Source organism: uncultured Duncaniella sp. (assembly GCF_910578445.1).
Lineage (GTDB): Bacteria > Bacteroidota > Bacteroidia > Bacteroidales > Muribaculaceae > Duncaniella.
Window position 1 is genome coordinate 1 of record NZ_CAJTQC010000013.1, and the last position, 57,671, is coordinate 57,671.

The following is a 57,671-nucleotide window of genomic DNA, read 5'->3' on the forward strand; positions in this document are numbered from 1 at the left end:
CCAATGCCCTGAGTGCAATAGCTGCATATTGTTTCTTCCCGAAGAAACCGTCTATCTCTTTGGAATTTGTCGCTGACAAGCAACTGACGTTGTTCTGATTACTTATGTCGAACTCACGTTATTTAGTACTATTAGTTTTCATGTCAGTTACTATTGCAAAGTAAGTCAATTCACCACCGACCCAGCCCCATTATTCATGCCAAATACTATAAAAATCATTGCTTCGCAGTGTAAACGACAACTTTTTTTCAAAAAAAACCAATCCAATTTGTAACTAATCGTAGTTTTATTACGTCTTATAATCAGAAAACCAATCAAAAAACTTCAAATAACCATGATTAATGTAAAGATGCTTATCGCAGCATGCGTCACCGTCCTTTCGGCCACCGGTTCACATGCCTCCACAGAGACCGTATTGAAAACGACTGTTGACCCTGTCACACTCATACTCGACGGACGGAAAGTCGACGGCGGATGGGGGCTGATACCCGGTCCGAAGCCCGATGTGCTTGACACGACAGCGAAAAACATCACTTTTGCCACCGACACCGACACTCTCAACATCACACTCGACGAATGGCAGTCAAAAGATTTCATAATCCTGACAGCCAAAGGCGACACCGCACGTGTAAGGGTCAACCGCACAGCCGCCAACCCCTACGAAAATCCCGACCCGGCACTCCTCAAAAAAGCTCCGTCCGGGCTTCTCAGCCGGAAGCAGGCCGAATTTGACATCAACGCGCTCGTTTATAGCCTGAGCCAGATACACCCCGACATTTTCTCGTCATGCAGACAGGCCGACTTTTTCCGCGCCGTCAATAAGGCCATAGCATCCCTTCCTGACTCGGTCAGCGTCATGGAACTCTACAGAAGGGCCGCCCCGATAGTGGCGATGATAGGCGACGGCCATACCAACCTGACATTCCCTTACAGCAAGGTGTTCACAAAGGAGCTCAAACGAATGCCGGTGTGGGTCGACGTGCTCAGTGACAAATCAATCATCTGCCGCTCGAGCCTTGACTCCATAATCCCGCGTGGAGCAAAAATCCTTAGTATCAACGGCCACACCAACACCGAAATGATTGATGCGATGATCCCGTTTGTGGCCGGCGAACGCGAACACTTCAAACTCTCGCGCGTCGACAGTTCCTTCCCCGCCCTGCTCCATATGCTCTTTCCGGCCGACACGTTTGAAATAAGCTATCTGCCCGAAGGTGCAAAGAAACCGCTGTCAGTCACATATCAGGCCATATCGTTTGACGAGGCAAAAAGACGAAGCCCGGCTCTGCCCAAGTCTGACTCGACTGACCCTTATTCATTCACTATTGACAGAAAGCGCAATGTCGCCGTCATGGACTTCCGTGAATTCAGCGATGTCGAGCGTATGGAAAGTTTTGCCGACTCGATGTTCAAGGCGCTGCGCGACAACAAAATCGGCAACCTCATCATCGACCTGCGTAAAAACGGCGGAGGCAACAGCTCGGTAGGCGACGTACTGCTCCGCTACATCACTCCCGAACCATATATGCAGATGGACAAGGCGCTCGTCAAAATAACCCCGCTCACAAAGAAACTCATGAAAGCCCCCGACATCGCTCCGACGTTCATGTTTTGGGAATCAACTCCCGACCAATACATCCGTCCACGCACAGCCGACGAGGGCCACTATGACGGCAACGTCTATCTCCTGACCTCCAACAAGACATTCTCGTCGGCAGGCTCTTTTGCATGGGCCTTCAAGGAGTGTGGCATGGGCAAGGTCATCGGTGAGGAGACAGGCGGCATGAACGTCTGCTTCGGCGACGTGCTCAGATACCGTCTTCCGGTGTCACGCCTGCAATGCTCTGTCTCGTTCAAGCGCTTCTGGCAGTTCCGTGCCGACGAAAACGACATCCACGGCACTCTCCCCGACATCGCCGTCCCGGCCGCAAAAGCTATGGATACGGCGCTTGAACTGATAAGAAAGTCAAAATAACCTGCATTTGCCGTCATCAGACAAGAGGCTGATTAGACCCGACCGGCATAAACAAACAGATCCGCCTGCTTCAGACTTGAAGCAGGCGGTTTTATTTGTTCGTATCATTCACAGGGCAAACGGACTAAGAGTCTGTTCTTGAAAAGTCCGTAAGTTCCGATAAATTTTTTGTATTAGAAATGATAGTAGAAACCAAACATCAGGTTGTTGCTGTTGAGGTCAAGACCCCAGTTTTCAGGCGCGCCATTGTTCTTGGCAGGACGGTTGCCACCCTGATATCCGAGGAAACCGACATGGGCTACAAGACTGAATTTCTCGCTGAGATTGAGAGCGACACCGGGACGGAATCCGATTCCATATTCAACAGCTGTGTGTCCGTGGGCACGGCCGATGCCGAAATCAACGCCACCGTCGACAAACAAATCCACTCGCTCTGAGCTGAAATAAGTATAGCGGGCATAAGGATTAACCTTGAAAACAGTCTTTTCCTCGCCACCTGACTTCCTGTAAGAAGCGCCGAGTATAGCACCAAGAGCAAAGTTATCTGTCACGTTATAACCGAGTTCCGGAAGAACTGTCACCTGAGTACTCTTAACACCACTGGCCGACTCAGTTGTCCTGCCAAATGTAACCTGACCTCCTGCATACCAACTCTGAGCTGAAGCACCTAATGTCATAATGGCCATGACTGCCATAAGTAAAAACTTCTTCATAACAATGTTTTTTACGTTATAGAATATTGATGATTAATAAAATAGCATTTATAGTAGAAACATGAAAAAGCCCTCATGCCGGAGTTGATAGCAAATCATTGACAATCACTTTTTCATCTATTAAACACTTCTTTCATAAAAAAGGTTGAATCCCTCCTCGAAAAACAGGTCTCCGCAGGGCTAATTTCCCGCAGGTTTACGGCATGATTACTTTCTCACGAAAAAAACTTAACTTTGCAGCAACATTAAGACAACATCGACCATGCACACTGATACCGAGACACAAAACGATACATATAATAATATATGTGATTGCGAGACGCTCCACGACCGTTTTGACCGCGAGCATCTCTGGCATCCATACACATCTACAATCAATCCCCTCCCGACCTACAAAGTAGAATCGGCCGACGGTGTGCGCATCCGTCTCGCCGACGGCCGGGAGCTTATCGACGGAATGTCGTCGTGGTGGTGCGTGATACATGGCTATAACCATCCTGAAATAAACGAGGCCATCCAACGCCAGCTCGGGAAAATGAGCCATGTGATGTTCGGAGGCCTCACCCACTCTCCGGCCATCGAGCTCGGGAAGCTTCTCCTTGAAATGGCTCCTCCCTCAATGCACAATATCTTCTATGCCGACTCCGGCTCTGTTGCCGTCGAAGTGGCAATGAAGATGGCTGTGCAGGCAGCAGTCTCCAAGTCAGGAGACCATAGGAAAACAAACTTCGTCACAATCCGCAGCGGTTACCACGGCGACACATGGAACGCCATGAGCGTCTGCGACCCTGTGACCGGGATGCACGGCGCATTCGGGACTGCACTTCCGATCAGATATTTCGCACCTGCCCCCGAAGTGACATTCGACGGCCACTGGAATCCGGCCGACATCGAACCTCTCGCCCGTATAATCAATGAACACAAGGATGAGCTCGCAGCCCTGATTCTCGAGCCGATAGTACAGGGTGCAGGCGGTATGCGCTTCTATCACCCGCAATACCTCCGCGAAGCCCGACGGCTCTGCGACGAGGCCGGCATATATCTGATTTTCGATGAAATCGCTACCGGATTCTGGCGCACCGGAAAATGCTTTGCTTGGGAACATGCCGGAGTAGAACCCGACATTATGTGCATCGGCAAAGGACTCACCGCCGGCTACATGACAATGAGCGCCGTCCTGACCACCCGCGATGTCGCCGACACAATCTCTCGTGGCGAGGCCGGAGTAATGATGCACGGCCCTACGTTCATGGCCAATCCGCTTGCATGCGCCGTAGCTGTAGCGTCGCTCAGGCTGCTCCGTGAGCAGAACATGAAGCAACGCGTCGCACATATCGAAGCCGTCATCCGCCGCCACATAGCAGCCGCGGCTCTCGTCAAAGGGGTCAGAGACATCCGCGTACTCGGCTCAATCGGCGTAATCGAAATGGAAGAACCGGTCGACGTAGGCGAATTCCAGAAACGATGCGTGGAACGTGGCATCTGGGTGCGCCCATTCGGACGCAACGTCTACATCATGCCACCATATATAATTTCCGACAGGGATCTGAAATATCTTATTGAAAAAATGATCGAGTGCATCAAGTGAACACTTACTCCGACATACTCTCGCGCCTCCGCGCCGAGGGCAACTTCCGCACCATCCCCGCCGAACTGCCCGACGAAGGATTAGTCACGGACCTGTCGTCGAACGACTATCTCGGACTCGGCGCTGACCCGACTTTGCAGGACGATTTCTTCAGCTCGGCCTGCAACCGCCGGATTCCGATGACATCATCGGCCTCGCGTCTTCTCAGCGGACGCCAGAGAGAATACGACGACCTTGAAAATTTCCTCGCGGAACTTTACGGGCGTCCATGCCTGCTTTTCAACAGCGGTTACCACGCGAACACCGGCATGATACAGGCGCTTGCGGCCGGCGACACCCTCATTGTGGCCGACAAGCTTGTCCATGCAAGCATAATCGACGGCATCACGCTGTCAAAATCAGCCTTTACCCGATTCCGTCACAACGACACGTCACATCTCGAAAAAATTCTCGCCAAGGAAGCTTCCTCTCATGAAAGAGTGCTGATTATCGTTGAGAGCGTCTACAGTATGGACGGCGACCGTGCCGACATCGACACCATTGTGAGGCTGAAAGATAAATGGCCGAACGCACTGCTCTATGTCGACGAGGCCCATGCTTTCGGTGTAGAAGGCCCGAATGGACTTGGCCTCTGCCGAGGAAACGAGAATTTCGACAAAATCGATATCATCGTGGGGACTTTCGGCAAGGCCGCCGCATCGGCCGGGGCGTTCTGCGCGGTCTCCCCTACCCTACGCGACTACCTCATCAACCGTGCGCGAAGTCTGATATTCTCGACATCCCTGCCGCCGATGACTGTCGCATGGACACATTATATGATAGAGACATTCCTCACGATGGACGAACAGCGCCGTCACCTCAAAGCACTCGGAGAGCGGCTGCGTCAGCATCTTCAGCCACTGTCGCCCGGGTTTCCAATCATCGCAAGCCACATCCAGCCTTTCGTCACCGGCTCTGCCGAAAAAGCCGTATCCCTCTCGAAAAAACTGCTTGCCGAAGGCTTCAAGGTGCTACCCATACGCACGCCGACCGTTCCTCCCGGGACGGAAAGACTGCGCATAAGCCTAAGCAGCGCAATGACCCTCGACACTATCGACCGCTTTGGCGAAACACTCGCAAAACTGATTTCATCATGAAATTCCACGTATTCCCCGCCAAGGGTGACACAAATCCTGACCGCGCCCTGCTGATTTTCGCCGGCTGGGGCATGGACGAAAAGCCATTCAGCCGCCTGCAGCTCCCCGGCTATCACCTGATAGTGGTCTGGGATTACCGCGACAGCAGCTTCCCAGCCCCTCTTGACCGCATGATGGAAACCTTTGGTGAAATCGCCGTCATCGCATGGTCGTTCGGAGTCCCTGCAGCCACAGACTTTCTGCTGTCACATCAATCGCTCCCCGTCACGGCACGAATAGCCGTCAACGGAACTATGCACCCTGTCGATGATACCAAGGGAATCCCCGAAGAGATATTCCGTGGGACACTTGAAGGACTCGATGAAAAATCCCTGTCGAAGTTTTATCTGCGCATGTGTGGATCGGGAGCGGCTATGCGACTGTTTTCCGAAACTCTCCCCGACCGCAGCCCGTCAGAATTGCGCGAGGAACTAACCGCCATCGCAAACCGCCCCACTGTTGCTCCACAGGGATTATGGGAGCGGGCAATCATAAGTTCGGCCGACCGGATTATTCCTCCGGCCAACCAGATGCAGGCTTGGAGCGACGAGGCTATCGAGACAATCAGCATAGAGGGCGCACATCTGCCCGACTTCAACCGTATATTCAAATGCTTCCTTACCGAGAAAGGTCTTGTCGCCGAGAAATTCACTCGCGCCGAGACCACCTACGACGACAATGCCATCGTCCAGCGTGAAATTGCCGGACGTCTGTGCAAGCTCGCATCCGAAGCACTGAATGAAATAGCGGGCAGCGCTCAACGCCCTATGGATGTCCTTGAAATCGGATGCGGGACAGGACTTACCACACGCATGCTATGCCATGCGACCGGTCTTGACAGAATTGAAGTATGGGATCTGCATATTCCCTTCTCGATTCAGGAATCGATGCCTGAAATCAGGCTGTCGGCACGCGAGTGTGATGCCGAGAGTGAAATCCGCAGACTTCCTGCCGAAAGTCTCGACATGATTTTCTCCGCCTCCACAATGCAATGGTTCAACTCACCGAAGACCTTCATGGGCGAATGTGCCCGCGTACTCCGCAAAGGCGGTCATGCAGTCATCTCGACATTCGGACCGGGGACAATGGCCGAGATAGGCAGCCTGCTCGACAGCAGACGGCACTACCCGGGAGCGGACGCTCTACGACGCATGATACCGAAAGGATGCACTGTGACAGACCTGAGCACCGAGACACGCACTATCTTGTTTCCGACACCGGCCGAAGCAATGCGCCACGTAAAACTAACGGGGGTCAACGCTCTTAGCAGTAAACACGGCAGCCTATCCGCACGCACAATACTCACATCCTATCCACTCACCCCTTCGGGAGAAGCACCGGTCACATACGAACCGGTCTACATTGTATTCAAAAAAATATAACCACCTTATTATATATAGAAGACATGGGTCAGGCATATTTCATCTCAGGAATCGATACCGACGCAGGTAAGAGCTACGTCACCGGCTATATCGCATCGCGCCTCATGAAAGAAGGCAAGCGTGTGGCAACTCAGAAATTCATACAGACCGGCAACACCGGTTTTTCGGAAGACATCGACCTCCACCGCAAAATAATGGGCATCGATCCGCTACCTGAAGATATCGACCACACCACAGCTCCGATAATCTTCTCCTATCCGGCATCAGCACAGCTCGCCGCCCGGATGGATGAACGTGAAATCGACCTCGACATCATCGACCGGTCGACCAGCACACTCTGCGAACGCTACGACATCGTGCTCGTCGAAGGCGCAGGCGGCCTGATGGTTCCCATCACCGACGATTTTTTCACCATCGACTATGTGGAGTCACGCAAACTTCCGATAATATTAGTGACCAACGGCGTTCTCGGCTCAATCAACCATACCATACTGTCGCTTGAAGCTATAAAATCACGAGGAATAACACTCGCCGCAGTAGTCTATAACGAACACTTCGACAACGACCGCATCATCGGTGCGGACACACAGGCTTTCCTCCGCCGCTACGTCGGCCGCCACTTCCCTTCGGCCCGCTTCGCCACCATACCCACTTTGGATTAAAACACTTTTTAAACACGCTCTAACACTATTTGAAACCATTTATTAGGCGATTTCAACAATAATAAGTAACTTTGCGTCTTAAAACGAATATTCCAATGGACATCAATTCTTTTAGCATCTCAATATCAAAAGAGCAGCTGTCGGGATTGCCGACGGTAGAATTTGCAGGCTCTATAACGGTGCTTGAAAATATGCCCGATGCCTTGGAAGCCCTCCGCTATCTCAACACATGCAAGGCGGTCGGATTCGACACCGAGACCAAGCCGAATTTCCGAAAAGGCCAGACCAACACGGTCTCGCTGATTCAGATTTCCACTCTTGACCATTCATTCCTGTTCCGTCTCAACAAACTCGGCTTCTTCCCGGAGCTGCGCGAGTTCATGGAATCCGACAAAGTCACCAAGGTCGGACTTTCGCTGCGCGATGATTTCCATGTGCTTCACCGCATAGCCAGCTTCGAACCGGCCGGATTCATCGACCTCCAAAACGTGGTCAAGTCATTCCATATCGCCGACTCAAGCCTGCAAAAGATATATGGAATAATTTTCAACGGACGCATATCGAAAAGCCAACGCCTGAGCAACTGGGAAGCTGCCCAGCTGAGTCAGGGCCAAAAAATCTACGCGTCAATCGACGCTTGGGCATGCCTGCGAATCTACAGGCATCTAATGGACGGCTGTTTCGATCCTGCGGAATCGGCCTACATACATCACGCCACGGAAGAAACAGGCATCGAACAATAGCCCGGCTCTACCGTAGAGGCATAAGGCCTTCAGACATTTCACTTAATACTTGACACTTCATAATTAAAGCTTTAAACTTAACCTAAAAACCATGAAACTGCGACGTTCTACAGTCATTCCGTCCATCCTCCTGATTTATCTCGGAGTGATGAGCTACATAGGTTATTCCGAATTCCAGCAAGGAAACTATCTTTACTACTTCGGCGTTATCGGCGTCACATTGTTTATCATTGTCATCCTGCATATCTTTCTGAAAAAACGGGAACGCCTGCAGGAAAACGATTCACGCCGGGCGTAGACACCGTAAAATCTACACAGTATCAACCAAACATGCAAATCAGAACCCCAAGAGAAATCACTGAAGCAGCCGCAGCTGTCGGCGCAGCAAAAGCAAAACTTACAGTCAACAACCCCTCGCGCCTTCTGCTCGCATCGTGTCTTGCCGGAGTATATATCGCTCTTGGCGGAATCCTCTCACTTATTGTCGGATACGGTTTTCCGGAAATGACATCGGCCAATCCGGCCGTACAGAAACTTCTGAGCGGTTGCATGTTTCCAATCGGCCTCATCTTGGTCGTCGTCCTCGGCGCAGAACTGTTCACAGGCAATAATGCGCTCCTCATACCGTCCTATGCAAAAGGCAGCCACAGCTTCGGGCTTGTCATACGCAACTGGGTCATGGTATATTTCGGAAATTTCATCGGGGCTATAGCTTTCACATATATAATGGTCTATGCCTGCGGACTCACCGCGTCGTCCCCCTACCATGAAGCCATCATGAACATCGCCAAAGCGAAAGTGTCGATGACATGGCTGACGGTATTCATCAAAGGAATCGGCGCAAACTGGTGTGTGTGTCTTGCAGTATGGCTCGCCCTTTCAGGAAAGACCTTTTTTGAGAAGGCGCTCGGGTGCTGGCTGCCTGTGATGGCGTTTGTGGTCCTCGGCTACGAACACTCGATAGCCAATATGTTCTTTATTCCCCTCGGCATGATGGAAGGTGCTGACGTAGGCATCATGGAGGCAATAACAGCCAACCTCATCCCTGCCACACTCGGCAACATTGCCGGAGGGGCTCTTCTGGTCGGTGCTGTCAACGCCTATATACACGAAATCAGGAAAAACTGACACCCCGGGTCAAATGCTATAATATAACTATAACTAGGTATATACTATACAGGCATATAAAAAACAACAACGCATGGCGGCGATTTCACATCGTTGCCATGCGTTGTCTTTATGTATGATTTTACTGTTGGCTGTAAGTAGATTGCAGCAGTCTGCAACCTACGATTTCTTATTCCTCAGATTCAGTGTTGCGCTCAATATCGAAAGCGTAGGTTAAATCATGTAAGAGCGCGATAAAAAAACATTATCTACTATTAGTAAAAACAGATGATCGATCATCAGACATATTTTTCATAGCGTTATTCAGAGGTTTTACTCTGCAAAGTTATGAAATATAAGTGACGATAGCTGTGACAAATGTCACAATCATCAGCAGAAGCAGTCTGAGATAGTGTTTTTTTATTTTATCTTCTGACTACGAAAACGATAAAGCTGACGGCGTGAGATGTTAAGATAGGAAGCCAGATCTCCGATTGACACAAAATCAAAAATACGTGGGAAACGGCTGATAAGATTAGCGTAGCGTTGCTCAGGAGTGAAACGGTATGTATCCAGAACATGGTCGTATGCCTGTCCGAACAACACCTCCAGAAATTTCGCCTTGAGCTCAGGCTGTCCGTCAAGTATATCACGCACGTATGAAGCCGGGATAACCATCGCCTCCGAATCCTCAAGGGCAATGATATCGGTGGGCATCTTCACTCCTGACAAAGCACTCAGGTAATTGGCGAGTACAGCATCTTCAAAAACGAAGCCCACCGCCTTGACATTACCGTTATTGTCGGTCAGCGAGTGCTTGAAACCACCCGAGATAATCCAACCTACACGCTGCAACACTTCACCTGCATGCACGAAATATTCGCCACGCTTAAAAAGTATCCTTTCACCACGCGTCTCGCATAATTCTTTCCAGAATGAAAAATCAAGCGCTTTTTCAAAAGCATTGAACTGTGACATCTAATGATTATTAAGTAACAAATTCAAAATTAAACAATCCAAAAGCATAGGGGTAACTTCCCGATAAAATAGTCCATACGCCGTTTTGTCCGCAGACAGTCCGGACGGATATGAATAATTCTGAAGAGTTACTCAATTCAGAGGGCGTTTAATAACACCCTCTTATATAGGACAACAGATTCCTGTCTTTACTCCTAACCGGCATTACATAATCATAGTGCCGGGGGAATGAAAAATCAAGAATCCGTTGTCATTGTACGTTATGTCAAAGCCGATTATTCCATGAGCTTGCGGTAGCGACGGCGAGTGGGCTCTTTGCCATCGTTGTGGGCACGCTTATAGTCTTCGTAGTCCGAGTATGAACCTTCGAAGAAGACCACATTGCCGTCGCCCTCGAACGAAAGGATGTGTGTACAGATACGGTCAAGGAACCAACGGTCGTGGCTAACGACAACAGCACATCCGGCGAAATCGTCAAGACCTTCTTCAAGAGCGCGAAGAGTGTTCACGTCGATATCGTTGGTAGGTTCGTCGAGCAGAAGCACATTGCCTTCCTCCTTGAGCGCCATAGCAAGATGGAGTCGGTTGCGCTCGCCACCTGAAAGCACCGCAATCTTTTTCTCCTGATCAGCGCCGGTAAAGTTGAAGCGCGAGAGATAGGCGCGCGCATTAACGTCGCGACCACCCATGCGGAAGCTTTCAACACCCTGTGAAATCACTTCATATACGCTCTTTTCGGGGAGGAGGTCATGGTGAGTCTGGTCGACATATGCAATCTTGACAGTCTCGCCTACGTCAAACGTACCGGCATCGGGAGTCTCCTGCCCCATGATGAGACGGAAAAGTGTGGTCTTACCCGCACCGTTCGGGCCGATAACACCGACAATACCGCCCTGCGGGAGCGAAAAGCTGAGGTCCTTGAAAAGCTGCTTCTTTCCGAAAGCCTTCGAGAAGCCCTGAACGTCGATGACCTTGCTGCCGAGACGCGGACCGTTGGGGATGAAGATTTCAAGACGCTCTTCCTTCTCCTTCTGGTCCTCGTTGAGAAGACGGTCGTAGCTCGAAAGACGGGCCTTGCCTTTGGCCTGACGGGCTTTGGGAGCCATGCGCACCCATTCAAGCTCGCGTTCGAGGGTCTTGCGACGCTTCGAGGCCTGTTTCTCTTCCTGAGCCATGCGCTTGGTCTTCTGGTCGAGCCATGAAGAGTAATTACCCTTCCAAGGTATACCCTCGCCACGGTCAAGCTCAAGAATCCATCCGGCCACATGATCGAGGAAGTAACGGTCGTGGGTGATGGCGATGACTGTTCCGGGATACTGCTGGAGATGCTGTTCGAGCCAGTCGATCGACTCGGCGTCAAGGTGGTTGGTAGGCTCGTCGAGAAGCAGGATGTCAGGCTGCTGGAGAAGCAGGCGACAAAGAGCCACACGGCGGCGTTCACCACCCGAAAGAGTGGTCACGCTCTGGTCGTCGGGGGGACACTGGAGAGCGTCCATGGCGCGTTCGAGCTTCGAATCGATATTCCATGCATCGGCAGCGTCAAGCTTGTCCTGAAGTTCGGCCTGACGTGCAAGCAGGGCATCCATCTTGTCGGGGTCTTCAAGCACATCGGGATCGCAGAACGATTCGTTGACCTTGTCGAACTCGGCAAGAAGATCCATGATCGGCTGCACTCCCTCGCGGACAACCTCGATGACAGTCTTCGAAGGATCGAGCTGAGGGTCCTGTTCGAGATAGCCCACTGAATAGCCGGGCGAGAAAACCACTTCGCCCTGATAGCTCTTGTCGAGTCCGGCGATGATTTTCAGAAGCGATGACTTACCTGAACCGTTGAGACCGATGATACCGATCTTAGCACCATAGAAAAACGACAGGTAAATGTTTTTCAACACCTGTTTCTGCGGAGGGTAGGTCTTTGAGACACCCACCATCGAGAATATTACTTTTTTATCGTCAGCCATATAACTGTATTTATATTATTTTTTTAATTATGATATTCAACCAATACGGACTGGAATTTACATGCGGTTCATTGGAGTTCGGGATGAATTTAGTAATTTTGCGCCCCGAAAAATCACAAGACCAATCCATAAATAGAGTTTCTAATAGTTTCTAACAGATATAGTAGTTATGCAACGTGGATTAATTGCTCTTGCCATAGGCACTTTTGCCCTTGGTATTGCCGAATTCGGAATGATGGGCATACTCGGTGACGTAAGCCGAAGTGTCAACGTCAGCGTCGTTGAAGGCGGCCACCTGATTTCGGCCTATTCACTCGGAGTCGCCATAGGCGCACCAATGCTCATATTCCTTCGCAAAATGCCTTTGAAAAGGCTTCTGCTACTGCTTGCGGTCATCATCACCGCCGGCAACACAATGGCCGCACTCTCAAACGGATTCCCGATGCTGCTCTGCGCCCGTTTCCTATCAGGACTGCCCCACGGGGCATTTTTTGGCGCAGGAGCTATAGTGTGCTCGCGGCTCGCATCGCCGGGACACGGCGCACAGGCTGTCGCCGTGATGGTCGGAGGAATGACCGTGGCCAACGTGGCCGGAGTGCCTGCGGCTACTCTTGTCAGCAATCTTTTCAACTGGCGCATCGCTTTCGCAATGGTCGCTCTGTTCGGAGGACTGGCCCTCATAGGCATCCGCGCTTGGATTCCGAAGCTTGAACCTCTGCCTGACTCCGGCATGAAAGGCCAGTTCCGCTTTCTCAGGAGTGCAGCTCCCTGGCTGATCTACGCTGGTGTCTTTTTCGGACAGGCCAGCGTGTATTGCTGGTTCAGCTACGTTGACCCTATAATGACCAAAGTGACCGGATTCACCGGTTCTGACATGACATGGGTCATGATGCTCGCAGGCATCGGCATGGTCACCGGAAACGCCATAGCCGGCAAACTTGCCGACCGTTTCGGAGTGGCGCGCGTATGCGGCACTCTCGCAGCCTCCATGCTCGCAGTCATGCCTATGCTCTATCTGTTTGCCGACGAAAAGCCGGCATCACTCGTGCTGATGTTCCTTGCGACCGGGGCACTCTTCGGCATCGGCGGTCCGCTGCAATATCTCATAGTCCGTTTCGCCAAAGGAGGCGAAATGCTCGGAGGAGCAGGCATCCAGATTGCATTCAATGTGTCGAATGCCGTCAGCGCCGCCCTCGGAGGGATGGCTATCCACCACGGTTTCGGGCTGGCCTCTCCGGCGCTGGTCGGCGTGCCGTTTGCGGCCGTCGGCGCGGCAGCCCTGTTTATATTGCGCGGCAAATACAAGACTCAAGGCGCATAAGTGCCCTGACACCTACGCGGCATGCGCGCCCGTCACTTACGGCTCTTTGGAGCGTATTTGACGGGATAGTCGCAGCGTGTCTTGCCGGCAATTATATTATTGAGCTTTCCCTTGATAAGCTGCTTGCGTATCATCGAGATATGGTCGATGTAAAGCATTCCTTCGAGGTGGTCGCACTCATGCTGGACGATGCGCGCGAGAAAACCTGTGATGACTTCTTCGTGGGACTCGAAATTCTCATCGACCCATTTGAGCCTGATATTTTCCACACGGGGAACTCTTTCAGACAGACCGGGCAAGCTCAGGCAGCCTTCGTCGCGGACCACAGTCTCTCCGTCAAGAATCTCGATTTCAGGATTTATGAGAGTCAGTTTCCGACCCGCACATTCAGGGAAACTATCCTTGACGGGATCGGCATCTATGACCACGATTCTGTCGGAAAGGCCAATCTGAGGAGCGGCAAGCCCGACACCTTCGCTATCATACATGGTCTCATACATTTTTTCGACAAGTTCTTTAAGACCGTTGTAGTCTGACGAGACCGGAGCTGCAATCTTGCGGAGCACCGGATGACCGTATAAGTATACTGGTAAACGCATTTCGTATTCGGAATGATTTTTTTATAAGTTCTATATTTCACACTGCCTCCACACCAAGGCTCACCTCATCATGTCACGGCTTTCGAGATAACCGTTAAGAATTATGACCGCGGCCATGCGGTCGATCGCAGCTTTGTCGCGGCGGTCGCTTTTCTTCACGCCGGAATCAATCATGGCGCGATGTGCGAGAGTCGAGGTGAAGCGCTCGTCGAAAAATTTGATTTCAATATCGGGAAGTTCCTTTTTAAGCCTGTTGATGGCCGGAGTTATGTAGCGCATCGACTCCGATGGCTGCCCGTCGAGCGTCTTGGGGAGGCCGACTATTATTTCATCGACCCGTTCTCGGGTCACATATGATTTCACATAAGGTATAAGCTGTGCGGATGGCACAGTATCGAGCGCCGTGGCTACTATCTGCAACACATCAGTCACAGCAAGTCCGCAGCGCTTACGTCCGTAGTCTATAGCGAGCAATCGTCCCATTTTCAACTGCAAAGATACGAAAAATTCCTCATATTATTTTTTATGTGTAAATTTGCGATATAAAATTTAGCAGTAATCATCATCACCACATTAACAATATCATGAAAATATTTACCAAGGCGACAATCATTGCCATAATCTGCAATTTTATCGTAACCGACACAACGTCCGCACAAAAACGGAATCATGAGTTGCGACGTACCGACAAGGAATTTTTCACCACTCCCGATGCCACCCGCATAGGCGATCAGGTGCTCGCCTACCAGCGCGTCACAGGCGGATGGCCCAAAAACATAGATATGTGCCGGCCACACACCCCCGAGGAACTGGCCGAAATCAAGGCTCAACATGACCGCCGTAACGACTCGACAACCGACAATAACGCCACGACAACCCAGATGACCTTCCTCGCACGGCTCTATCAGGCCACCGGCGATGTCCGTTACCGCGACGCCTTCCTCGCAGGAGTGGAATATCTCCTCTCGGGCCAATATCCCAATGGCGGATGGCCTCAGTTCTGGCCCGATCCGCAAGGCTATCAGATTCATATCACGTTCAATGACGGCGCTATGGCCAATACCCTCACACTCTTACGCGACATTTTCGAGCAACACGAGCCATATGGTGGAAATCTGACAGACGAGGCGCTGCGCAGCCGTCTGCGGACTGCCTTCAACAAAGGAATCGACTGCATACTCGCCACGCAGATACGGGTAGACGGACATCCGACCGTATGGTGTCAGCAACATGACCGCGAGAACTATGCGCCCGCCCCGGCGCGTTCCTACGAACTGCCGTCGTTCTGCTCAGCCGAAAGCTCGCAGATTGTCAGCCTGCTCATGCAGCTCCCCGACCCTGACAAAAGAGTCAAGGAAGCGGTTCACGGCGCTATGGCATGGTTCGAAGCCAACAAACTCATGGGACACCGGCTTGAGCGCACAGGCAGTCCGAAATCTCCCGAATCCGACACGCGCCTTGTGGCCGATCCGGCAGCCGGCCCACTGTGGGGACGCTTCTACGACCTCGAAAACTGCGAAATCTATGTCTGCGACCGCGACGGCATTCCCCGCAAATCGCTCGAAGAAATCGGCCACGAACGCCGCAACGGCTACAGCTGGTATAATGACAATCCGCTTTCGCTCTATCCCGTCTACGACAAGTGGGCCGACCGCTATGACCCGGACGGAAAAGTCAGAATCGACATGTCGCTTGCCAAGAAATCAGAGCACCGTAGAAACAAACGCCGTTGACAATCCGTTTACGCGCAGTCTCCCTTCAAGTTTCCGCTTAAATTCTTGATTGTTAAGTGAATTTTTCGTAAGTTTGCACTAATATCACAACACAATATCATACTTACTCATTCTTAACCTCAAAATTCACCAACCACACACAATGAACCATCAGACATTTTTAGCATTAGCTTGTATCGCCTTAGGGGCAAACGGTCTGTCAGGTGCGGAAAAACTGACATCTCCCGACGGAGACATATCGCTGACATTCGAACTGCGCGACGGACGTCCCACTTATTTTGTCGACTTCAAAGGCAAGGAAGTGATTGCCCCCTCCGGACTCGGATTTGACCTTTTCAGTGAATCAGGCCGAAACAGCTTTGACCAGCAGGGTAAGAAAGCAGCTGCCGACGCTCTGTCGCTGAAAGACGGATTCGAACTCGTCAACACCACCCGCGACAGTGTCGATGAAAACTGGGAACCTGTCTGGGGCGAAGAGACTCTCATCCGTAACAATTACAACGAGATGTCAGTCACTCTGCGCCAACCTGCCTTCGACCGCACGATGGTGGTAAGATTCAGGGTATATGACGACGGTATCGGTTTCCGTTATGAATTTCCCGGACAGCCCAACCTCAACTATTTTGTCATAGCAGAGGAGGATACGGAGTTTGCCATGACCGGCGACCACACCGCCTACTGGATTCCCGGCGACTACGACACTCAGGAATACAATTACACAAAATCACGTCTGAGCGAAATCCGCGGTCTGTTTCCCTCAAAAATCAATCCTGACAACGCCTCGACCACCCCGTTCTCCCCGACAGGTGTGCAGACAGCACTCCAGCTGAAAACAGACGACGGCATATATCTCAACATACATGAGGCCGGGACTATCGACTACCCGACCATGCACCTCAACCTCAACGACACAACCATGACTTTCCACTCATGGCTGACACCCGACAATCAGGGGCGGAAAGGCTACATGCAGACCCCGACCACAACCCCTTGGCGCTCGGTAATCATCACCGATGATGCACGCGACATCCTTGCCTCACGCCTCATCTACAACCTCAACGACCCGACCAAGTATGAGGATACATCTTGGATCAAGCCGGTGAAATATATCGGTGTGTGGTGGGAGATGATCACCGGGGCAGGCTCTTGGAACTACACCGACGACGTATATTCAGTGAAACTCGGCGAGACAGACTACACAAAGACTAAGCCCAACGGACGACACAGCGCCAACACCGAAAAGGTGAAACGCTACATCGACTTCGCGGCTGAACACGGTTTTGACCAAGTGCTCGTCGAAGGCTGGAACGAAGGCTGGGAAGACTGGTTCGGACAATCGAAAGACTACGTGTTTGACTTCGTGACCCCCTATCCCGACTTTGATCTGAAAGGTCTCAACGAGTATGCTCATTCAAAAGGCGTGAAGCTCATGATGCACCACGAGACTTCCGGCTCGGTCCGCAACTACGAACGCCACATGGAAAAAGCCTATCAGCTCATGAACGACTACGGTTATAATGCTGTGAAGAGCGGCTATGTCGGCAACATGATTCCACGCGGAGAGTATCATTATTCACAGTGGCTCAACAACCACTACCTGCATGCCGTGAAGGAAGCTGCAAAACACAAAATCATGGTCAACGCCCATGAGGCAAGCCGTCCGACCGGTCTCGCCCGCACATATCCCAACCTTATCGGCAACGAGAGCGCACGCGGAACAGAGTATCAGGCAATGGGAGGCAACGACAAGACCCATACTTCGATTCTTCCGTTCACCCGTCTGCAAGGCGGTCCGATGGACTACACTCCCGGCATATTCGAATTCGACCTTTCTACCTTCACCCCTGGCAACAATTCCAAAATCGCATCAACCATTCCCGGACAGCTCGCGCTCTACGTCACCATGTACAGCCCGCTCCAGATGGCTGCCGACCTTCCCGAACATTATGAAAAGCATCTCGATGCCTTCCAGTTCATCAAAGATGTCCCCGTCGAGTGGGAACGCTCGGTCTATCTCGAAGCCGAACCGATGGACTATGTGACAGTTGCGCGCAAGGACAAGAATTCCGACGAATGGTATGTCGGCTCTACCGCCGGCACTGCCGACCGCAAGAGCGACATCTCACTCTCCTTCCTCGATCCGGGCAGGAAATATGAAGCTACCATCTATGCCGAAGCTCCGGATGCCAACACAGTCGACGGCCAGACCCGATACACAATCACCAGAAAGACCGTGACTTCGAAATCAAAGTTAAGCATCCACGAGCTTGCCGGAGGAGGCTATGCGATTTCAATCAAACCTCTTTCATAAGATGAAGCCCCACCCTTCTCACTATAATTTATTTATGAATCCAATATAGTCAAAATAGCCTGCATCAATGACCACCGGACAAGACAGATGACAATCCGGCCGTCACGGATGCGGGCTAATTTTTCTTTTACTCTCCAACCTCATCGCTTACCGAGTTTAAAATCATCACTTAAAAACGACATCAGTAACGAAATAATGCAAACTATTACAATCTTAGTAACTATAATTTAACCATAACTAATCAACTGCAAAATGCGAAAATCTTTACTTATCCTTTCGTTTGTTGGCTTGATAGGAAGCTCAGTAGACGCACGCACACTTACACCGGCCGAGGCTCTCGCAAGGGCACTCGACAACGGTAAAACGTCAGCATCCCACCGCGCTCCACTACGCAAGTCTCCGATCCTGACCGTAGGCGAACAGAATTCGCCTTCGCTCTATGTATTCGACCAAGGCAGCGAAGGCTACCTCGTAGTCTCGGCCGACGACGTAGCCGCTCCAGTGCTCGGCTACAGCACTACGGGCACTATCGACCCCGACAACATGCCTGACAACCTGCGATGGTGGCTGAGCCAGTATAAAGCCGAAATCGAAGCCGCTACAAAAAACGGCACACCGGCCTATTCTCAATACAGCGGCAACGACCGTGCCCCTATCAAACCTCTTTTGAAGACCCTTTGGGATCAGGGCGAACCCTACAACAACGACTGTCCGCAATTAGCAGGCAACTACACCGTGACCGGCTGCGTGGCCACCGCAATGGCTCAGGTCATGAAATATCATGAATGGCCTGCATCATTCAACGCAGACTTCTCATACACATGGACTACAGCGCAAAGCAACCTCGTCTGGAAAGAAGACAACGTCACTTTCGACTGGGCAAATATGCTTGATGTCTACAACCGCGGACAATATAACAACACTCAGGCAGCCGCAGTGGCGAAACTGATGAAAGCATGCGGCTACTCGGTCAATATGAACTATGACATCCCGCAACGCGGAGGTTCAGGAGCACCGTCAATCACAATCCCTCTCGCCCTTGTCAACACATTCGGCTATGACAAAGACGCTCACATCGAGTTCCGCTCTTTCTACGGCCTTGACGAATGGGAGACAATCATCTATGACAACCTTAAGGAATGTGGCCCGGTAATCTATTCAGGCGCGAACGGAAGCGGAGCAGGCCACTGCTTCGTCTGCGACGGTTACCAGTCTGACGGATACTTCCACTTCAACTGGGGATGGAGCGGCATGAGCGACGGTTATTTCCGTCTCACAGCCCTCGACCCGTCGTCGCAGGGCATCGGCGGCAGCACTGACGGCTATAACATCGGTCAGGACATCGTGGTAGGCATCAGAAAGCCATTGTCCAATTCCAATAACAGCTACATAGTCTGCGAAGGTCAGTTCAGCGCAGAGGTATCTACAGATAACGTGCTTAAAATCAACGGTCCGTTCTATAATTTCTCGCCTGTTGAATTTATCGGACAGATTGGCCTCCGCATAGATGACAGCAACGGCAATGCCATTGATGAATTATTCCTCCCGCTTGACACCATCAGTCCTTATTCCGGCTACAGCGGATTTTCCGTACAGCTTTCATTACCGAAAGGCGACTATCGTCTGTATCCCGTCTACAAGCCATACAACGGCTTTTCGGAAATCATCGCCACTCATGCCGACCATCCGGGCTACATACTCCTACACAGCAACGGTGTAGCCATTACAGCTGAAGTTCCCGAAGTCGGAGTATACTCAGTCGAAAATCTTAAATTTGAAACGCCTCTCTATCAGGGATATGGATTCACGGTTACAGGCAACGCTCTGTGGACCGGACCTCTGAGCGTCTCACAAACCATTTTCGGCGTACTGCTCTCAGGCACTACATCAGACACGACAGTGGCCATCGGTGAAGAAATGGCTCAGGAATTCTCCGCCAACAGCGTCGCAAGCCCGTTTGAATATCAGACTACATGGACGCAGACAATCCCCGAATTCTCGACAGGCATTCCGGAAGGCTCTTACTATTTCGCCATGGCTATTATCGATAACAACAGTCCCAACGGAATCAAGCTGATTTGCGAACCACAGCAAGTGACCATGCAGCCCAATCCCGGCACATCCGTGATTTCGAGCCCCATCTGGAGTATCGAGAACGCCACTGCCGTCATCCCCGACAATATCAAGGTATCTATGGTCGTAGCGTGCAGCTCAGGATATTTCTTCAACCGGATTCCCGTCTATGTACTCGGTCCGATACTCCCCGGAGTCACTTCCTACTCACCCGCGATATTCTACTCCGACCGCATCTCTCTTTCAGCCGGAGAGAAAAAGATTGTCGATTTCACAATCCAGATGCCCAACGCTCTTCCCGGAGAGAAATATCAGGCATTCCTTGTAAATCCCGTCAACAACAATGAACTATCAGGCAACCGCATCAATTTCACAATCAGCAACCAGACAGGCATTTCCGACATCCTGACCGACGCACCGTGCGGAGTGAGCGCGAGTCCCAACCCCGCCCATGACCATACAGTCATCACTGCCGGAAGCGAGATCACACGCATCGACATTGCGTCACTCTCAGGCAGCTATGTCTCTCTCCCGATTGAAATCAACGGTTCAAGCGCCCGTATCGATGTGACCGGACTTACCCCCGGACTTTATATCGCCCGCGTGGCAACAGCCGGCGGTGTCGAATCTGTCAAGATAATCAAGAAATAACATGTCAGGACAGTCATTCATTCCGGCAATCATCTTACTAACCACAGCCGTAGGTTGTTCCACCTCTAAAACCGGCATGTCCGTGTCTCCGTCGGAAGGAGGCACGGCCGTCGGGTGGAACCACAGGCATGAGGTGGAAAAAACCGACACCACGACGACGATACTCCTCCCGGGACAAAGCAATCCGGGGGGAATACGTGGCGGAGGACAGTCGGCAGAAATACCGAAAGTCAGAATCTATAAGACCAACGGCAACTATGCCGACAATGTTCCCGTGACGCTCGACGCATCACGCACCAAGCTCCTGTCGTTTCCCGCGCCGTCCGATCTGCGTGGAAGTGCCCCAGTAAAACTCGACAACGGCTTTCTGCTTGACCGTCGTGGAGTAGGACCGGCAACCGCCTTCACTCGTTGGACCTACAAGGAATACTCCGCCCTTCCCGCCACACCCGGGACAAAGGAAATAATGGACAACCTCATTCCCGGAGCGGCTGTAACGGAGCTATATGAGATGCCGTTCACAATCGGCACTCCGGATGCCGCCGAGCGATGCAACGAACTCATCAAAGAAGGTCTGCCGGGCTGCACACCCTTGCTTCAGGGTGTGGAGCTAAAATAGAAGCCGGATAACCTCCATAAAAAAATCACGGACAGCATCAACCGCTGTCCGTGATTTTTCATGTATATTCTATTGATTTTCAATAATGGAACGACGAGCCGCCGAGGAATTCACGAAGCAGAGAGGTAGGCGGAATAAGCGTCGACGGAATCGGTGAGAAATAGCCCAGAAACTTGCGCAGGCGATAAGCCTCGGCATATTCCGGCACATCGCGCGGAACACTTCTCAACACCTTGTCGGCTTCATCGCGCATGACCCCAAGTTCAAACAGCAGCGACGAGTTGAACATCGAATCTGCATTTTCCTGATAAGGGAAAATCCACTTCTCCTCACCACGGCGTACACTCGGCCAGCGGCGTATAGTCTCAAGGGCATTCGTCCCGCGATATTTGTAATCCCTGATAATCCGTCGCAACAGACGGTTGTCGGTGGTCGAAACCCAATTGTGGTCATCGATGGCAAGGGTTGTCAGAGCCGAGACATAAATCCGGTATTTCATCGCCGGGTCGACATCGCGTGTCAACTCGGGATTAAGGCCGTGGATGCCTTCTATGAGCAATATGGAAGTCGAATCGAGTTTTATAATCTCCTTGCGGTATTCTCTCTCGCCACGCTCAAAATTGTAGTAGGGCAACTCTACAGCCTCCCCTTTTATCAGTTTATTGAGATGTTCATTGAACAGCTCAAGGTCAAGGGCGAAAAGCGACTCATAGTCATACTCGCCACTCTCATCGAGCGGAGTATGGTGACGGTCAACGAAATAATTGTCAAGCGAAATCATCACCGGCTTCAACAGATTGGTCAGCAACTGGACTGCCAGACGTTTGGTAAATGTGGTCTTGCCTGATGACGACGGCCCGGCGATAAGCACCACCCTCGCACCGCCTTGATGATACCGCTCGGTAATCTTATCGGCAATAGCGCCGATATATTTCGTGTGGAGAGCTTCAGCCACATTTATCATCATCGCCCTGCCGTTGCCTGCGGCAACTTCATTCACATCACCGGCATCGCAAATGCCTATGATATGGTTGAATTCGAGATAATCCGTAAACGCCCTGTAGAGCTTAGGCTGAGAGAGAGGGATGGTCGGACGGGAAGGATCGGCCAGATCCGGCCCGAGCAGCAGCAGTCCCTCCTCGTAGGGAACAATGTCGAAAACCCCGAGCATACCGGTCCTCGGCACGAGATTGCCGTTGTAGGTGTCACAAATGCCGTCGAGACGATAATAGACCGTATAAAGTTCATTGAGAGTCTCAAGCAACTTGACTTTCTCATGAAGCCCCTGTCCCCTCATAATCTCGATGACATCCTTGGTGAGACGCTCCTTGCGCTCAAATGGAAGGTCGCGCTCGACAAGAGCACGCATGCCCTCCTTTAGACGGACACAGACCTCACGGTCAACATCAATTCCTTTCAACCGGCAGTAATAGCCGCGCGAAACTGAATGACTTATGACAAGCCTTACACCCGGATAAAGGGAAGCCACCGTGCGATAGAGCATCATACACAGCGAACGTATGTAGCAACGATGCCCCGAAGGAGAGTCAACCGGCAGGAATTCAACCATCTTTGGCGTGAAAACAGGAAACGAAAGGTCTACGGCCTTGTTGTTGACACGCGCGCAGACCGGCACAAAGGGTATCCGCGTTCTGACCTCTTCGTATATATCACTTAAAGTCATTCCTCCGTTGACAGGCAGATATTCGCCGATATTGGCGCAGTAAACTTTCAGCTGATTACTCATGATGCGATGAATTTATTTTCCTCAAAGTTAACTCCGCTTTTGTTTAAATTTTGTAAACAATATTTTTTAATGAGTTAACTTACGTTAATTTAAGTCTTTTCTATGAATTTAACGGAAATAACTGCGATATTGTTCAGCATCTCCAAAAGTATGGCCGTCTAAAAAATCCCCTTTGGCCATGACCTCATGCAAATCAGGCCTGCACAACCGAATTATTGCTTATCTTTTCAGGTTTAATTTGCCGATAGTTTGCCGATATTTCGTAACTTTGCACATCTTTTGCCGTCGCATGCAGGCCAAATGGCAGAACTTGAGCAGTGCGAACGGCAAATTCCAGATTAACCGAATATTCCAACCATTGTCATGAATATATCATATAACTGGCTAAAAAAATACCTTGACTTCAATCTCAGCCCCGACGAACTCGCGGCCGCTCTCACCTCAATCGGTCTTGAAACCGGCTCGGTCGAGGAGGTTGAATCAATCCGCGGTGGCCTCCGCGGCATCGTGATCGGCAAGGTGCTCACCTGTGTCGAACATCCCAACAGCGACCATCTCCATATCACCACAGTAGACCTCGGCGACGGCGCCGAAACACAGATTGTCTGCGGTGCGCCAAACGTGGCTGCCGGACAGACCGTGGTAGTGGCCACCGTCGGCACTACACTCTACGACGGCGACAAGGAGTTTGCGATAAAAAAATCTAAAATCCGTGGCGTAGAGTCGTTCGGTATGATCTGCGCCGAGGATGAAATCGGAGTAGGAACGTCACACGACGGCATCATCGTCATCACCGACGATGTGAAGCCCGGCACACCTGCGGCCGAATTCTACGGTCTCACCTCGGACTATGTGCTTGAAGTGGACCTCACCCCCAACCGCATCGACGCTGCGTCGCACTATGGTGTGGCACGCGACCTCGCCGCATGGATGAACGCCCACACTGAAGCGGGCAATCTCCACCGTCCGGAAGTCGAAGCCTTTGCCATCGACACTCCCGAAGGCGGCATAACCGTTGACGTTGAAAACACCGACGCATGTCCGCGCTACACCGGCGTGACAGTGCGTGGCGTGACAGTCAAGGAGTCTCCGAAGTGGCTCAAGGATGCACTTTCGACCATCGGACTGCGCCCGATCAACAATATTGTCGATATTACCAACTATCTCCTCCACGGCATGGGGCAGCCGCTCCACTGCTTTGACGTGGCAAAAATCGCAGGCAATAAGATTGTGGTCAAGAATGCCCGCGAAGGCGAAAAGTTCACCACTCTCGACGGTGTGGAACATACGCTTGACTCACGCGACCTCATGATCTGCAACACGGAAGTCCCCATGTGTATAGCCGGTGTCTTCGGAGGTCTTGACTCAGGAGTGACCGAAGCCACCACAGATGTCTTCCTCGAAAGCGCATATTTCAACCCTACTTCCGTAAGAAAGACAGCACGCCGCCACGGTCTCAACACCGACTCATCATTCCGCTTCGAGCGTGGAGTCGACCCCAACAACACCCTCTATGTGCTCAAACTCGCAGCCCTGATGGTCAAGGAACTCGCCGGAGGTGAAATCTGCGGACCTCTCTGCGACAACTATCCCTCGCATATCGAACCGGCCGAAGTCAGCCTCAGCTTCGAATATTTCGACAAGCTTATCGGCAAACACATCCCTGCCGACACTATCGTCTCAATCCTGAAAAGCCTTGAAATGGAGCTTACAGAAGTGACCGACGAAAAAGCCGACATGAAAGTGCCTACCTACCGCGTCGATGTCACCCGTCCCTGCGACGTTGCCGAAGATGTGCTCCGCATCTATGGCTACAACAACGTGGAGATTTCAAGCTCGGTGCGTTCGGCATTATCTTCGCAGAGCTTCGAGGATCAGGACAACAAACTCCGCAACCTCATCAGCGAACAGCTGACAGCCGAAGGCTTCAACGAGATTCTCAACAACTCGCTCACAGCCGAGGCCTACTATACCGACCTTGCCGCTTATCCGGCCGACCATTGCGTCCGTCTGCTCAACCCGCTGAGCAACGACCTCAACGTAATGCGCCAGACTCTCCTTTTCGGAGGTCTTGAATCGCTCAGCCACAACATCAACCGCAAGATGGCTGACCTCGCCATGTATGAGTTCGGCAATGTCTACTTCTTCAATCCCGCGACCGAGGCGACTGCCGAAAACGTGCTTGCCCCCTACCGCGAGGCTTCGCGTCTGGCCATCTGGCTCACCGGCGCACTCCGTCCCGGCAACTGGGCACGCCCCGAACAGCCTGCAACCGTCTACGACATGAAGGCTGTCGTGGCCAACATCCTCAACCGCCTTGGCATCAATCCGGCCGAAATCAAGCTCACGGCCTCGTCATGCGGTCTTTACTCGGCAGCGCTCGACATCAACACCCGCTCAGGCAAGAATCTCGGTACTCTCGGTGTGATAGCCAAAAAACTGGCTTCGAAATTCGACATCAAGCAGGAAGTCATCTACTGTGAACTCGACTGGCACGCACTTGTCAATCTGTCGCTGCGCAAGAAGGTAAGCTACTCACCACTCGCCAAGACCATGCCGGTCAAGAGAGACCTCGCCCTTCTGCTTGACAAGAGCGTCACACTCGATCAGGTCGAGGCAATCGTGCGCGAAAGCGAACGCCGCCTGCTCAAGAACGTGACACTGTTTGACGTCTACGAAGGCAAGAATCTCCCGGAAGGCAAGAAATCATATGCGATAGCCCTTACCCTTCAGGACGACGAAAAGACCCTTCAGGACAAGCAGATCGAGGCTGTGATGAACAAAGTCATCGGAAATCTCACCAAGAAACTCGGTGCAGAACTCCGATAAACTGCGACAATCCGCCACACTCACTTAAGACAAAACAACAGAAAACAATAATAAAACTCAACTGTAACACTCACTATCATGGGAAGAGCATTTGAATACCGCAAAGCACGCAAACTCAAACGCTGGGGTAACATGTCGCGTACATTTACCCGCATAGGTAAGGAAATCACCATAGCTGCAAAGGCCGGCGGTCCTGATCCCTCCACCAACCCGCGTCTCCGCGCCCTCATGCAGAACGCTAAGGCTGCCAACATGCCCAAGGACACTGTCGAACGCGCTATCAAAAAAGCAACCGACAAGGACGCCGGCGACTACAAGGAAATCACTTATGAGGGATACGGCCCCCACGGCATCGCAATCTTCGTAGAAGCTGCAACCGACAACAATACACGCACCGTTGCAAACGTCCGTTCATATTTCACCAAACACGGCGGCAACCTCGGAACTCAGGGTTCGCTCACTTTCCTCTTCGACCACAAGAGCGTCTTCAAAATCAAACCCAAAGACGGCGTATCACTCGAAGACCTCGAACTCGAACTCATCGACTACGGTGTTGATGAACTCGAAGACATCGTCGACGACGAATCAGGCGAAGAGCAGGTGATTCTCTACGGTGCATTCGAAGAATACTCCAATATCCAGAAATATCTCGAAGACAACGGCTTCGAAATCATTTCGTCGGAATTCGAGCGTATCCCCAACGACCTCAAGGAAGTGACACCCGAACAGCGTGCGGCCATCGAAAAACTTCTCGAAAAAATCGAAGAAGACGAAGATGTGCAGAATGTGTTCCACAACATGAAGGAAGAGGATTAATCCTCCTGCCCTTGCAGAAAAAAATATCACTCTAAGGCGGAAGGAATGACCATTGCGACATGGTTGCTCCCTCCGCCTTTCCATTATCCGTATTTCTACTCTCCATTCTCATATAATCAACAGAGCATAACCCCAATCCAATGTCGCAGGCCATAAAAACACCCTATCTTCCGGCATCCACATCCCTTGTCGCAAACATCACGGCAACGCTTATGGTCGTAGCCGGAATCTATCTCACATTTTCGGGACTACGCTACATCGATCCGGGACAGGACGAACTCTATCAGGCTCTATGTGTGAGAGGCTATGCCGACTCTCCGCTGGCCATGCTGACATTCCGCATCGGCGCTCTGTGGTGTGAAATATTCGGCGACCGCCTTTTGGCTCTGCGTGGCCTCATGTCACTCTGTCATCTGACATCCATCGGTCTCGGATGTGCCTATTTCTATCACCGCACACACAAAATGATTCCATGCGCCTTCCTCTTCATGCTGCTATCAGGCATGTCGACCTACACGGCCATGTTTATCTACAACTGGGACACCGGAGCATATCCGTTCATCCTACTTAGCCTGTTGGCCACCTTATATTATATGTCGGCCAAGACACCGGTGGCGGCCGCATTCATCGGAATAAGCAGCGCACTGATGGTCCTGAGCCGGATACCTACAATCTGCATACTCCCGCTTTTTCCGGTAATCATAGTCCGTACCGCGCTGAAATCCGGTTCAGTCCGCAGGCCGTCGGTCATTATAACCCGCGATTTGCTCACAGGTATTGTCGCATTTGTCTTGACCGCGACAATAACAATCATGCTGATGTGCGGTATGGAAACGTATATCCGATCATGGAATCCCGACAACATTATAACGGGACACACCTCCATCTCCGATTATCTCGGACGCCTTGTAGAGCTGGGAATACCCAACCTGCTCCTGTGGGGTGTGACAGGATTGCTCTATCTTGCCTCATGGCTGATTGTAAAATTCAGGCAGACACTTTTTGCCATAATAGCCTCCATATTCTCAATCATCGCCATAGTCGCAGTCGCCTCTGTCCTGCTCAACAAAATTGATGCGCCTACAGCAGACTTCGGAATCGCTCAGGGGACATTGGTCATCACCTTGCTCTATCTCCCCATCAGACGACGATTCATCGACCCGGCCACAGCATGTCCGTCCGACAGACTATGGACTATTGTCGCGTTCTCGCTTGTTGCAGCCGTCGGGTCTAACGGAATTGCCGAACGCCCTCTCGCACTGCCATTGATTCCGATTGTCTGCGCATACATCTATCCCTACAGAAACCTGACAATCAGCTGCTACTTTATAATCCTGATGCTGCTGACTCTTAAGATGAGCCTCGGCATCACAAGAAATAACCGTGAGACACATCAACTGACCACATCACTTGAACGGTTCGAGGGTCTGAAGTTTTCCAAACAGGCCATGCAGCTGTGGAAACCGATAATAGCCACCGTCAACACCCTTCAGGCCGAGGGACACACAGTCAGATTCTGGGGGCTGTATAAATATCACTTCCAGTATGCTTTCAATTCAGACTGCACGCGCACCCACAACCTCTACCACTACGATGAGGAGATTCCGGAAATACGCTCTGCGGTGGTCAGCGAACTTTCAGAGAGCGATGCAGTGATATTCCGGGGTGACATGCGGTGGGACAGACCATGTATGAAAACAATCGACGAACTCATAAAACTCGGATTCCGCCCCGTCAGAATCAGCGATGAGTACAGCCTTCTTCTAAAATAGGTCTCTGACACACAAATCAATACACTATAGAAATATGGCTGTCAATCACGCTATTCCTCGTCAAGCATAAACTTTATCTCGTCGAACATACTCTGGCAGACGGGACGTGTCAGGGCGCAGTCGGCCTGAATTTCAGCCTCGACAAAAGGCCTGATTTCAGCCGGACGGCTATATAGCATATTGAACATCAGCCGGAATCCGCCGTAACGCTCCATTTCATCTGACGAAGCGACGGCATCGACCGCAACATCCATTGCAAACGGCAGATGTCGCAACAATCTGTGGCAAAGTATATCGGCAACCTCCGTCGTGATGCACTCGCGCAGCATTTCTGACGCACGCTCGCGCGTCATTGCCTCGCGCGGATAAATCATCGGAGCGAGCAGCATGCTTTCCCTTGTGCGCGAGTCGGCCCAGAATTCCTCAGCCAGAGCCTGCGAAGGCTCTATCTCAGAGGCTATCTCAACAATCTGCGGAAGATTTAACCCGAACACCATTTTATACTGCAATCCACCCTTGCGGATTGTGTCGGCCACAATACCGTTGCGCATCGCAAAAAGGCGGCGTTTGATTTCCTGTATCTGATTGAATCTGGTCATAAAAATATATTACATTCGTCGGCATGAACATGGCCACAAACATAGCCATACAACAAAAATAGTCTTTTTTAATCATTTTTCATAATTGGATTGTTAAAAATATATTATCCATCACGTTCCAAATTATTTATAATCATCTATGCGACATTTCATACTTGTGACCATTGCCCTGACATGCCTCATTTCAACCACACTCCATGCCGCCGACAACAGTCCTGAACCTATTCCGGTCGTGACCGCCGAGGGATATATGACTGCCGGAGGAGGAATCGGAACTCCACCGCGCCCCGACCGACCGAGCGTTGGACTTGTGTTGAGCGGAGGCGGTGCGAAAGGAATCGGGCACATAGGTTTCATACAAGCCCTCGAAGACAACGACATCCCCATCGACTACATTACAGGCACGTCAATGGGTGCAATCGTCGGAGGTCTCTACGCATCGGGGTTCACTCCGAAGGAGATGCTTGAGCTTATCGCCTCGAAAGGCTTCGCATACTGGAGCACAGGTAAAATCGATCCGGCATACACATATTTCTACTCCTCACACCACGACACTCCGTCGTTCGTGACCCTGAATCTCGGCAAGGATTCCACACAAATCACCTCCGTGCTGCCGATAAGTCTCATCAACCCTATCCCGATGAACTACGCCTTCATCGAGATATTTTCACCGTACACCGTTCAGTGCGGGGCGGACTTCAACAATCTTTTCGTACCCTTGCGCACGGTCACTTCCGATGTCTATGCCAAACATAAAGTCGTGCTCGGACGCGGACCGCTGAGCGACGCCGTCAGGATGTCAATGTCGTTCCCGATGATTTTCGAACCGATTCTGCTCAACGGTGTGCCGATGTATGACGGAGGAATCTATGACAACTATCCCGTCGACGTGATGATGGATGAATTCAATCCTGATTTCGTCATAGGCTCAAACGTAGGCTCAGGAAAATCAGCGCCTGATTCGCGCAACATGATGGACCAGCTTGAAGAAATGATCATGCAGCCCAACAACTATCCGTTTCCAACCGACAAGGGTGTGAACGTCAGGATAAATCTTGACGAATTCGGGCTGCTCGCCTTTGACAAATATCAGGAGATATATGACATAGGCTACCGCCGCGGACTTGAAGTCATGGATTCAATCAAAGCCAAGATAAAAGTACGAGTCCCGAAAGCAACCGTCGAAGCATCGCGAGAGAAATTCAAGGCCGCGACACCCGAGGTGAAAATCAACCAAGTATCAGTCCACGGTGGGACAGCGATTGAAGACGCCTTTCTGCGTTCGGCATTCGGCCACCGCACCGAGCCTATGACACTCGAAGAAGGACGGTCGGCATATTACCGCGCAATCAGTTCCGACAAACTTCAGAATTTCGTGCCGACTCCTCTCTACAATGTGCGCGACAGCATGATAGACCTCAGTTTCGAAGCAATCATAAAAGACCCGTTCTCTGTCGGAGTGGGAGGCTACATATCATCCTCGACCAACAGCATGCTCTTTTTCAACGCCGGCTACAACACGCTTAATTTCAACTCAATCAAAACCAACCTGAACGCATGGCTCGGACAAAGCTATCTGGCCGTGGAGGGTGACTTCAGCTTTACGCTCAACACCCGTCGGCCATCGGCTCTGCATATGAAAATCGTCAGCTCACGCCAGAAATATCATGAGACTGAAAAGCTCTTCTATCAGATTCACGAACCTGATTTCATACGTAAGTCCGAGTCTTTCGTGCGCGCTTTCTATTCAACCGCCCCGACTCTGCGCTCCATATTCACCGCCGGTCTCGCCTACGGTCATCTGACCGACCGCTACCACGTCGACACGAGCGAGGGGCAGTCGAATCCCAATCATGAGAAAGGCATCTTCGACCTCGGCCAGATTTTCGCCGTATGGGAAAAGAATACACTCGACAATACCTATGCCCCCACTTCGGGCATCGATCTGAGAGCTTCGGTCAGAGGCATAGCAGGAAAATACCGCTATCGGCCGTCGGGCGACTCCGGACGAAACAGCGACCGCAACATCAAATGGATTCAGGCCCACATTACCGCCGCCGACTATCTTGACATCAGCAAGCGTTTCTCGCTCGGTCTGACCGGACAGGCATTATTGTCGACACGCAAACTGCTTCCCGGCTATGATGCGTCAATCGTCGCGTCTGAAGCGTTTCATCCCACACCTGCAAGCTACAACAGTTTCAATGCCAAGCTCCGTGCAAATTCATTTCTGACAGCCGGAGTTGTGCCTATTCTGAAACTCTCAGGTACATTTCAGCTCAGAGGCTCATTCCACTGCTTCATGCCGATACGCAAAATCACCTATGGACTGCCGGCCGACAGCAATTATGATGACACAGGAAGCCATCTCCTCGCTCCGCCGGAAGCCACTGCAAAATATGGAAAATGGTTAAGCAATCTGGAATTTTTCGGAGAGCTTCAAGCCGTGCTGGCACTTCCGTTCGGTTCGGTAAGCGCCTATGGCAACTACACCTCAGCCCATGACAGCAACTGGAATTTCGGCATCTCAATCGGAGCATTCATCCTCGCCCCGAAGTTCTTTGATTAGTCCGTCTCCCCCCTATCCTGCCGGTGGCCACTGCCGTCCATCAATCATGAATGTCTTACAGCCGAGTGTTCGGGCAGGGACGATGTCCTTGCTGTAGCTGTCGCCGACCACAAGCACCTGAGCAGGCGGCAGTCCGAGCGCCTCCACTCCCATACGGAATATGGCCGGATCAGGTTTCCTGACACCGACCACGGCGCTCTCAATCACAGACAGGAAATAACGGCCGATACCGAAATCCTCAAGCACGGCATTGATATTTCCATAAAAATTCGAGACGAGCACCATCGGATAGCAGGGGGCAAGCTTTCGGAGAACGGCGGCCGACTCGCCGACACACTCACGTGCATGGTCATAGCAGTAGCCGGCAATCTCGTCGGTCTTTTCAAGCAATGATTCAGCAATACATCCCCTTTCTGACAAGCGCTGCAATTCGATAGCGATTTTCTTTTCCATCAGCTCGCGGAAAGTATCGCCGGGAACTACAATCCTATTTGCAGCCAAAGCCCTCTCGGCATAGACATAGGCATCAATAAAATCATCTATGCCGACACTTACCCCGGCCTTGCCATAAGCCTCGCGTATGATATGACTCCAATGGTCGCCATGCGAGTCAAGCGTCCCGCCATAGTCAAAGATAATGCCCTTGACATCATGGTCGATTATCAACGATTCAATAGTCCCCATTCTCAAGTCTAAGCGTCAGACGACGGCAAAAGTGTTCATGACGCACAATCATGTAGACGAGCAGCGCGTTGAACACCGTAAGCTCGGCTATGAAGTAAATCCACGGCTGCCCGATGAACAATGTTGTGAAAAGAGTAATCACACGCCAGTTGAACGACAGAATATTGGTATATTTCATCAGCGGAAGCGATTCCCGACGAAAATCATCACGGAAAGACTGAGGAATATTGCCCGACGGGAAACGGCGGTGCAATTCGCGCCGTAGAGCCTGCAATGCAGGAGATGTGGCCTCCTGCTGACGGGTGTAGGCCAGATAGAATCCCATGGTAAGCCGTTTCCAGAAATTGCTTTTCCATGTGACACCGCTTTCTGCCAGCTGACGGCGCAGCTGGCTCACGCTGTCGAGCTCGCTGCCGTCCTCACCTTTCAGAAAATAAAGATGGAACTGACGGTAATAATCGGCCATCGCAGCCTGCTTCGTATGGCAGATTCCCGTCACACAGGCTATAATCCATATGACCCACGGATGGTCGCCAAAGAATGCGGAGAAGTGGATTTCACGGAAAACGATGGCAAGATAGATGGTGACAAACCAGAAGTCGCCACAAAGACCGTCGAGTATGCGGCCTATGCGCGAATACTGCTTCGTCAGACGTGCGAGCTGGCCGTCGGCGCTGTCAAACGAATTGGCCCACACCAGCAGCAGCATGCCTATGACATTAAGTTTAAGCTCCGGAAAGTAGAACAACACCCCTGCACCTATCCCAAGGAAAATAGCAGCGATGGTGATGGCATTGGGACTCACACCGAAGCGCGCCGCCAACCGGGCCCACATGAAACCGATGGGCCGGTAGAAAGCGAGGTCGATGTGTTCCTCTGTGTCCATTGACTTCAGCGAACGCTGATAGTCATCCTTGTGGAGCTGATTCATCAATTGGTTGAACTTGGAGTTGATATATAGCGGGTGTATGAATTCATAAACCGTGCGAAGGCCGGGATGTTCATCAGCACGTATTCAAATATCGCGTATCCGATGAGCGTGCAGGCTATTCCGGCAAGCACATCAATCACATAATGATGCGAAGTATAGACGGCCGTAAACCATATACCCATACATATTACAGCGAAAAGCACACGCATCCACCACGGACAGCGCGCCTTGAGCGAGTAGATGAAAGCTATGAGCATATAGGCAGAGTGGAGCGACGGCAGGGCGGCAAAGACATTGGCGTTGCGCGAATAGAGGCCATGGAAAATATTCAGACCTGTCATCTCGTCCCACCGGCCGAGTCCGGCAACCTCACCGGGTGTCCCGATTATGAAATCGAATCCATGAGACGCCACATACCACGGCGGAGCGGCGGGATGGACATAGTAGAAGGCGAATCCGAGAAGATTCACGAACAGAAATACGAGCGAGAAATGGAGATAGACCCGATACTGCCGCTTGAAATACAGCCACAAGCCGAAAAGAATTGGAACAGGAACCCAGCAGAGATAGAAAATCCCTGCAAAGAAGTCCATCAGCTTGCTCGTATGCAGTTCAAAAAACTCGTTTGGCGTTAGTGTGCCGGCAGCGGTTACTATTCCGAACAGATTCTTCTCGTTTTCATAAAGATTCTTTATGTCGACAGGGTTCACCTCATAGTTGGGGAGAATATTCATCCAATCATACGATATGCCGAACACCGCAAACGGAAGCATCGCAACCACAAGACGGCGAGTCGTGTCAGTCACGAAAAGCAACAGTGTCAGTATGACAGCGAGATAGATATGTTCCGGCCTGAATCCCACGCAGAGGCAGGTCACAAGCAGCCAGATAAGCACTACCGGGATGATGATGGATGTCTCCCGGCGCGACGGAAGATTGATTACAGACATTGACAGACTGTTTTAAGTTTTATTTCTTGTCTTTCAAAAGCCTGCGGCAGTGGTTGATGCGGGCAAAGGCTGTGATGTTGGCAAAGACAGCAATGACACTCATGCAGACGATGAGGATAATGACAGCATTGAAAGATGCGGGGTCTACACACTGACCAACAATTCCTGTGGCAAGTGCTCCGATTGTAGTCACGACCACACGCTCGGGACGCTGCATGAAACCGACCTTACATTCCAGACCGAGTCCCTCGGCACGCGCACGGACATAGCTCACCATAATCGAACCGACCAAGGCCACAAAGGTTATAAGCGCCCCGATGATATAGTCGGTCTGAATGAGATAATAGCTCAGACCTCCGAGTGTGAACAATTCGCAATAGCGGTCAAGCACAGAATCATACATCGCTCCGAATGTCGATGTCATGTTGCCGAGACGGGCCACCTGACCGTCGAGCATGTCGAAAAGAGAGAACAGAATGATGACCACGCCACCCCATGTGAGAAGGCCATAGTTCATATCGGTCTGAGTTGCTGTATATCCGGCATAGACAAAAATAATTGCGGCAGCTATATTGCCGAGCAGACCGATAGTGGTAACCATATTGGGTGTGACACCGATGCGAATCAGGAAACGCACGAAAGGATTGATTACAAAATAGATGCCTTGCTGAAGGCTATCGCGGAAACGCTTGAACATGGATTTTTTCTGTGAGATTGTTATTTCGTTGTCAGGCATTTTATTCTAAAATTAAAAAATTCTTTATGTTTCAATTCATGGGCGAGACGGCTTTCCGGAGTCAGATTTTTTATTGCCGAGAGCCACGAGGCGGTCATAGCGAAGAATCATATCCACAAGACGTATGGCATATGGATCGAATGCCGTAGGGCGATAAACGAAGTTGCGTTGCAGGACAAAATTCCAGCCCCACGACACAGCGAGAGATGCTGCAAGGCGTGCCGCCGCAAAAATGCCATCCGGCTTGAAACCGAGATTAATTAGCCACTCCCAATTTGACAGGAGAGTCGCAAGGCCGGTCGTGCCATACATGTTGAGAAGCAGCGAACCGGTCCAGACGAGAAAATATTTCACGCCTACGGCTTTGACGCTCTGCCCGGCCGCATGGAAGGTGAAACGGTAGTTTATGCAGCAGTTGACCACACCTCCGGCAATCGCTCCGACAGCCACCGAAAGATTGGAACGGTAAAACGGTTCGAGAGCTATGAATACGAATGAGTAGAATAGCATACTCATCCCGAGGTCAATCCATGAGGCCACCTGCGATGACACAGATGAGCGCAGGAAAGTGGAAACGAGACCGCCTCCGTGAAGAAATTTATGTTTCAGCTGTGAAAAATTCATTTATAGTACTTTACAGGATGAAAACATGGTATTTTCAGGTGAACATATACATCGCGAGGGCAAGAATCACCGCTCCATAGATTCCGGCAAGAATATCGTCGGCCATGATACCTGTGCCACCGGGCAGATCTTCCATCTTTCGCACCCCCAAGGGCTTTACGATGTCAAAAAAGCGGAACAGCACCAGCGAGACAAACGCCCATAGCCAGAAAGCACCGCTCTCGAGCGGACAGGGTGTGGATGCAAACACCGAAAGCGGCAGCATTGTGATCCACTGTCCGACAGTCTCGTCCATGACGACACGCGACGGATCAGGCCCCCAGAAGTTTTCGGCGATACCGGCCGACCATATTCCCAAAGCGGTGAACACGACAATCAGTCCGAGCGTAGCAAGGAATGTCCCGGTCACATGGCCTGTCAATGCAAGCGGCAGCCAAAGCAAAAGACCGACAACAGCTCCGGCCGTACCGGGTCCCCACGGCCAGTAGCCGGCGCCAAACGACGTGGCAATGAATTTAGGGAAAAACGGAAAGTGTCGGTTTTCTGTCATTTCTTCTTTGATTTAGCGGCATTGTGTTTCTTAATCTCTGCAAGTATGGCCCGTGCGATTACGCCCGAAGCCTCGACACGGCATGCGGCAAAACTCGGCCAGTCATTGAAATCAATGATTGAGAAAGAGCCGTCGGGGAGGATGATGGCATCACCGCCGTAAATCTTTATATCAAGTGCCTCGGCCGCACGGTTGCAGACCTCCTTGAAGGCTTCATGGTCAAACGAAGGCTTGTCCTCGTCCATCGCCTGCTTGTCGCGTGAACCGTGATGATAGAAACAATAGAACCACGGTGTGCCATAGACACCATAGAACTTCAGTAGCTCACCTTCGATGTGGCGGCTGACGACAGCACGCTTTATGCCACGCAGGAAATACTCCTGCACCACCTCCTGAGCCTCCTCGGGATGACGGACATAGGTGACATCTTCCTTGTGCATCGTGTGGAAATCGCCACGTTTCACCCACGCCTTGGTGATTCCGAGCTGGTTCATGCGGTCGATCACTCTCTCGTCGGTGTTGACCATTATGCTTTCAGGCGTAGGGATGTTACTGCCGATGAGGATACGTGTCAGGCGCTCACGCGTACAGTTCTCCACCCCGTAGCCGGAGTTGATGACCAGAGCGCCTTCATCTTCCTTGCGCTGTAGCACCGGGAAAGAACGGTGGTGACGGCACATGTTGATTATTATGTCTTCGTTCACAGCGCCGGCCACGAGTTGCTCCTCACTATAGATTTTCACCTCACAGCCACGTTTGCGCAACTGGTCGGCTGTCAGGTTGAGGATTGAAGCGTCATTACCTATATGGTTCGGCGAGAAGACGCCCGCTCTCATTATTCCGGCTATTTTTATATCAGCCATTATCGGTTAATTTTAGAGACCACACGGTCTTGAAGAGATGATGATATGATGGTTAAATTCTTAATATTTCCTATTAGGTCGTGGAGGCCAGAAAGCTTTCAGCCTCCGCAATGTCACCGGGACGGTCAACGTCGATGATTTTCGAGAACTGCCACGCCTTAAGGCGCATACCCGATGCGACCAGCGCACGCTGGAAATCACGCATGCGGCTTACGCCGGATGCCGCACAGTCGGCAAGAACGTCGAGTGCCTGCGGACGCAAGGCATAGATGCCACCTGAAACGTAGCGCACTCCGGGGACAGGATTGTCGAGAAATCCTGTGATGTCTCCTTCGGGGGTCGAGGCTATGTAAAGAGGCTTTTCGTCGTCGACATAGGTGGTGACAGCCATATAGCCGTCAGCCTGACTGTCGGCTTCAAAATCGGAGATGAAACGTGCGAATTCCTCGGGACGGAAAATGCTGTCGACTGTCAGAAGACAGAATGGACGCTCCCGGTTGAGCATGCCAGAAAGCGCATGGAAACTTTCCATCGAGCCTGTGGTTGACTTTTCAATGACACGCATATCAGCCTTGACCGACAGCGAACGCACACGGGCTGCCACCTCCGGCATGAAAGGATTGGTGATGACGCAGATGCTTCCGGCATCGGTCGAGTCGAGAATGCCGATCAGGCGTTCTATCATCGCTTCTCCGGCCAGTGTGACCAAAGGCTTGGGCAGACCGGCGTTTTCCCCACCAATCCGAGAGCCTTGTCCGGCAGCTATAATCGCGTAGTCCATATGGCGAGCTCCTTGCTATCGAAAGTTAGAGAAAGTGAATCAGGCTTTTTCAACCGGCAGCTTGTCGTTACCTTTGTCGTATGACTGGCGTCGCAGCGGATTGGATGTAGCTGCGGCCTCTCGACGGCGGTTGCGATAGATATCGATGGCCGAGTAGATGGCCTCGCGCATAGACTGCTCGTCGGCCTTCCCCTGCCCCACGATATCATAGGCTGTTCCGTGGTCGGGCGATGTGCGCACATAAGGCAGACCGGCGGTGAAGTTGACACCGTGCTCTCCGGCAAGGACCTTGAAGGGAATAAGACCCTGATCATGATACATGGCAAGAACGCCGTCGAACTTGGTGTAGTTTCCACTACCGAAGAAACCGTCGGCCGCATAAGGCCCGAAGGCGAGCACCTTGCGTTTCATAGCCTCGTCAATGGCCGGAGTGATTATGTCGGTCTCCTCATTGCCGATTATGCCTCCGTCACCTGCATGGGGATTGAGGGAGAGCACTGCGATACGCGGACCGTGGATGCCGAAGTCCTCGACAAGCGAACGGCTGAAAGCGATGATTTTTTCAGTTATTTCCTGCGACGTAAGCGCTGCGGCTACATTTGAAATCGGTTCGTGGATGGTAACGAGGGCAACGCGCAGTCCTTCGGCACACATTATCATCATGGCCTGACGGCCTTCGCCGAGGCGCTCCTGAAGATATTCGGTGTGGCCCGGGAAGTTGAAGTCGTCGCTGTGGATGGTCTTCTTGTTGATGGGAGCGGTGACAAGGACGTCAATGAGTCCGTCGCGAAGATCTGAGACAGCTCTTTCGAGAGCGGCAAGAGCAGCTTTTCCGCCATTAGTGGTGGGCTGTCCGGGATCGAGTTTACAGTCCTCGCCTACAACATTGATGATGTTGATTTCGTCGGGGGCAGCGCTGTCGGGGCTGTCAATCTGGAATAGTTTGAATTCGGGAAGCTCCATCCCTTTGCGATAGTAGTTGGCTATCTTGGCCGAGCCATATACGACGGGAGTGCAGAGTTCGGTTATACGAGTGTCGCCCAGTGCTTTGAGCAACACTTCATAGCCGATGCCGTTAATATCGCCATGGGTGATTCCCACTTTTATTTTTTTATCGTGTTCCATTGCTTGGCTTTGGTGTTACGGACAGGTAAAGAGACCCTATTCTTATCGGAAAGAGCCTATTAACCTAAAATTAATCGGTAAAATTACTAAAAAATCCCTCACCAGCAGCCAAAACCGTTGGCAGCCCACCCCTTTTAACACTCTTTAACCCTATATTAAGCCGAATGTAACTATTCTGACAAAAACATGTTGTGCTGCCGTTAGCTCGCTAAGGCCATTGCAATCTACATATTTTTCATCAGATTGTCAGGTGTGGCTATGGGACGAGCGCATTGACGGAATGCGCTTCCCACACACTCCACACCATTGCCCACACGACATTGAAAGGCCGACAATCTCATCTCGACACTATTCCGATCCCCGTCCGGGCAGGGCGAAACAACAGGCCATTAGAATTCATTGGAACGGATAGCTAAAAACAGAAGCTTCATAGTTAAAATTTAATAGTTTGTACATTAATTTTGTTAAAATTTGTTAACCGTTTGGGGGGATAATTTTTCTCCGTACATTTGTATGAAAATGTCGTCTGAAGTTTGGCGAACATTCCTCAAATACCTGAAAGGCTCTCTCACTTATGTTTCCGTGAATAATTCTCAATCTTATTGCCACATTTATCTATTGTTTTAGTAATGATATCGGCGAGGGATACAGTGCAAACTAATCAAAACAATTATAGAAAAATCTAAAAAAACCATGAGTGTATGAATTTAAGTCAGAAAACTCGTTATTGGTTGGCCATGTTGCTGACCTTGACCTTCTCACTTTCAGTTTATGCCCAGAACATCACAGTCACCGGTACTGTCACCGACAATACCGGCGAACCGCTTATCGGGGCAACAGTAATGCAGAAGGGAACCCAACACGGTGTGGCCACAGACATTGACGGTAACTACACCATCTCAGTTCCATCAAAATCAACTCTCCAATTCTCCTACATCGGTTACGATAACAAGGAAATACCCGTCAACGGACAGACCAAGATTGACGTGACCCTTGAAAACAACACAACCGTACTTGACGAAGTCGTTGCCATCGGCTACGGCACAGTCAAGAAAAAAGACCTCACGGGCGCTGTCTCCTCTGTCTCCGGTTCTGAACTTGCAAAAGTGCCTGTGACATCGGCTGCTGCCGCTCTTCAGGGCAAGGCCGCAGGTGTCAACATCGTCTCTCAGAACGGCGCTCCCGGTGCATCGATGAACGTCACCGTCCGCGGTGGTGCGTCGCTCACTCAGGACACCAAGCCCCTCTACATCGTCGACGGCTTCGCTATGTCCGACGCGCTCCAGAACATCGACATCAACGACATCGAGACTATCGACGTGCTCAAGGACGCTTCGTCGACCGCCATCTACGGTGCACGCGGTTCTAACGGTATCATCGTTATCACAACCAAATCGGCTGCTGCCGGTAAAACCAAAGTAGACTACAACGGCTACGTATCGTTCGACTATCTCTCGAAGAAACTCGACATGATGCAGAATGTCCGTAACTACGTCGGCTACCAGTATGAACTCGCCGAACTTCAGGGCAAGACCACCACTTGGGCAACAGGCTACAACGATGCCAACTACGACAACGACAACGAATGGTATTCAGGCATCTTCAACACCATGGACCAGCTCTATGGCAGTGCGGCCAACCCCTATTCGGTCGACTGGCAGGACGAAGCCTTCGGCGGTCACGCAACCACCCAGAACCACAATGTATCGCTCTCGACAGGCACTGACAAGACCCGTGTCCTTCTCAGCTACAACCACGTAAATCAGGACGGTCTTCTCGCCAACCACGACTACCGCCGCAACTCAATCCGCGCCAAAATCAACGCAGAGCTGTGGAAAGGCGTAAAAGTCGACTTCAACTCATTCTTCTACGACAAGACAACCCACGGCGGAGGCAACTATGGCCACATGGACTATGTGCTTCTCCAGCCAATCAACGGCGGTACGCTCTTCACTCAGGACGAACTCATGAACTCCGAGACTTCGATCCAGTTCAAGAAGCTCGACAGCAACTATAACCTCAACAACCCCCTCGTCCAGAACCTCGCTTCTACTTCCGAAAGCCACAACCGTCGCTTCGAAGTCAACGCAGGCATCACCATCGACTTCCTGAAATATCTGTCATGGCGCACTCAGGGTAACTATCAGACTTCATGGTCAAAGGGCAAGAGCTTCGCCGACGAACGCTCGACCGGCTACCTCGCAGACCCGGAAAACACCGGTATGACCGGTTCAATCAAAAACTCAACAGGTTCAGGCTGGCACATCTCCAACACCCTCAACTTCGTCAAGACATTCGCCGAGAAACACGACCTCTCGATTATGGTCGGACAGGAATACTCCTTCTCTAAGAGCGAAAAGGACAACTGGACACTCCGCAAGTTCCCCTACCCCAACCACGGCCTCAACGACATTTCCAACGTCGAGGTATCGTCTAAGGAATCAGGCTACTCCGAAAGCAACATGCTCTCATTCTTCGGCCGTGTAAACTACGGCTACGACAACCGCTACCTCATTACAGCAACAATGCGTGCCGACGGCTCTTCGAAGTTCGCAAAAGGCAACAAGTGGGGCTACTTCCCCTCGGCTTCGGCCGCATGGCGTGTGTCGCAGGAAAAATTCTGGCAGGAAAATGCTGTCGCTGAATGGTTCAACAACCTCAAGTTCCGCGTAGGCTACGGTGTGACAGGTAACAACGGCATCGGCTCGAACCTCTATGTCACAAACGCCTCAATGACAACCTACCCGACCGACAACGACGAAAACTCGCCCGCCTACGTCGTAGGCTCGACACTCGGCAACAAGAAGCTCAAATGGGAGACCCTCCACGCAACCAACGTAGGTCTCGACCTCGGTATGTTCAACAACCGCATCAGCCTCACTGTCGAGTGGTACAACAACCAGATTTCCGACATGCTCATGAACTGCGTCATCCCCACCTCGACCGGCTACAGCAAGCAGTATCAGAACGTAGGTAAGATGCGCAATCGCGGATGGGAATTCTCGCTCAACACCGTCAACGTGACCACTCGCAACTTCCAGTGGACATCGACACTCAATCTCTCGCTCAACAAATCGAAGGTTATCGCCCTCGAAAGCGGTGAGGACCACAAGACATTCAGCGCAGGCGGCAACCGTTCGGGAACAGTCACCTACTACGCTTCCGTAGGCCACAGCCTCGGCGACATGTATGGCTACAAATATGAAGGCATCTACACCACCGACGACTTCGAGCTCAACGAAGACGGCACTTACGGTGCTCTCAAAGAAGGCGTAGTCCTCCCCGCCACCGGCACTCCCAAACCCGGCGACATCAAGTTTGCGGCCGACACCGAAAACGAGGACGGAACCAAACAGTTCACACGCAAGCTCGTCAAAATCGGCAACGGTACTCCCGACCTCATCGGCGGTTTCAACAACCAGTTTACATTCAAGGGATTTGACCTCAACGTGTTCATGAAATTCAACCTTGGCAACGACATCTACAATGCCACCAAGCACGCCATGAGCCCCTATGCTCCCTTCGAGAACGTACCCACCGAGTTCGGCAACAACTACTACCGCCTCATCGACCCGGCAACAGGTCGCGAGACCAAAAACGTCGCTCGCCTCCGCGAACTCAACCCCAACGAGGCCGGACGCACTTGGGCACTCTCCACAAACAATGTCAACACCATCACCTATCCTTCGTCATACTTCGTTGAAGACGGCTCTTACCTGCGTCTCGCTCAGGTGACACTCGGCTACACCTTCCCCGCGAAATGGATGAAGAAGGTACATGTCAGCAACCTCCGCCTCTACTTCACAGCCAACAACCTCTGCACTATCACCGGATACTCAGGTTATGACCCCGACGCTTCGGCCAAGAACGACAACATCATCTGTACCCCCGGCTACGATTCGTCGACCTATCCCCTCTCGCGCAGCTACGTTGTAGGTCTCAATCTCTCGTTCTAACCTTAATCTGACATCAAGAATTCAACATGAACAAGAAAAATATATTCAGTTTCCTCACCGCAGCAATGCTGCTCGGAGCATCAGCACCTATGCTCACTTCATGCGAGGACACTCTTGATAAACCTTCATATACAGCCGACGACCTCGACTTCGTTTTCTCCGACGAAGGCAAAGCCGAACTTTTCGTCAAAGGCTGCTACCGCTCACTCGTATATTCGGAACTCTGGCGTCCGTTTATCGATCCGGGTGTCACTCTCAGCTGCGAGGAAGACCTCGTCGGCGGTCGCCCGCGCTCGGCAAACTTCGCCTACGACGTGATTCTGCCTGCGACAGCCACAACTGTCTACAGTCAGTCATACAAGACAATCGAGTCATGTAACATCGCTCTCGAACGTCTTGCCGGCCTCCCCGAAACCGACAAACGCAACGCCCTCATTGCCGAAGTCACATTCATCCGTGCCTTCGCTTACAATGAACTGATTCGTTTCTATGGCGACGTTCCTGCAATCTACACCCCCATCAGCTCCGAACCCGACGAGACTTGGTATCCCAAGCGTTCTGACCGCGACGGCATCTATGACCGTATCATCGGCGAGATGCAGGCCTGTGTCGACGACCTTCCTTGGTTCTCTGAGTCAGACTACGGTTCAGCTCCCGAACGTCTCACCCGTCAGGCTGCCAAAGGCATCCTCGCCCGCATCTGTCTCTATGCCGGTGGCTACTCGCTCCGCTGGAACACCGAGACCAACGATGCTTCTACCCTCCACATGGGACGCCGCGACGACGAAGCCCGCGTCCGCGAGCTCTACACCATCGCCGACAATGCTCTCAAAGAAGTAATCGAACACGGGGAAAACAGCCTCATCCAGAACACCAGCTCTATGAGCGGCTATCAGACTCTGTTCTACAACTACTGCCAGCGCAACTTCGGTGTGACTTCTCAGGAAATGATGTGGCACATCGCAAGCCTCGGCGAGTCGACCAACTTCGACTTCAGTATCTATAACGGACAGCCCGGATGTATGGGCGGAACTTACGGTTCACGCAAGACTCTGCAAGTTAAGCTCCCGACCTACTATCTGTCATTCGCCGCAAACGACACCCGTCGCGACGTGACCTGTGCCAACTACTCAATCACTTTCTTGAGCGACGCAACTAACTTCGACGGTTCAAACTGCGCCACCACTTTCTCAAGCATCATGCCCGGCAAATTCCGCATCCAGTGGTGTCAGGCTCCCTATGCGGCAGCCAAGCGTAACGTCGATGTTCCCCTCCTCCGTTATGCCGACGTTCTGCTGATGTATGCCGAAACCCAGAACTACCTCAACAACGGTCCGACAGGCGCAGCTATTTCCGCTCTGCAGGAAGTCCGCGACCGTGCCGGCATCGGCTCTATGCCCATCGCATCAGGCAGCCATGACGAATTCCTTGAAACCATCATGCAGGAACGCAAATGGGAACTCGGCGACGAGCTCGTGGTCCGTGGCGACCTCATCCGCACCAACCTCATCGAAAAGGAAATCCGTCAGGACCAGCAGGACATCAAGGACCTCTCTGACCGCACAGGCAAGTATGCGGATGTAGCTCCCATACGTCTGGTCAAACTCGAAATGAGCTCTTGCACCTACGGCGAGAAATTCCTGACAGTCCCCTTCATCGAAATCACTGATGCTGATGAAATCGCGCTTCTGTCACCGACACCTCAGGTCAACACCGCAAGCAACCGCAATAAGTTCAAGGCAAAAGTCAATCAGGTACTTGCCGCACACGGTATCACACCTGAAGAGAATGAAGCATGGTATGCGGTCAAGATGTTTGAAGCATGGACAAGCACATATAACAAGAATGCACGCCGTTGCGCCGGTTATACCCCCGCTGCTGTCACGGCTCTCAACATTGGCGCGTCAATCTATACAAAGCCTCTCGGCAGAGCTGAAAACAATGGCGAATATCCCGAATGGGTAGCCGGTAAGACCGGTATCTATTACGGTTTCGAGAAAAACAAGACCGAACTCTGCCCCTTCGCAGCCAAAAGTGCAGGTCATCCCCTCATCGATAACCCCAACCTGACACAGCATCCCGCCTACAAATAAAAACAACTGATAGGGAGGAGGACGACCTTCTCCCTATCAGTAACCAATCAACGGCATTATTAACAATTTAATACTCATTCATATTAAACATTTCTACACAATGAAAAAATCATTAATCCTTTCTGCAGCTCTCGTTGCTGCATTCGGAGCAAATGCAGAAGTCTTCACTTATGACTTCAACAATACTCCTATCTACTGCAAGGCCATCTTCGCTGAAGCAGGAACTATCGTAGACGAGGCTACCGAACTCGAAGGACTCGGCTTCTCAACCAATTACGACTTCATTGACAAGACCGGTGCTGCCAAGAACACTTGCGGCACATTGTTCAACGTCAAGGACGAAGAAGGAAAGTGGCACGCTTTGACAAACCGCGCTATCGACCTCGTTGACGGCCAGACTTACACTCTCGAAGGCAACGATGGCGATTTCACTCCAATTGACATGACACATCCCTTCATCTGCTGGGATCAGAATGGTGTAGGACCGGCCCGTACACTTCTCATGAAGGGTTGGGGTGGCACACACGCTGTAGATACCGACTACGGTGCTGCAAGCGAAGCCGATCAGGTTGAATCCACCCACGCAATCGCCTTTAACCGCAATGCCAACACCGGCAGCCGTACAGGCACATATGTTCAGTTCCCCGCTATCCAGAATCCGACTTCACTCACTATCTGGATCGGTCATGCAGGTGGCAAATATCTCGACAAGGGTCTCTATGCAGAGGTTGTCCCCGTTGTTGACGGCGTTGTTGGTGAAGTGATTCCTGTTCAAGGCATCGAAGGTGCAGTAGCTAAGCGTTACTACAAGATGGATGTGGCTCTTCCCGAAGGCCTCAAGGGCAACGTTGCTTTCCGTATCGGTTGCGGCGGTAGCGAACTTGGTCTCTATCACGTAGTGATGGAAAACGCATCTGAATCTTCAGCAATCGAAAATATCATCGCTAACGACAACGATGAAAACGCTCCCGTCTACAACGTTATGGGTATCGAAGTTGACGAAAACTACAAGGGCGTAGTCATCAAGAACGGCAAGAAATATATCCAGCGCTAATACGATAGCTGATAACTTATAGCCACAGGGGGCAGGAGACACACACTACTTATTCCTGATTAACTCGGGAATATATGTTTCTCCTTCCCTCTGTGTCTTTTTTATAAAATAACGTATCATTACCACCCCCCAAAAAAACAATCTTATCATGAAATCATTCAGCAAACTCGCTCTCGGATGCGGGCTTCTCGGCATGAGTCTGAGCGCTTTCGCTGCCGACGGACAGCTACTCGCATTCCCCGGGGCAGAAGGTTTCGGCCGGTTTACCACCGGTGGCCGAGGTGGCGAAATCTACCACGTCACCAACCTCAACGACTCCGGCCCCGGTTCTCTGCGTGATGCCGTCAGCAAGGAAGGACGCATAATCGTCTTCGACGTATCAGGCGTGATTGAACTCAAATCAGCTCTCGTATTCAAAGGCAACAACACCATCCTCGGTCAGACTGCACCGGGCGAAGGCATACAGGTCTACGGTGACCGTGTCAGCTTCTCAAATGCAAACAACCTTATTGTCCGTCACATGCGTTTCCGCATGGGTATCACCGGAACATCCGGCGCGGATGCCTGCGGCGTGGCAAACGGAACAGACATGATTTTCGACCATCTCTCCGTTCTTTGGGGACGCGACGAGAACTTCTCTGTAAGCTGGGACAACAAGAACAAGCGCCCTGCCAACATAACCATCCAGAACTCGATCATCGGCCAGGGACTCCAGTCTCATTCTTGCGGCGGACTGATACAGACCATCGGAGGTGTGACCCTCTATCGAAACCTGTATATCGAAAACAAGACCCGCAATCCCAAAGTTAAAGGCCTGAACCAATATGTCAACAACGTTGTCTATAACTGGGGAGACGGAGGCTGCTATATCATGAGCGACTCAGAAGGCGATTCATGGGCCGACATCGAGAACAACTATTTCGTAAAAGGTCCGTGGAACGGCTCAACCGACCCATTTGTGCGCGGAATCAAATCGTTCCGTTACTATGGAGCCGGGAATTATTATGATGATAACAAAAACGGTGTGTTGGACGGCCATCTCATGACCGAAGAGGAAATGCGCGGTGCACAAAGCGGAACTGCCCCCTACTCGACATATTTCAGCTCGCTCGAGGCCCTCAATGCAAACATTACCGAATACAACGCGACCGCGACCGAACAGATTCAACTCATCCCGGAAATCGCCAATAAGATGACTGCAGAGGAAGCCTACGCATGGATGCTCACAAGCGTAGGACCTGTACTTCCTGTGCGCGACGAGGTAGACCAATATATTATTGACGAGCTTGCAAGCTACGGAAAGACCGGCACACGAAATGGCATCACAAGCGAATCACAGCTTCCCCACCGAGGCAAAGGTATCCTCAGCGGTGGCGTAAAGCCTCTCGATACTGACGGCGACGCAATCCCCGACGAATGGGAAATCGCCAACGGACTTAACCCCAACGACCCGTCAGACGCAGTCAGCATCGACCCCTCGACAGGCTATGCATGGATTGAGGTATATGCCAATTCTATCGTCGAGGCATATCCCTACATCAAGAAACCGGTTTCACTTGCCGTCACCAATCAGGGCAAAGAGACCATCACAATATCATGGGGCATCAACAAAAACACTGAAAACGGATTCGTAGCCGAAATTTCGACCGACGGCAGCAACTTCGCGGAAGCCGCGACAGCAGCCGCAGGCGCTACAAGCGTTGAAATCTCAGGTCTGACCCCCGCAACAAAATACTGGGTTCGACTCCGTGCAACCGACGGCAAAGGCCTATACTCGGACTACACCGACATCGTAGCCACCGAGACTATCGACGATCCGTCAGCTCCCAAACCGGCTGTCAACCCATTCCCGGCTGAAGGAGCAAAAGAAGGTGTCGCCTCCGGAATCACATTCACTTGGGAAGACAATATCAAGACATACGGTGGCGAAGTGGTCTACACTCTCTATCTCGGTGAAAGCCGCGACGCAATGGACGCAGTAGCCAACAACCTGAAAGTCACCAAATGGGAAACCAAGGACCTCTCCGCCGGCAAGACATACTACTGGCGCGTCGACTCACGCAACGACATCGGCTCAACCGAAGGCACGGTATGGAGTTTCACTACCACCGCCGGCGGTGTGTTATTCTACACCGATTTCACCACAACTCCTGCTGAATATGCTGAAAAATACGGCTCGCTCTCAGGCAACACCGACATTTTCAAAAAAGGTTCTAAAAACGACTCCAAAAGCTTCAACGGAATGGTAATCGGTGTGGGCGCAACCTCAAGCCGAATCGTAGCCATGCCGGGCTGCTTCTCGGAAGACGGCAGCAAAGACTACGGCCCTGCCACTGAAGACGACAAGGGAGCGACAGCCAACTGCATCCAGTTTATCAACGGCAGCGAATATGTCACCACTCCGGCCGTACAGGGCCCGTGTGTCGTCACATATTACCTCGGCAATCCCTCGACCTCGCAGCAGACTGTCAAACTCTACACCATAGCCGGTGGCGAAGAGTCCTCGCAGGATCTCGTGCTTGGCGCAAAGAAGAGAATCTTCAAGTTCTCATCGACCTACACCAATGCAGGCGAAGTCCAGTTCCGTCTCGAATCAAACGGAAAGAAAATCGATGTCAACGACATCATCATCGAACGCTACATCGCACCCGACGGTGAAGAACCCCTCGAACTGACCGCCGGCAACCTCGACAACACAATCGAGTATACCGACGGCTCAATCGCTCTCACATTCAATCAGGAAGTGAAATATGAAGGCTCAGCCTCCATCGACGGCATCCACCAGTTTGAAACCATCTCTGTAGGCACATCAGGTGCGAAGCTCAACATCGCCTACGAGGCACTTGACGCAAATTCGACCTATACAGTCAAGTTCCCCGAGGGTGTGCTGACCAACGTTGCCGGCGACAAATCGTTTATCGGTGAAATCAAAATCACCACTAAGGACTTCCCGCGCGAAAAGACCGACGGCGAAACCCACTGGGGCAAGGCAGCAAAAACACTTCCTCTGAATTTCGCCCCCTTCAACGAAACCGCACCTTTCGAAACTGTAGGCTCACTCGTGCAGACCTCACAGAACGACTATCCCCACTGGTGTCAGACCGGCGGTGGAACAAATGCAGGCGAAGTCACCGCTGACCACGTGGCCTTCCGCTCGTCGTCAAGCAGCGACAAGGTCATGGCCTACTACGGCGAGGAAGCAAAGAAGATGTATATCGAGGTCGATGCCGACAATGAGACAACCGTGCGCCTGAAGATTCAGGAAACACGCAACGCCGACATCGCACCTACATGGCGCACAATACGAGTGCTCACCGAAAAGGACCTTCCTTTCAAGGGCGAGCTTGAACTCAACCCCGCATCGCGCTTCATCAAGATCACACCCGCTTCGGTTTCCGGCACAGTACGCCTCAACGCCTTCCGCATCTCAGACGCCAACGGCTACTTCGGCGAAGACTTCAGCGGAATCTCCGACATCACAGCCGACGACAATGCCCCTGTCGAATACTTCAACCTTCAGGGTATCCGCGTCGACAGCCCCGCACCCGGTCTCTACATCCGCCGTCAGGGCAACCGTGTCGAAAAAGTAATCGTGAAATAAAATCAATCCTTATTCGACGGATGGCGTGACCATCTGTCTTGTTTCCGTGAGGAAACCGAGAGTCATTGACTACGAACCGCAACCCGGCCGGCCTTCCAAGGCTGCCGGGTTGCCTTTTTTACATCCCGCCAAAATCCGCCTCCGAAGTCAGACACAAACATTGGACCCGCTAAATACAATCCGTCTGCAACCAACAGTAAAACAATGTGGTGTGTCGGCAAGAAGCCTCAATTTCAGCCATGCCACGCCTTCATTTACATATTATTTTTTGTAACTATTTAATTTTTAGCTAACTTTGCACCCCAAAGTAGCCAACATTATGAAAACCAATATACTTACCGGGCTGATTGCACGTCAGGCCAACCATTATGGAGAGCGTGCGGCACTCAGCGCCCCGGACAACGAGGGAAAATGGCACGACATTTCGTGGAAAAAACTCAGTGACGATGTCGACAAGGCATCAGCGGCGATGGCAGCCCTCGGAATATGCGAGGCGGACAATATCGCGACCTTCTCGGCAAACCGTCCTGAAAACATCGTGACCGACTACGCATGTTTCAACAACCGTGCGGCTTCAGTTTCAATCTATGCCACAAGTTCGCTCGAACAGCTGACATACATATTAAATGACGCAGGATGTCCATTGCTATTCGTAGGCAATACCACACAATATAAAATCGCGCGCCAAGCAATGCCGATGTGTCCGAAGCTCAAACGTATCGTGGTCATCAAGCCGATCACGGTCGACGGTGACGACGACAGTTCGATGCAATGGAGCGACTTTATGAAAATCGGTGAAAATGCTTCCGCCGAAATAAGGAATCTTGTAAAATCACGCACATCATCCGCCACACCCGACGATCTGGCCACACTTGTCTACACTTCAGGCACGACCGGCGAACCGAAGGGCGCCATACTCACCCACTCCAACTATGACGCCGCTATGGAAAGCCACCTGAGACGCATCAACATGGTCAGCGACAAGGATGTCTCAATGGCCTTCCTGCCACTGTGTCATATCTTCGAAAAGGGATGGACTTATTTCTGCCTTGTCAAAGGCATCAAAGTGGCTGTCAACCGCGACCCGCAGGACATACAGTCGACCATCCAGCAGGTGCGCCCCACATGTATGTGTTCCGTCCCCCGGTTCTGGGAGAAGGTCTACACAGCGGTTCAGGAAAAAATCTCATCGATGAATCCTGCGATGCGCATGCTCGTCAGGAGTGCCATCAGAGTCGGACGCCGCCGCAACATCGACTACGCCCGCATCGGCAAGAAAGCCCCGTGGTGGCTCGAGATGCGCTACAAGTTCTTTGATGCAAAAGTGTTCAGTCTTCTCCGCAGCGCCATCGGCATCGACCACGGAAACATATTTCCGACTGCCGGAGCACCGGTGTCGTCAAAAATCGTCGAATTCTTCCATTCGTGCGGCATCAACATAGTCGTAGGCTACGGTCTGTCGGAAACAACCGCCACAGTGTCATGTTTCCCGCAAACCGGCTGGGAAATCGGCTCGGTCGGCACTCCCATTCCATTTGTCGAGGTGAAAATCGGCGACGAAAACGAAGTGCTTGTCAAAAGTCCGATGGTGATGCGCGGCTATTACAACAAGCCGGAGGCAACCGCAGCAGCATTCACCTCCGACGGATGGTTCCGCACAGGTGATGCCGGCTACATTGACGAACATGGCTCAATCTTCCTCACCGACCGTCTGAAAGACCTGTTCAAGACGTCAAACGGCAAATACATAGCTCCGCAAGCTATAGAAACAATCATGGGCGATGACAAATATATTGACCAGATAGCCGTCATCGGTGACCGCAGGAAATTCGTGTCGGCCTTGATTGTCCCCGACTACACGGCTCTAAAGGATTTCGCTGCCCGCGAACGCATCTCATATCATTCAATCGATGAGCTTGTGCGTAATCCACGCATACACGAACTCCTGACCAAACATCTCGAAGAAGCCCAGAAGGGCCTTGCCTCATATGAAAAAATCAAGCGTTTCACCATCCTGCCCAAACCATTCTCCATGGAAAAAGGCGAGTTGACCAATACGCTGAAGGTAAAACGGCATGCCATAAACCGCATATATGCCAAAGAAATCGACGCAATGTACGAATAACTTGACGGGTATCTGTCAGTAAAGCAGATAAAATTTAATCACACAAGCTAAATCAAAGAATTACACAAGATGAAAGTAGCAATCGTTGGCGTCAGTGGCGCCGTAGGTCAGGAATTCCTGCGAGTTCTTGACGAGCAGAATTTCCCAATCGACGAACTCCTTCTTTTCGGCTCTGAACGAAGCGCCGGTAAAACTTACTCATTCCGCGGTAAAGAATATACCGTCCGTCTGCTCCAGCACAACGACGATTTCAAGGGCGTCGATTTCGCCTTTGTATCGGCCGGCGCAGGTGTCTCGCGTGAATTTGCCGAGACCATTACCAAACACGGAGCTGTGATGATTGACAATTCAAGCGCTTTCCGCATGGACGAGGATGTACCTCTGGTTGTCCCCGAGGTCAACGGCGAAGACGCATTCAACACCCCCCGCGGAATCATCGCCAATCCCAACTGCACCACAGCCATCATGGTCGTGGCACTCAAGCCCCTCAACGATATTTCACCCATCAAACGCGTCCATGTGGCCACCTATCAGGCAGCTTCGGGTGCGGGAGCCGTAGCCATGCAGGAGCTTGAGAAACAGTATGCGGAACTCGCGGAAGGCAAAGAGCCCACAGTCGAAAAATTCGCCTATCAGCTTGCCTACAATCTCATCCCCCACATTGACGTGTTCCTCGACAACGACTACACCAAAGAGGAGATGAAGATGTATCACGAGACCAAGAAAATCATGCACGCACCGAATCTCGAAGTGAGCGCCACATGTATCCGTGTCCCGGTCATGCGTGCCCACAGCGAAGCCGTGTGGATTGAGACCGAGACCCCTGTCAGTGTTGAAGACGCCCGCCGTGCGTTCGAAAAAGCCGAAGGCCTTGTGGTCGTCGACGAACCCGCTGCCAAAAAATATCCTATGCCTCTTGACGCCGCCGGAAAAGACCCTGTCTATGCAGGACGTCTCCGCAAGGACATCGCCAATCCCAACGGCCTTACTTTCTGGCTCGTAGGCGACCAGATTAAGAAAGGAGCTGCCCTCAATGCCGTGCAGATTGCACAGTATATGATAGCTCATCCGAGAAACTAAACGCGCAGTTTAGCCAAAACGTCACGTTTATATCAAATCATCACTTTTCAGATTGTGTCAGTGACAGTCTGAAAAGTAATGAAAATATAAAATAAAAAAAATAAATATGTAGGGGCTACCAACCGGAAGCTCCTACATATTTATTTTTGCTATTTTTCACTGTCTATTAGGTTTTTTACAATAAGTATACCAATGTTTTCCAAAGTTTTTTGTATCTTTGCGGATAACATTTTACACATACCATAGGAAACTAAAACTCAATTCTTTAAATAGATTACCAAAACCACTATGAGTAAAGAAAAAAAATTCTTGACCTGTGATGGTAACCAAGCTGCTGCTCATGTGAGCTACATGTTCTCTGAAGTAGCTGCCATTTACCCCATCACTCCCTCATCAACGATGGCTGAATACGTTGACGAATGGGCTGCCGCCGGTCGCAAAAACATCTTTGGCGAAACCGTGCTGGTACAGGAAATGCAGTCAGAAGGCGGAGCCGCAGGAGCCGTTCACGGTTCACTTCAGGCCGGTGCTCTCACCACCACCTACACCGCATCTCAGGGCCTTCTCCTTATGATTCCTAACATGTACAAGATTGCCGGTGAGCTTCTCCCCAGCGTTTTCCATGTTTCAGCCCGTACGCTTGCATCTCACGCCCTCTCGATCTTCGGTGACCATCAGGACGTAATGTCTTGCCGTCAGACCGGCTTTGCAATGCTTGCCGAAGGTTCAGTACAGGAAGTGATGGACCTCGCAGGTGTGGCTCACCTCGCCACTATCAAGAGCCGCGTTCCTTTCATCAACTTCTTCGACGGATTCCGTACATCTCACGAAATCCAGAAGATTGAAGAGATGGACCAGAACGACCTCGCTCCCCTCATCGATCAGGAAGCACTCGCTGAATTCCGCGCACGTGCACTCAACCCCAACAAACCCGTAGCACGCGGTATGGCTGAAAACGGCGACGTTTTCTTCCAGCACCGTGAAGCTTGCAACGAATATTATAACCGTGTTCCCGAAATCGTAGAGGAATACATGAAGGAAATCACCCGTATCACCGGTCGTGAATACGGTCTCTTCAACTACTACGGTGATCCCGAAGCTGAGCGCGTAATCATCGCCATGGGTTCTGTAACTCAGGCTGCTCAGGAGGCTATCGACCATCTCCGCGCCAATGGCGAAAAGGTTGGTCTCGTTGCTGTTCACCTCTATCGTCCGTTCTCTGCAAAGCACTTCCTCGCCGCTGTCCCCAAGACTGCAAAGGCAATCGCTGTGCTTGACCGCACAAAAGAACCCGGAGCAAACGGCGAACCCCTCTACCTCGACGTTAAGGACTGCTTCTATGGTCAGGAAAATGCCCCCGTTATCGTCGGTGGCCGCTACGGTCTCGCATCGAAGGACACTACTCCCGCCCAGATTATCTCAGTGTTCGAAAACCTCGCACTCCCCATGCCGAAGGACCACTTCACTGTCGGCATCGTGGACGACGTGACTTTCACTTCTCTTCCCCCGAAGGAAGAAATCGCACTCGGCGGCGAAGGCACTTTCGAAGCCAAGTTCTACGGTCTCGGCGCTGACGGTACTGTAGGTGCAAACAAGAACTCTGTGAAGATCATCGGTGACAACACCAACAAGTATTGCCAGGCATACTTCGCTTACGACTCTAAGAAGTCAGGCGGCTTCACTTGCTCGCACCTCCGTTTCGGTGACGATCCCATCCGTTCGACTTACCTCGTGACTACTCCGAACTTCGTTGCTTGCCACGTTCAGGCATACCTCCACATGTATGACGTGACCCGCGGTCTCCGCAAGGGCGGTACATTCCTTCTCAACACTATCTGGGAAGGTGAGGAACTTGCCAAGAACCTCCCCAACAAGATCAAGAAGTTCTTCGCAGACAACGACATCACCGTTTACTATATCAACGCAACCAAGATCGCTCAGGAAATCGGCCTCGGTAACCGTACCAACACCATCCTCCAGAGCGCATTCTTCCGCATCACCGAAGTGATCCCCGTTGACCTCGCTGTTGAGCAGATGAAGAAATTCATCGTCAAGAGCTACGGCAAGAAGGGTCAGGACGTTGTCGACAAGAACTATGCAGCTGTCGACCGCGGTGGCGAATACAAGCAGCTCCCCGTCGACAAGGCTTGGAGCAACCTCGAAGCTGAAGCTCCCGAAGCAAACAACGATCCCGCATTCATCAACGACGTTGTTCGCCCCATCAACGCACAGGATGGCGACCTCCTCAAGGTCAGCGCATTCGCAGGTCGCGAAGACGGTACTTGGGAACAGGGCACTGCCGCTTACGAAAAGCGTGGTGTAGCAGCATTCGTTCCTGAATGGATCGAAGAAAACTGTATCCAGTGTAACAAGTGTGCCTATGTCTGCCCCCACGCTGCTATCCGTCCCTTCGTCCTCGACGAAAAGGAAATGGCCAACCTCCCCGTCAAGGCAGGTATCCCCGCCATCGGCAAGCAGTTTGCAGGCATGTCGTTCATCCAGAGCGTCGACGTTCTCGACTGTCTCGGTTGCGGTAACTGTGTTGCTGTCTGCCCGGGCAAGAAGGGCGTGAAGGCTCTCGAAATGAAGCCCCTCGAAACTCAGCTTGAGGTTCAGAAGGAATGGGATTACTGCGTTAAGGAAGTCGCTTCCAAGCAGGACCTCGTTGACATCAAGAGCAACGTGAAGAACTCACAGTTCGCAACTCCGCTCTTCGAATTCTCCGGCGCTTGCTCAGGCTGCGGTGAAACTCCCTACGTCAAACTCATCTCTCAGCTCTTCGGCGACCACGAAATCGTGGCTAACGCAACAGGCTGTTCTTCAATCTACTCAGGCTCAGTTCCTTCAACTCCCTACACCAAGAACGCCAAGGGTCAGGGTATCGCATGGGCCAACTCACTCTTCGAAGACTTCGCTGAATTCGGTCTCGGTATGAGCCTCGCTCACGAAAAACTCCAGACCCGCATCGCAGGTCTCATGCAGCAGGCTCTCGAATGCCCCTCTTGCAGCGCCGAAATCAAGGAACTCGCCGGCAAGTGGCTCGAAAACCGCAACGACTTCGCTGTTACTTCTGAAGTAGCCGAGAAGCTCATTCCTCTCTGCGAGGCTTGTGGCTGCGACATCTGCAAGGCTATCATCGCCAACAAGGAGCACATCGTTAAGCGTTCACAGTGGATCATCGCCGGCGACGGTGCAGCATACGACATCGGTTTCGGTGGTCTCGACCACGTGCTCGCAACCAACAAGAACGTTAACGTCCTCGTTGTCGACACCGAAGTTTATTCAAACACCGGCGGTCAGGCTTCAAAGGCAACTCCTATCGGCGCTATCGCCAAGTTTGCCGCTTCAGGAAAGCGCATCCGCAAGAAAGACCTCGGTCTCATCGCTTCGACCTACGGCTACGTTTACGTTGCACAGATCGCTATGGGTGCTGACAACGCTCAGACTCTCAAGGCAATCCGCGAAGCTGAGGCTTACGACGGACCTTCACTCATCATCGCCTACGCTCCCTGTATCAACCACGGTATCCGCACCGGTATGGGTCACGCACAGGAAGAGCAGCAGAAGGCTGTTGAATGTGGCTACTGGCATCTCTGGCGCTACAACCCCGCTCTCGAAGAAGAAGGCAAGAACCCCTTCACACTCGACTCGAAAGAACCGCAGTGGGATAAGTTCGAAGACTTCCTCAAGGGTGAGGTGCGCTACGCTTCCGTAATGAAGCAGTATCCCGCAGAAGCTGCCGAACTCTTCGCAGCTGCCAAGGCCAACGCACAGTGGCGCTACAACAACTACCGCCGCCTCGCTCAGCAGCAGTGGGGTGTAGAACCCGCTCCCGAAGTTAAGTAAGAATAATCTTATTTAATAATACTCAACATAGTCTTTCCCTTCGGAATTTCACTTCCTTAGAGAAAGACTATGTTTTAATAAAACCTTACTTTTTACGACCTGCAGATAATCATCGAAATAGGACACAAATAAATAACAGGTCAGATAACCTAAATAACCAGTCAGAAATGAAAAGGTATTACACAGTTGCCATCGGTATAGCTATCTCAAGTTTCAACATTTTCGCATCGTCAGCCATCATCGAAAATCCGAACTCACAGTTGCAAACTCCACAGACAGAAGCAGACTCTCTGCGCCATGAGATTGCACTGCTCAAGGCTGAGAAAGAGCAAAACAATCTCCAACTGGCTCAAATTGCCAAAGATAATAAACTAAAGTCAATATGGGGAAGACCAAAATCATTCTCTATAGGATATATAAACACAACTCTTGACCAATCCTCAGTCGGCCTTCCGGACCGAGACGCGCGCTTCGGAGCTTTTTTCAGTTTTGCAAAAACATTCTATCTCCATAAAAAGCCTATTGCAAATCTTATAAAAATTGGACTTGACCTAAACTTTGAAGTCAATTATGTTAACTATGAAAAAGGTCATAATTTCTCTGAAGGCCCTGATTTCAACTGGGACTGGCGTCCGGGACAAGATAATGAGCCCATTGATTACTCAAACAGCTATCTGGGCACTCACCAAATAGATTTGGGCATTGGCCTCGGACCATCCGTGACTATTGCACCCTTCTCATTCCTCTCA

Annotated in this window: 40 protein-coding genes and 2 pseudogenes (1 of these 42 running past the window's edge); 26 read left to right on the plus strand and 16 right to left on the minus strand. The window is 51.5% G+C overall.

Translation table 11 applies throughout. The features are described from left to right. Together QZ311_RS06915 and QZ311_RS06920 are read left to right on the plus strand one after the other, a co-directional pair. A pseudogene (locus tag QZ311_RS06915) lies at positions 1-98 on the plus strand (IS982 family transposase); the annotation flags it as partial. A gap of 236 nt (positions 99-334) precedes the next feature. Continuing rightward, positions 335-1,975, plus strand: coding sequence for a S41 family peptidase (locus QZ311_RS06920; RefSeq protein ID WP_297065875.1), 1,641 nt, complete (start codon positions 335-337; stop codon positions 1,973-1,975). Between the two features lie 173 nt (positions 1,976-2,148). On the opposite strand, the gene QZ311_RS06925 is transcribed toward QZ311_RS06920, so the two are convergent. Continuing rightward, the gene (locus tag QZ311_RS06925; protein WP_123613851.1) at positions 2,149-2,688 is read right to left on the minus strand and encodes an outer membrane beta-barrel protein; all 540 of its coding nucleotides are present in this window, start codon (positions 2,686-2,688) and stop codon (positions 2,149-2,151) included. A 331-nt stretch (positions 2,689-3,019) separates the two neighbouring features. Between QZ311_RS06925 and bioA the strand changes: the two are divergent. The 7 genes and pseudogenes from bioA to QZ311_RS06960 form a co-directional block, all read left to right on the plus strand. Then, a pseudogene (gene bioA, locus QZ311_RS06930) lies at positions 3,020-4,276 on the plus strand (adenosylmethionine--8-amino-7-oxononanoate transaminase); the annotation flags it as partial. Beyond that, positions 4,273-5,412, plus strand: a complete 1,140-nt coding sequence (locus QZ311_RS06935) for an 8-amino-7-oxononanoate synthase (protein ID WP_297065879.1) — start codon at positions 4,273-4,275, stop codon at positions 5,410-5,412. The pseudogene bioA and the gene QZ311_RS06935, both read left to right, overlap by 4 nt. Beyond that, positions 5,409-6,833, plus strand: coding sequence for a pimeloyl-ACP methyl esterase BioG family protein (locus QZ311_RS06940; RefSeq protein ID WP_297065882.1), 1,425 nt, complete (start codon positions 5,409-5,411; stop codon positions 6,831-6,833). Before QZ311_RS06935 ends, QZ311_RS06940 begins: the two co-directional genes overlap by 4 nt. A 23-nt stretch (positions 6,834-6,856) precedes the next feature. Further along, the gene (gene bioD, locus QZ311_RS06945; RefSeq protein ID WP_297065884.1) at positions 6,857-7,495 is read left to right on the plus strand and encodes a dethiobiotin synthase; all 639 of its coding nucleotides are present in this window, start codon (positions 6,857-6,859) and stop codon (positions 7,493-7,495) included. 95 nt (positions 7,496-7,590) lie between these two features. After that, complete coding sequence (locus tag QZ311_RS06950) at positions 7,591-8,238, plus strand: 3'-5' exonuclease (protein WP_297065888.1); 648 nt, start codon at positions 7,591-7,593, stop codon at positions 8,236-8,238. A gap of 91 nt (positions 8,239-8,329) precedes the next feature. Beyond that, a complete protein-coding gene (locus QZ311_RS06955) occupies positions 8,330-8,536 on the plus strand; it encodes a hypothetical protein (RefSeq protein ID WP_297065891.1) in 207 nt (68 codons plus the stop codon). Positions 8,537-8,568: 32 nt separating this feature from the next. Then, positions 8,569-9,366: a formate/nitrite transporter family protein gene (locus tag QZ311_RS06960; protein WP_297065893.1), complete on the plus strand. Its 798-nt coding sequence runs from the start codon at positions 8,569-8,571 to the stop codon at positions 9,364-9,366. Positions 9,367-9,765: 399 nt separating this feature from the next. Here the strand turns inward: QZ311_RS06960 and QZ311_RS06965 are convergent, their stop codons facing one another. Then, the gene (locus QZ311_RS06965; RefSeq protein ID WP_297065895.1) at positions 9,766-10,323 is read right to left on the minus strand and encodes a Crp/Fnr family transcriptional regulator; all 558 of its coding nucleotides are present in this window, start codon (positions 10,321-10,323) and stop codon (positions 9,766-9,768) included. Positions 10,324-10,598: 275 nt separating this feature from the next. Then, positions 10,599-12,284: an energy-dependent translational throttle protein EttA gene (gene ettA / locus QZ311_RS06970; protein ID WP_297065898.1), complete on the minus strand. Its 1,686-nt coding sequence runs from the start codon at positions 12,282-12,284 to the stop codon at positions 10,599-10,601. A gap of 169 nt (positions 12,285-12,453) precedes the next feature. Between ettA and QZ311_RS06975 the strand changes: the two genes are divergently transcribed. Beyond that, positions 12,454-13,605: an MFS transporter gene (locus tag QZ311_RS06975; RefSeq protein WP_297065901.1), complete on the plus strand. Its 1,152-nt coding sequence runs from the start codon at positions 12,454-12,456 to the stop codon at positions 13,603-13,605. A gap of 32 nt (positions 13,606-13,637) precedes the next feature. On the opposite strand, the gene def is transcribed toward QZ311_RS06975, so the two are convergent. Both def and ruvX read right to left on the minus strand, forming a co-directional pair. Continuing rightward, positions 13,638-14,204, minus strand: a complete 567-nt coding sequence (def, locus tag QZ311_RS06980; protein ID WP_297065905.1) for a peptide deformylase — start codon at positions 14,202-14,204, stop codon at positions 13,638-13,640. 60 nt (positions 14,205-14,264) lie between these two features. Beyond that, positions 14,265-14,687 carry a Holliday junction resolvase RuvX gene (ruvX, locus tag QZ311_RS06985; protein WP_297065907.1) on the minus strand — a complete coding sequence of 141 codons (423 nt, stop codon included), beginning with the start codon at positions 14,685-14,687 and terminating at the stop codon, positions 14,265-14,267. 101 nt (positions 14,688-14,788) lie between these two features. On the opposite strand from ruvX, the gene pelA reads away from it, so the two are divergent. From pelA to QZ311_RS07005, 4 genes are all read left to right on the plus strand, one after another. After that, positions 14,789-15,937, plus strand: a complete 1,149-nt coding sequence (gene pelA, locus QZ311_RS06990; RefSeq protein WP_297065910.1) for a pectate lyase — start codon at positions 14,789-14,791, stop codon at positions 15,935-15,937. Positions 15,938-16,079: 142 nt separating this feature from the next. Next, positions 16,080-18,248, plus strand: coding sequence for a glycoside hydrolase family 97 protein (locus QZ311_RS06995; RefSeq protein ID WP_297065913.1), 2,169 nt, complete (start codon positions 16,080-16,082; stop codon positions 18,246-18,248). Between the two features lie 252 nt (positions 18,249-18,500). Continuing rightward, positions 18,501-20,972 carry a thiol protease/hemagglutinin PrtT gene (locus tag QZ311_RS07000; RefSeq protein ID WP_297065916.1) on the plus strand — a complete coding sequence of 824 codons (2,472 nt, stop codon included), beginning with the start codon at positions 18,501-18,503 and terminating at the stop codon, positions 20,970-20,972. Position 20,973: 1 nt separating this feature from the next. Next, positions 20,974-21,591, plus strand: coding sequence for a hypothetical protein (locus QZ311_RS07005; protein WP_297065919.1), 618 nt, complete (start codon positions 20,974-20,976; stop codon positions 21,589-21,591). Positions 21,592-21,670: 79 nt separating this feature from the next. On the opposite strand, the gene QZ311_RS07010 is transcribed toward QZ311_RS07005, so the two are convergent. Further along, the gene (locus QZ311_RS07010; RefSeq protein ID WP_297065921.1) at positions 21,671-23,338 is read right to left on the minus strand and encodes a nucleoside kinase; all 1,668 of its coding nucleotides are present in this window, start codon (positions 23,336-23,338) and stop codon (positions 21,671-21,673) included. A 363-nt stretch (positions 23,339-23,701) separates the two neighbouring features. Here QZ311_RS07010 and pheT point away from each other — a divergent pair, with 363 nt between their 5' ends. The 3 genes from pheT (at position 23,702) to QZ311_RS07025 (ending at position 28,755) form a co-directional block, all read left to right on the plus strand. Beyond that, the gene (pheT, locus tag QZ311_RS07015) at positions 23,702-26,167 is read left to right on the plus strand and encodes a phenylalanine--tRNA ligase subunit beta (RefSeq protein WP_297065924.1); all 2,466 of its coding nucleotides are present in this window, start codon (positions 23,702-23,704) and stop codon (positions 26,165-26,167) included. Positions 26,168-26,245: 78 nt separating this feature from the next. Beyond that, positions 26,246-26,983, plus strand: a complete 738-nt coding sequence (locus tag QZ311_RS07020; RefSeq protein WP_297065927.1) for a YebC/PmpR family DNA-binding transcriptional regulator — start codon at positions 26,246-26,248, stop codon at positions 26,981-26,983. A 140-nt stretch (positions 26,984-27,123) separates the two neighbouring features. After that, complete coding sequence (locus tag QZ311_RS07025) at positions 27,124-28,755, plus strand: hypothetical protein (protein WP_297065930.1); 1,632 nt, start codon at positions 27,124-27,126, stop codon at positions 28,753-28,755. A gap of 50 nt (positions 28,756-28,805) precedes the next feature. On the opposite strand, the gene QZ311_RS07030 is transcribed toward QZ311_RS07025, so the two are convergent. Further along, positions 28,806-29,354, minus strand: a complete 549-nt coding sequence (locus tag QZ311_RS07030) for a hypothetical protein (protein WP_297065932.1) — start codon at positions 29,352-29,354, stop codon at positions 28,806-28,808. A 139-nt stretch (positions 29,355-29,493) separates the two neighbouring features. Between QZ311_RS07030 and QZ311_RS07035 the strand changes: the two genes are divergently transcribed. Beyond that, positions 29,494-31,923 (plus strand): patatin-like phospholipase family protein, encoded by a 2,430-nt coding sequence (locus QZ311_RS07035; protein ID WP_297065935.1) that lies wholly within the window; start codon positions 29,494-29,496, stop codon positions 31,921-31,923. Positions 31,924-31,935: 12 nt separating this feature from the next. On the opposite strand, the gene QZ311_RS07040 is transcribed toward QZ311_RS07035, so the two are convergent. The 9 genes from QZ311_RS07040 to pdxA all read right to left on the minus strand — a co-directional run bounded on the left by QZ311_RS07040 (position 31,936) and on the right by pdxA (position 39,167). Further along, on the minus strand, positions 31,936-32,607 hold the full coding sequence (locus QZ311_RS07040; protein ID WP_297065938.1) for an HAD family hydrolase: 672 nt from the start codon (positions 32,605-32,607) through the stop codon (positions 31,936-31,938). After that, positions 32,594-33,538, minus strand: a complete 945-nt coding sequence (locus QZ311_RS07045) for a CDP-alcohol phosphatidyltransferase family protein (RefSeq protein ID WP_297065941.1) — start codon at positions 33,536-33,538, stop codon at positions 32,594-32,596. The genes QZ311_RS07040 and QZ311_RS07045 overlap by 14 nt, the downstream gene beginning before the upstream one ends. Next, positions 33,538-34,488, minus strand: a complete 951-nt coding sequence (locus QZ311_RS07050; protein ID WP_297065943.1) for a phosphatase PAP2 family protein — start codon at positions 34,486-34,488, stop codon at positions 33,538-33,540. Before QZ311_RS07050 ends, QZ311_RS07045 begins: the two co-directional genes overlap by 1 nt. Before the next feature lie 19 nt (positions 34,489-34,507). Then, positions 34,508-35,185 carry a CDP-alcohol phosphatidyltransferase family protein gene (locus QZ311_RS07055; RefSeq protein ID WP_297066012.1) on the minus strand — a complete coding sequence of 226 codons (678 nt, stop codon included), beginning with the start codon at positions 35,183-35,185 and terminating at the stop codon, positions 34,508-34,510. A 75-nt stretch (positions 35,186-35,260) separates the two neighbouring features. Further along, positions 35,261-35,848, minus strand: a complete 588-nt coding sequence (locus QZ311_RS07060; protein WP_297065946.1) for a GtrA family protein — start codon at positions 35,846-35,848, stop codon at positions 35,261-35,263. 34 nt (positions 35,849-35,882) lie between these two features. Then, the gene (locus QZ311_RS07065) at positions 35,883-36,398 is read right to left on the minus strand and encodes a phosphatidylglycerophosphatase A (protein WP_297065949.1); all 516 of its coding nucleotides are present in this window, start codon (positions 36,396-36,398) and stop codon (positions 35,883-35,885) included. Continuing rightward, entirely contained in the window at positions 36,395-37,261 is an 867-nt protein-coding gene (locus QZ311_RS07070) for a hypothetical protein (protein WP_297065952.1), read from the minus strand. Before QZ311_RS07070 ends, QZ311_RS07065 begins: the two co-directional genes overlap by 4 nt. Before the next feature lie 73 nt (positions 37,262-37,334). Beyond that, a complete protein-coding gene (locus QZ311_RS07075) occupies positions 37,335-38,042 on the minus strand; it encodes an NTP transferase domain-containing protein (protein WP_297065954.1) in 708 nt (235 codons plus the stop codon). 39 nt (positions 38,043-38,081) lie between these two features. Further along, entirely contained in the window at positions 38,082-39,167 is a 1,086-nt protein-coding gene (gene pdxA / locus QZ311_RS07080; protein WP_297065957.1) for a 4-hydroxythreonine-4-phosphate dehydrogenase PdxA, read from the minus strand. Between the two features lie 737 nt (positions 39,168-39,904). Here pdxA and QZ311_RS07085 point away from each other — a divergent pair. The 8 genes from QZ311_RS07085 to QZ311_RS07120 all read left to right on the plus strand — a co-directional run. Then, positions 39,905-43,123, plus strand: a complete 3,219-nt coding sequence (locus QZ311_RS07085; protein WP_297065959.1) for a TonB-dependent receptor — start codon at positions 39,905-39,907, stop codon at positions 43,121-43,123. A 26-nt stretch (positions 43,124-43,149) separates the two neighbouring features. After that, on the plus strand, positions 43,150-45,216 hold the full coding sequence (locus QZ311_RS07090; RefSeq protein WP_297065962.1) for a RagB/SusD family nutrient uptake outer membrane protein: 2,067 nt from the start codon (positions 43,150-43,152) through the stop codon (positions 45,214-45,216). Positions 45,217-45,316: 100 nt separating this feature from the next. Continuing rightward, a complete protein-coding gene (locus QZ311_RS07095) occupies positions 45,317-46,270 on the plus strand; it encodes a hypothetical protein (RefSeq protein WP_297065964.1) in 954 nt (317 codons plus the stop codon). 148 nt (positions 46,271-46,418) lie between these two features. Then, entirely contained in the window at positions 46,419-49,871 is a 3,453-nt protein-coding gene (locus QZ311_RS07100) for a hypothetical protein (protein ID WP_297065967.1), read from the plus strand. Between the two features lie 319 nt (positions 49,872-50,190). Continuing rightward, positions 50,191-51,996: a long-chain fatty acid--CoA ligase gene (locus QZ311_RS07105; protein WP_297065969.1), complete on the plus strand. Its 1,806-nt coding sequence runs from the start codon at positions 50,191-50,193 to the stop codon at positions 51,994-51,996. 69 nt (positions 51,997-52,065) lie between these two features. Further along, positions 52,066-53,076 (plus strand): aspartate-semialdehyde dehydrogenase, encoded by a 1,011-nt coding sequence (locus QZ311_RS07110; protein ID WP_297065971.1) that lies wholly within the window; start codon positions 52,066-52,068, stop codon positions 53,074-53,076. A gap of 288 nt (positions 53,077-53,364) precedes the next feature. Continuing rightward, positions 53,365-56,922, plus strand: coding sequence for a pyruvate:ferredoxin (flavodoxin) oxidoreductase (gene nifJ / locus QZ311_RS07115; protein WP_297065974.1), 3,558 nt, complete (start codon positions 53,365-53,367; stop codon positions 56,920-56,922). 167 nt (positions 56,923-57,089) lie between these two features. After that, on the plus strand, positions 57,090-57,671 hold the 5' portion of the coding sequence (locus QZ311_RS07120) for a hypothetical protein (protein ID WP_297065977.1). Its footprint extends 342 nt past the window's final position; 582 of the gene's 924 nt are visible here — the first part of the coding sequence; its start codon is at positions 57,090-57,092; the stop codon falls past the right edge of the window.

What these genes read in the sequence shown, in the direction of transcription:
- QZ311_RS07030 (WP_297065932.1), bottom strand. Translation starts at nt 29,354, where the DNA reads ATGACCAGATTCAATCAGATACAGGAAATCAAACGCCGCCTTTTTGCG.
- QZ311_RS07020 (WP_297065927.1), top strand. Translation starts at nt 26,246, where the DNA reads ATGGGAAGAGCATTTGAATACCGCAAAGCACGCAAACTCAAACGCTGG.
- QZ311_RS07060 (WP_297065946.1), bottom strand. Translation starts at nt 35,848, where the DNA reads ATGAATTTTTCACAGCTGAAACATAAATTTCTTCACGGAGGCGGTCTC.
- QZ311_RS06965 (WP_297065895.1), bottom strand. Translation starts at nt 10,323, where the DNA reads ATGTCACAGTTCAATGCTTTTGAAAAAGCGCTTGATTTTTCATTCTGG.
- QZ311_RS07065 (WP_297065949.1), bottom strand. Translation starts at nt 36,398, where the DNA reads ATGACAGAAAACCGACACTTTCCGTTTTTCCCTAAATTCATTGCCACG.
- QZ311_RS07040 (WP_297065938.1), bottom strand. Translation starts at nt 32,607, where the DNA reads ATGGGGACTATTGAATCGTTGATAATCGACCATGATGTCAAGGGCATT.
- pdxA (WP_297065957.1), bottom strand. Translation starts at nt 39,167, where the DNA reads ATGGAACACGATAAAAAAATAAAAGTGGGAATCACCCATGGCGATATT.
- QZ311_RS07110 (WP_297065971.1), top strand. Translation starts at nt 52,066, where the DNA reads ATGAAAGTAGCAATCGTTGGCGTCAGTGGCGCCGTAGGTCAGGAATTC.
- QZ311_RS07010 (WP_297065921.1), bottom strand. Translation starts at nt 23,338, where the DNA reads ATGAGTAATCAGCTGAAAGTTTACTGCGCCAATATCGGCGAATATCTG.
- nifJ (WP_297065974.1), top strand. Translation starts at nt 53,365, where the DNA reads ATGAGTAAAGAAAAAAAATTCTTGACCTGTGATGGTAACCAAGCTGCT.
- QZ311_RS07005 (WP_297065919.1), top strand. Translation starts at nt 20,974, where the DNA reads ATGTCAGGACAGTCATTCATTCCGGCAATCATCTTACTAACCACAGCC.
- QZ311_RS07095 (WP_297065964.1), top strand. Translation starts at nt 45,317, where the DNA reads ATGAAAAAATCATTAATCCTTTCTGCAGCTCTCGTTGCTGCATTCGGA.
- ruvX (WP_297065907.1), bottom strand. Translation starts at nt 14,687, where the DNA reads ATGGGACGATTGCTCGCTATAGACTACGGACGTAAGCGCTGCGGACTT.
- QZ311_RS06955 (WP_297065891.1), top strand. Translation starts at nt 8,330, where the DNA reads ATGAAACTGCGACGTTCTACAGTCATTCCGTCCATCCTCCTGATTTAT.
- QZ311_RS07075 (WP_297065954.1), bottom strand. Translation starts at nt 38,042, where the DNA reads ATGGACTACGCGATTATAGCTGCCGGACAAGGCTCTCGGATTGGTGGG.
- QZ311_RS07045 (WP_297065941.1), bottom strand. Translation starts at nt 33,538, where the DNA reads ATGAATCAGCTCCACAAGGATGACTATCAGCGTTCGCTGAAGTCAATG.
- QZ311_RS06995 (WP_297065913.1), top strand. Translation starts at nt 16,080, where the DNA reads ATGAACCATCAGACATTTTTAGCATTAGCTTGTATCGCCTTAGGGGCA.
- pheT (WP_297065924.1), top strand. Translation starts at nt 23,702, where the DNA reads ATGAATATATCATATAACTGGCTAAAAAAATACCTTGACTTCAATCTC.
- ettA (WP_297065898.1), bottom strand. Translation starts at nt 12,284, where the DNA reads ATGGCTGACGATAAAAAAGTAATATTCTCGATGGTGGGTGTCTCAAAG.
- QZ311_RS07050 (WP_297065943.1), bottom strand. Translation starts at nt 34,488, where the DNA reads ATGTCTGTAATCAATCTTCCGTCGCGCCGGGAGACATCCATCATCATC.
- QZ311_RS06940 (WP_297065882.1), top strand. Translation starts at nt 5,409, where the DNA reads ATGAAATTCCACGTATTCCCCGCCAAGGGTGACACAAATCCTGACCGC.
- QZ311_RS06975 (WP_297065901.1), top strand. Translation starts at nt 12,454, where the DNA reads ATGCAACGTGGATTAATTGCTCTTGCCATAGGCACTTTTGCCCTTGGT.
- QZ311_RS07055 (WP_297066012.1), bottom strand. Translation starts at nt 35,185, where the DNA reads ATGTTCAAGCGTTTCCGCGATAGCCTTCAGCAAGGCATCTATTTTGTA.
- QZ311_RS06950 (WP_297065888.1), top strand. Translation starts at nt 7,591, where the DNA reads ATGGACATCAATTCTTTTAGCATCTCAATATCAAAAGAGCAGCTGTCG.
- QZ311_RS07035 (WP_297065935.1), top strand. Translation starts at nt 29,494, where the DNA reads ATGCGACATTTCATACTTGTGACCATTGCCCTGACATGCCTCATTTCA.
- QZ311_RS07100 (WP_297065967.1), top strand. Translation starts at nt 46,419, where the DNA reads ATGAAATCATTCAGCAAACTCGCTCTCGGATGCGGGCTTCTCGGCATG.
- bioD (WP_297065884.1), top strand. Translation starts at nt 6,857, where the DNA reads ATGGGTCAGGCATATTTCATCTCAGGAATCGATACCGACGCAGGTAAG.
- QZ311_RS06925 (WP_123613851.1), bottom strand. Translation starts at nt 2,688, where the DNA reads ATGAAGAAGTTTTTACTTATGGCAGTCATGGCCATTATGACATTAGGT.
- def (WP_297065905.1), bottom strand. Translation starts at nt 14,204, where the DNA reads ATGCGTTTACCAGTATACTTATACGGTCATCCGGTGCTCCGCAAGATT.
- QZ311_RS07000 (WP_297065916.1), top strand. Translation starts at nt 18,501, where the DNA reads ATGCGAAAATCTTTACTTATCCTTTCGTTTGTTGGCTTGATAGGAAGC.
- QZ311_RS06920 (WP_297065875.1), top strand. Translation starts at nt 335, where the DNA reads ATGATTAATGTAAAGATGCTTATCGCAGCATGCGTCACCGTCCTTTCG.
- QZ311_RS07070 (WP_297065952.1), bottom strand. Translation starts at nt 37,261, where the DNA reads ATGGCTGATATAAAAATAGCCGGAATAATGAGAGCGGGCGTCTTCTCG.
- QZ311_RS06960 (WP_297065893.1), top strand. Translation starts at nt 8,569, where the DNA reads ATGCAAATCAGAACCCCAAGAGAAATCACTGAAGCAGCCGCAGCTGTC.
- QZ311_RS07085 (WP_297065959.1), top strand. Translation starts at nt 39,905, where the DNA reads ATGTTGCTGACCTTGACCTTCTCACTTTCAGTTTATGCCCAGAACATC.
- QZ311_RS07105 (WP_297065969.1), top strand. Translation starts at nt 50,191, where the DNA reads ATGAAAACCAATATACTTACCGGGCTGATTGCACGTCAGGCCAACCAT.
- QZ311_RS07025 (WP_297065930.1), top strand. Translation starts at nt 27,124, where the DNA reads ATGTCGCAGGCCATAAAAACACCCTATCTTCCGGCATCCACATCCCTT.
- QZ311_RS07090 (WP_297065962.1), top strand. Translation starts at nt 43,150, where the DNA reads ATGAACAAGAAAAATATATTCAGTTTCCTCACCGCAGCAATGCTGCTC.
- pelA (WP_297065910.1), top strand. Translation starts at nt 14,789, where the DNA reads ATGAAAATATTTACCAAGGCGACAATCATTGCCATAATCTGCAATTTT.